Source organism: Asticcacaulis taihuensis, assembly GCF_900100255.1.
Lineage (GTDB): Bacteria > Pseudomonadota > Alphaproteobacteria > Caulobacterales > Caulobacteraceae > Asticcacaulis > Asticcacaulis taihuensis.
Genome location: NZ_FMTS01000001.1, coordinates 1081439 through 1138800 on the forward strand (window position 1 = coordinate 1081439; position 57362 = coordinate 1138800).

Genomic DNA, 57362 nt, shown 5'->3' on the forward strand with positions numbered 1-57362 from the left:
CGAACATGCCCTGGCCATTGCCTCCTATAATCAGGACGTTTTGCAAGCCATGCAGCAGGTCGCCGACACCCTGACCAGCCAGAAGGCGCTGCAGGCCCGGCTCGATAATTCCGAACAGGCGCTGGCGGCTTATGAAGAGGCATATCGCCTCAGCAAACTGCGCTATGATGGCGGCCTGTCCGACTACACCTCCCTGCTGGTGGCCGAGCAAAGCCTGATCAGCCAGCGCCGGACCGTTGCCGACCTGAAGAGCCGTGCCATGACGCTCGATGTCGCCCTGATCAAGTCCCTCGGCGGGGCTTACAACACCCAAAACATCGCTCAAAATTAAGCTCTTAACACAGAGATCCGCACATGCCCGATACCGCACAAACGGCTGATAAAATTCAGTCCACCCCCATCGCCCCCTCGCAGGCCGCCGGCAATGCCAAACGCAAGCGCCTGCTTACCTATCTCGGCATCGCCGTCGCTGTCGGCGCCGTCGCCTATGGCGCCTATTATGGCCTCGTCGCCTCGCACTACGTCTCGACCGACAACGCCTATGTCGGGACCGATACGGCCCAGGTCAACGCGCTCGTCGCCGGTCCGGTGGCCAGCATCGCGGTTTCCGAAACGCAAGCTGTCAAGGCCGGCGATGTCCTGCTGACCATAGACGATTCCGATGCCAAAATCGCAGTTGCGCAAGGACAGGCGGCGCTTGCCCAGGCCCAGCGCCACGTCCAGGGCTTCTATGCCAGCGACGAGGCCCTGGCCGGCCAGTTGGGCGCCCGCCAGGCCGATGTCGCAAGTGCTGATGCCCAGATCGCCGCCGCCCAGGCCAATCTCAGCAATGCCAAAACCGAACTGACCCGCCGCCAGAATCTGGCACAGTCGGGCGCGGTATCGCAGGAAGAACTGACCACGGCGCAGAACGCCTTCACACAGGCCCAGGCCGCGCTGAATGCGGCGCAAGCGGCGCGCGCACAGGCCCTGGCCGGCGTCAAGGCCGCCGGCGGCCAGCGCGCCACCAATGCCGCCCAGTTCGCCGGCGTCGATGCCGCGCAAAACCCGGAAGTCCTCGCCGCGCAGGCCAGGCTTGACGCCGCCAACCTGGCGCTGGAGCGCACCATAGTCCGCGCCCCCACAGACGGTATCGTTTCCAAAAAGGCAGTCCAGGTCGGTCAGCAGGTCGCCGTCGGCACCCCGCTGATGACCGTCGTGCCGATCGCCCGCGCCTATGTCGACGCCAATTTCAAGGAAGGCCAGTTGCGCAAGGTCATTCCGGGACAGGTTGTGGAACTGCACTCCGATCTTTACGGCAAGTCGGTCACCTATCACGGCACGGTCCGCGGCATTTCCGGCGGCACCGGCTCAGCCTTCTCACTGATCCCGGCACAGAACGCCTCCGGCAACTGGATCAAGGTGGTCCAGCGCCTGCCCGTCCGCATCGATCTCGACCCGAAGGAACTGAAGGCGCATCCCTTGCGCGTCGGCCTGTCGATGAGCGCGAAGATCGATACGTCCAATAAATAACTGCGGTTGCCAATTTACGGTTTAATGCCCCTCACCCCAACCCTCTCCCCGCTCTCGCAGGGAGAGGGGGTTAAAACACCGTCAAGCCCCCTCGCCCCGTTTACGGGGAGAGGGTTGGGGTGAGGGGCTCCTTTCTTTTAGAGGCTCCATGTCCTCCTCCACTTCTGTCAATACCGCTCCTGCCCCCATGACCGGCGGCCTGCTGGCCCTGACCGCCATCGCCCTGGCGCTCGGCACCTTCATGCAGGTGCTGGATTCGACCATCGCCAACGTCTCGATCCCGACCATCGCCGGCGACCTCGGCGTGTCAACCTCGCAGGGCACCTGGGTCATTACGTCTTTCGCCGTGGCCAACGGCATTTCCGTGCCCCTCACCGGCTGGCTGATGGGCCGTTACGGCGTGGTCAAGACCTTTACCGCCGCCGTTGTCCTGTTCACCATCGCCTCCTTTCTGTGCGGCGTGGCCTGGGACATCAATTCCCTGATCTTCTTCCGCATCCTGCAGGGCGCGGTTTCCGGGCCTATGATCCCCGGTTCGCAAGCCCTGCTGATGATGATCTTCCCGCCCAACAAGCGCGGCACGGCCCTGGCCATCTGGTCGATGACCACGCTGGTGGCGCCGATCTGCGGCCCGATTTTCGGTGGCTGGATATCCGACAACATGACCTGGCCGTGGATCTTCTTCATCAATGTGCCGGTAGGGGCCTTCTGCGCCTTCTTCTGCTGGCGTGGCATGTCTGACCGCGAAACCCCGACCTTCCAGCGGCCGATCGACCGCACCGGCTTTGCCCTGCTGGTTGTCTGGGTCGGCGCACTACAGGTCATGCTCGATACCGGCAAGGAGGCCGACTGGTTTAATTCGCCGGCCATCGTGGTCGAAACCATCATCGCCATCATCGGCTTTATCGCCTGGGTGATCTGGGAACTGAACGACAAGAACCCGATGGTGGATCTGTCCTTCTTCAAGACACGCAACTTCGCCTTCGGCACCCTCATCCTGTGCATCGCCTATGCCATCTTCTTCGGCGCCAACCTGCTGATGCCCCTGTGGCTGCAAACAAATATGGGCTATATTGCCACCTGGGCCGGGCTCGCGGCCGCCCCTTCCGGCGCCGTGGCCGTGATCATGACGCCATTTGCCGCGCGCCTGCTGAATAAATACGACGCCCGTATCCTTGGCTCAGTGTCCCTGCTGCTGTTCGCCCTGTCCTTCTATATGCGCTCACTTTTCACCACCGACGCCAGCTTCTTTGTACTGACCCTGCCGATGCTGGTCATGGGCGCGGCCATGAGCATGTTCTTCATCTCGTTCATTAGTATCGGACTGAATGGCATCCCGCCCCAGCGCGTGCCGGCGGCTTCCGGCCTATCTAATTTCGCCCGTATCATCGCCGGTTCCTTCGCCGCCTCGCTGGTCACCACCCTGTGGGAACGCAGCGAGACCCAGCATCAGACGCGCCTGGCCGAGGTAATGGGCGGCCCCGGAAATCCGGGCGGAGGCGGAGGTGGCCTGAGCGATGCAATGACGAACGCTCTCAATCAGGCGAGCGAACATGGTCTGACAACGGCCCAAGGCATTGGTGTCATCATGCGGCAGGTCTCCAGTCAGGCATTTCTGCTGGCGACCGTCGACCTGTTCCGTATCTCGTCGATCATCATCCTGCTGCTGGTGCCGTTCGTCTGGCTGTGCCGCAAGACACTCGTTCAGGGGCCGGTCACCCACGCGGCGGATTAAGAAAGGTTTGATCCACAGATAAGCCAGATAAGCACAGATAGAAAAGGCGCTTCGCGCCAAGGAACAGATTCCATGCTCCGGCTCGCATCGTGACCATGAAATCTGTGCTTATCTGGCTTATCTGTGGATTCCTTTTTCTTTCTTGCATCCCTCATCGCATAGCGTCATAGCCGGTTACAAACGTAACGGAGATTCCCATGATCGCTTTTGCCCTCCACGGTGGCGCTGGCGCCAAAAAAGGCCGCGACTACAGTGCCGAGATCGCCAATATGCGCGAGATCGCCGAAGCCGCCCGCCTCTCCCTGAGAGCCGGAGCAAAAGCGCTGGATGTCGTCACAGAAACGGTGCGCAAACTGGAAGATTCCGGGCTCTATGTCGCCGGCCGAGGCGCTTCGCCCAACCAGGCCGGCCACTATGAACTGGACGCCAGCCTGATGAACGGCGCCGACCAGACTTGCGGGTCGGTCACCGCTCTGCAGGGCTTCGCCAATCCTATTCTGGTCGCCCGTGCCGTCATGGAAAAGACACCGCACGTCATGCTGGCTGGTGATGGCGCAGCGCTCTTCGCCAACGAGCAGGGCTTTGCGCCGATCGCCGATGAAGCGGACTATTTCACCCGCGCCGGCCGGTTTGAATCCAACCATCCGCCCGGCACATTGGCGCACGGCACGGTCGGCTGCGTCTGCCTTGACTCACACGGCAACCTCGCCTCGGCCACCTCGACCGCCGGTGTTTTCGGCAAGATGGCCGGCCGCGTCGGCGATACGCCCATCATCGGCGCCGGCACCTGGGCCGATGGCCAGACCGCCGTTTCCTGCACCGGCCAGGGCGAATACTTCATGCGCGTCAATGCCTCAGCGCAACTGGCCTTCCGCCACGCGGGCGGGCAAACGCTAAGTGATTCAGCCGATACAGTGCTGCAACAGATCGTCGATATGGACGGCGAGGGCGGCCTGATTGCGTTGAATCGCAACGGCGAGGTCATCGCGCCCTTTCGCTCACAGGGTATGAAACGCGCCTGGTTCTCCGGTGACAGCGAGATCATCTCCGAAGCGTTTTAGCGGCACATCCCGTCGAGATTGCTGATATCGACGTCGGGCGGGGCGTCGCTCCACAGGTCTATGCCCTTTTCCTTCGCCGTGCGCTCGATCAGCAGCCCCTCGCCCTGGTGCGCACTCGCCGCGCTGTAGGCCGGATCGCTCTGCGCCTGGTCGAGCGTCACGAAATGCGCGCCCTCTTCTTCAAAGGCAGTCAGCACTTCCGGCAGCATCAGGGCGGTGAAGGCACCTTCGTGGATCAGCAGGACGTGCGAAATCTGGCGGCCATAGACCTTCTGCGAGGCCATCAGAGAGCGCGCGATCGACGCCTTCACCCCCTGCATATATTGAATCTTCATGCTCTCAATGGCTTCTGAATCGCCCTTGGCCATGCAGCGCGCATAGGTCTCGGTATAGGCCCAGTCATTGAAACTGATCGAGACATCGGCGATCTTGTACTTGTGCGCTTTCAGATAGGCGATAATCCCGGCATGATGAGCGTCGTCACCGGCACTCAGATAAGGAAAGCGCAGGTAGCGCCAGTCTTCACCCTTCATGCGGTCGCGGATGGCCGGTTCGCCTTTTTCCAGGTCGGCCTCGAAAGCCTCCAGCGAGCCGGAATTGATATTCATATGGCTGTAGGTGTGGTTGCCCAGGGGATAGCCGGCGGCGCGCCACATGTCGAGCGCCGTCCCGCTGCCCGGTTCGCGCTCCAGCGCCACGGCATTGACGAAACCATAGACGGCCGGGACATTGTGCGCCTTCAGCGCCGCCAGGTAATCGCGCGCCACATCGATACGGCTAACGCCCGGCGGCACACTGCCATGCGCCGGCAGGTCATCAACGGTAATGGCGACATCGAAACCGGTCTGGGCATGCGCGGAAAAAGCAGCAAACGCCAGAGCGGCGGAACACAGAACGGCAGAACACAGGGCAGCAACAGGCTTCATGGGGCTCATCTCCTTATCCGCCTCTGATGGGCGTTAGCGCTACCCTGCGCCGGAATATGGCGTCTGACAATCACCCCGAACACACAACTTGCAGAAATATCACCGTTACGTTAACTATGCGCATCCAAAAAGCAGGGCCCACAGGGGCCCCATAAGGGGGATGTCATGAACGGTAATATTTTTCTCCGTACCAGCGTTGTTTTCCTGTGCATCGGTATCACGCTCGGCATGTATATGGGCGGCACGCATGATTTCACCCAGATGCCGACCCACGCGCACCTGAATCTTGTCGGCGGCGTCCTGATGTTCCTGGCCGGCCTGTTCTATAATAGCCACCCCCAGCTATCGCGCAAAACCACCCTAATCCACTACGCGATCGCCGTCATCGGCCTGGTGATCTTCATACCCGGCATATGGGGCGCGCAGATCCGGGCGGCCTGGGCAGAACCGGTGGTCGGTATCGGCTCGCTCCTTACCGCCATCCAGATCATTTTCTTTGCGGTCATGGTCTTTATCGGCACCGGCAAAAAATCCACTCTCACGGGCTCGTGAAAACCGGGGACTGAAACAGGTCAAAAAAACGATTGCCACGACGCGGCAACAGGCATAGTTTCACAAGATACTATATCTGTGAGATCCGCCATGACCGCCGACGCCCTGGCCTGCCCGACCCAAACCCGGCTCTTTGACGCGCTGGACGACCAGCCGCTCGATGCCATGCTGACTCTGTTGCGCCAACTGCGCAGTGATCCGCGCGATGGCAAGATCGACCTCGGCATCGGCGTTTATGGCGATGAAAAGGGGCGCACGCCGGTGATGCAGGCCGTACGTCAGGCCGAGCGGATCGTTGCCGAGGCCCAGACCACCAAGGCTTATGTGGCGGCCGAAGGCGATGCACGGTTTGTCTCGCTGCTGGCGCCGATTGTACTGGGTGCCGCGCGCGCCGCCGATGATCGTTATTGCGGAATGCAGACGCCAGGCGGGACCGGCGCTTTACGCCTGGCGGCCGAACTGATCGCCCGCGCCAACCCGGATGCCCGTATCTGGGTCGGCACGCCGAGTTGGGTCAATCACTACGGCCTGATGCGCTCGGCCGGCCTTACAGTGCTGGAGCATCCGTTCTTTGACCAGGCAACGCAGACTATCCTGTTCGACGAAATGATGAGCGCACTCGAAACGGCCCGCACCGGTGACGTTTTGCTGCTGCACGCCTGCTGCCACAACCCGACCGGGGCCGGTTTCACGACCGATCAGTGGCGCGCCATCGCCGATCTCTGCGCGCGCAAGGGCCTGCTGCCGCTGGTCGATATCGCCTATCAGGGCCTGGGTCACGGCCTGGAAGAGGACGCCGCCAATATGCGCGCCCTGCTCGACATTGTACCTGAAGCGCTGATTACCGCCTCGTGCTCCAAGAATTTCGGCCTCTACCGCGAGCGCCTCGGCGCCCTGTGGATCAGGGGCAGCCACGCGCAAGCGGCGCTACGTGCCCGCGCTACCTGCATGAAGGTCGGCCGGTCCATGTGGTCCATGCCTCCCGATCACGGCGCGTCTGTGGTTCGCACCATTCTGGAATCACCCGAACTGACCGCAAGCTGGCAGGCCGAACTCACCACCATGCGCGCCCGCCTGAACGCCATGCGTGCGGAACTGGCGCGAGCCGTGCCGCAACTCGCCTCGGTGGCGCAGCAGACCGGCATGTTCGCCCTGCTCCCGCTCAGCCGGGAGGCCGTCACTGAGCTTCGCGTCCGAGATGGCATCTACATGATCGAAAACGGCCGCATGAACATCGCCGGCCTGACCTCTGAAAACCTGCCGCGTTTCGCCGCGGCCTTAGCCCCGTCCCTGAGCAAAGGAGAATAAAATGACTGCTAATCCTTTAGGTCTCAATGGTTTTGAGTTTGTCGAATTCACCGGCCCGGATACAGCCGCCATGGCGGCGCAACTGGAAATGCTGGGCTTTGTCGCCGCCTCGCGCCATAAGACGCGCGATATTGTCCGCTACAAGCAGGGCACGATCAACTTCCTGCTGAATACCGCCGCCAGCCAGCAGGCGCTAGATTTCGCCACGCATCACGGCCCTTCGGCCAACGGCATGGCCTTCCGCGTCACCGATGCGAAAGCCGCCTATGAACTGGCCTTGCAGAACGGCGCGCAGGCGGCCGATGCGTCACAAGGCGCACTTGGCAAAGGCAGTTTCGCGTTGAAGGGCATCGGCGGCTCGCTGCTCTATCTCGTCGATCATGATATTTACGCTGACTGGGACGCCGTGCCCGGCGCCGCGGATGACGAGCACCTGAACAGTGTCGGCTTCCAGGTGCTCGACCACCTGACGCACAATGTGGCGCGTGGCCAGATGCGCACCTGGTCAAGCTTTTATGCCCAGGTTTTCGGCTTCGAGGAGCAGAAATATTTCGATATCAAGGGCCAGGCGACGGGCCTGTTCTCACAGGCGATGATCGCGCCGGATGGCAAGCTGCGCATACCTCTCAACGAGAGCCAGGACGACACAAGCCAGATCGAGGAATTCCTGCGCCAATATAATGGCGAAGGCATCCAGCACATCGCGCTCACCACGAACAATATCTATGAAACCGTTGAGAAACTGCGCGCCCGTGGCGTGAAATTGCAGGACACGATCGAGACCTATTACGACCTCGTCGATAAACGCGTGCCCGGCCATGGCGAGGATCTGGAGCGCCTGAAAGCCAACCGTATCCTGATCGATGGTAATGTCGGCGAAGAAGGCATATTGTTGCAGATATTCACCGAGAATACCTTTGGGCCGATCTTCTTCGAGGTTATCCAACGCAAGGGCAATCAGGGCTTCGGCAACGGCAATTTCCAGGCGCTGTTTGAGTCGATTGAGCTGGATCAGATACGGCGCGGGGTCATTAAAGTGGCGTAACCTCTTGTACCTCCCCATCTCCGATGGGGAGGGGGACCGTCCGGCGAAGCCTTCAGGCGAAGACGGATGGTGGTGGGGTTTCTTGCTTTTACAGGGAAACAACAATGACGGATAACCCTGCATACATGACCGGCTTCGGCAATCATTTCTCCACCGAGGCGGTGCCCGCTGCCCTGCCGGTGGGCCAGAATTCACCGCAACAGGTGCCTTTCGGCCTCTATGCCGAGCAACTTTCCGGCTCGGCCTTCACTGCGCCGCGCGCTGAGAACCGCCGTGCCTGGCTCTACCGCCTGCGCCCCTCAGCCAGCCACGCACCGTTCACCCTTTACCGCGATGCCCCCACCTTCGCACCGCCGACGCCTAACCGCCTGCGCTGGTTGCCGCTGACTGCGCCTGACAAACCGGCCGATTTCATCGACGGCCTGACTGCCTACGCCGCCAATGGCGACCCAGCCGCCCAAACCGGCGTCACCGTCTGGCTCTACGCCGCCAACCGCTCGATGAACCGCGCTTTTTTTGATGCCGATGGCGAATGGCTGATCGTGCCGCAATCCGGCCGGTTGGTGATCTTTACCGAAATGGGCGTACTGAAAATCGAACCTTTGCAGATCGCCGTCATTCCGCGCGGCGTGAAGTTCCGTGTCGCTCTGCCCGATGGGCACGCGACCGGCTACGTACTGGAAAACCACGGTCATCCGTTCCGCCTGCCCGACCTCGGACCGATAGGCGCCAACGGCCTGGCCAATACGCGCGACTTTGAAACACCAGTCGCTGCCTTCGAGGATATCGATGGCGATTACGAGCTCATACAGAAGTTCTGCGGCCGGCTTTGGACCGCAAAACTTGATCATTCACCGCTCGATGTCGTGGCCTGGCATGGCAATCTGGCGCCGTATCGCTACGACCTGCGGCGCTTCAACACGATCAATACCGTCAGTTTCGACCATCCCGATCCGTCGATCTTCACTGTACTGACCTCGCCATCGGAAACACCCGGCACGGCCAATGCCGATTTCGTCATCTTCCCGCCGCGCTGGATGGTGGCCGAACATACCTTCCGCCCGCCGTGGTTCCACCGCAATATCATGAGCGAATTCATGGGCCTGATCACCGGCGCCTACGACGCCAAAGCCGAGGGCTTCGCGCCCGGCGGCGCAAGCCTGCACAACTGCATGAACGGCCACGGCCCGGACAAGGCGAGCTATGAGGCCGCCATCGCGGCCGATCTCAAACCGCACAAGATTGAAGGAACAATGGCCTTTATGTTTGAGAGCCGCCTGCCCTTTATTCCGACGACCTTCGCCATGGAAACGCCGCTGCTGCAACGCGACTATGACCAGTGCTGGGACAATTTCAAAAAGGCTAAATCGCCAAAGTAAAGAAGGTTTATCCACAGATTACACAGATTATGCGGGCGCTACCGCGCCCTCGGTGTCTGAACTAAATATAGCGCTATAGCGACGCGAAGCGTCACATGTGCATTTTTTTCTCAGTAGTCCGGCACAAACGCGGAAAGGGCGCGGTAGCGCCCGCATAATCTGTGTAATCTGTGGATCACCTAAATCTCACGCACCACAAACACTGAAGCCAGAATGATAGACGCAACCCACGATCCAAAACTGACCTCATGGGTCGCCAACGCCAATGATCATGCGGACTTCCCCGTCCAGAACCTGCCGCTCGGCCTGTTCTCGCCGGCAAATGAGGCGCCGCGTCCAGGTACGGCCATCGGCGACCATATCATCGAATGGCAGGCGCTTGTCGCCGCTGGCCTGAGGCTGGATAGCCCAACCATGGAAGCCGTTCTGGCCACGCCGGCCCTGCGCAAGTCCGTGCGCCAGCAACTGTCAAACCTGCTCAGCGATCCACAGTACCGCGAAGCCGCCGAGCCCTATCTTCATGCCGCCGCTGACTGCACCCTGCACCTGCCGACGCGCATCGGCGACTATACCGACTTCTATGCCGGCATCCATCACGCGGTAACCGTCGGCAAGCTGTTCCGGCCGGACAATCCCCTGCTACCCAACTACAAGCATGTGCCGATCGGCTATCACGGCCGTGCTTCATCCATCCGCCCCTCCGGTGCGCCTGTCATCCGCCCGAAAGGGCAGACCAAGGCGCCCGATGCTGAAGCCCCATCTTTTGGCCCCAGCAAGCGGCTCGATTTCGAACTTGAACTCGGCATCTGGATAGGCCCAGGCAACGATCTCGGCCAGCCCATCGATATTGCTCAAGCCGCCGATCATATCGCCGGCTACTGCCTGCTCAATGACTGGTCGGCGCGCGATTTCCAGGCGTGGGAATACCAGCCGCTCGGCCCTTTCCTGGCCAAGAACTTCATGACCACGATCTCACCATGGATCATCACGCCGGAAGCCCTGGCGCCTTTCCGGTTGGCGCAGGCGCCACGGCCCGAAGGCGATCCAAAACCCCTGCCCTATCTGTGGGATGCAGCCGATCAGGCGGCCGGCGCGCTGAAGCTCTCGCTGGAAGTATTGATAGAAACCGCCGGAATGCGCGCGCAAAACCTGCCGCCGTTTGCCCTCAGCCGTAGCGAGGCGCGCCATATGTACTGGACCCCGTCGCAGCTCCTTACCCATCACGCCAGTAATGGCTGCAATCTGCAAACCGGCGACCTGCTGGGCACCGGCACCATTTCAGGCCCTGCCCCAGACAGCGCCGGCAGCCTGCTGGAACTGTCCGAAGGCGGTAAAAAACCCGTGACTTTGCCGTCAAATGAAACACGCAGCTTCCTTGAAGACGGTGATGCGCTTATCTTGAGGGCATATGCCGAAGCCGACGGCTTTGTCCGCATCGGTTTCGGAGACTGCCGCGGGCGCATTTTACCCGCCGGATAAGAGCCAGATAGAGAAAGCAGGCGAGGATGCTCAAATTGCATGATTACTGGCGCTCCAGCGCCGCCTATCGCGTTCGCATTGCGCTCAATCTCAAGGGACTGGACTACAAACAGGACAGTCATGACCTGCGCACCAATGCCCAGCATCTCGATAGTTACAAGGCGCTCAATCCGCAAGGTCTGGTGCCGGCGCTAGATATCGGCGGCCATGTCCTGACGCAAAGCTTGGCGATCATCGAATGGCTGGAGGAAACCTGCCCGGAACCGCCGCTTCTGCCGCGCGCCGCCGCCGACCGTGCTGTGGTCCGCGCCATGGCGGGCCTGATCGCCTGCGATATCCACCCGCTCAACAATCTGCGGGTGCTGCGCGAACTGAAAAAGGACTGGAACGCCGACGAGGCCCAGACGAAGATGTGGGCCAAGGGCTGGATCGCCGAGGGATTTACGGCCCTTGAAACCCTCATCGGCCGGCATGGCGGCGGTTATTGCTTCGGCGAGCGCCCGACCCTGGCCGATTGTTTCCTGGTGCCGCAGGTTTTTTCCGCGCAGCGCTTTGGGGTCAGTCTTGATCCTTACCCGAATATCCGGGCGGTGAACGAGCGCTGCGACGAGCACCCGGCCTTTTCGCGCGCCCATCCGGCGCACCAGCCCGATGCCGATACGGTCGATTTCAATACCAGATGAGTTTACGCGTCTACGCCACCCCCGCCGGCGTAAAACTGGGGCCAAAGGATCTCATCGCGCCTGACACGGCGCGCAACTTCGTGCTGGAAATCGGCGAGGCGCATTTTCATGGCTTCGTGGTACGTAAAGCCGATGACTATTACGGCTATGTCGATCGCTGCCCACACGCCGGCCTACCCCTGGCGCAGGAACTGGACGACTACCTGACGCCCCAGGCCGACCTGATTTCCTGTAGCTGGCATGGCGCCCTGTTCCGCATCTCCTCCGGCCAGTGCGTTGGTGGCCCGTGCGCTGGGCAGTCGCTGACGCCATGGCCGGTACGCGTGGAAGAAGGCTTTATCGTCACCGCCTAAAGGTTTGGAACCACGAATGGACACGAATAAACACGAATGTTCGTATCGCCTATTCGTGTTTATTCGTGTCCATTCGTGGTTCGTGAATCCTTGGTCTTTTAAGCCGTCGCATCGTTCGATCCACGCTTTGCCGTAAGACTCGATCCCGCTGAAGCGATAATAACCAGCGCCACCGCCAGCCATTGCAGCGGCGTCAGAAGCTCATGCAGGATAACAAGCCCCAGCAGAGCGGCGACCGCTGGCTCCAGGCTCATCATCAGGCCAAAGGTCTTGGCGGGCATGGCTTTCAGCGCGATCATTTCCAGCGCGTAGGGAATGGCGCTCGCCAGGATACCGATGCCGACGCCATAAAACAGTATGGTCGGCGACAGAAGCGAAGCACCGGCAAAGGCCACGCCGATCGGCACGGTGAAGATGGTCGAAAAGGCCATGCCAAGCGCCACGGCCTTGCCTCCGTGTACCCGATCACCGACCTTTTGACCGACAATGATATACAGTCCCCACAGCACGCCGGCGATCAGGGCATAGACCACGCCCAGCAGATCAAGTGCCGTGCTGCCTTCTCCCCCCAAACCTTGCCAAGGCAGCAAGATCAGCAACCCCGCTACGGCACAGGCCACCCAGATAAAATCGCTCCATTTGCGTGACCCCAGAATCGCCACGGTGAGCGGACCGGAAAATTCCAGTGCCACGGCGATGCCGAGCGGAATGCGGGCGATCGAAGCATAAAAGACCAGGTTCATGACGCCGAGTATGGCGCCATACAGCGCCAGCACCGGCCAGTGCTTGCGCTCCGGCCCACCACGCCACGGCTGGAAGACGATCAACAGGGAGACGGTGGCGAAGAACTGGCGCAGCGCCGTGGTGCCTTCGGAGCCCACCAGCGGGAAGACATGCTTGCTCAGCGTGGCGCCAAGTTGCACCGAGACTATGGCGATGAGTATGGCGACAATCGCCCACAATTTTGGATTTTTAGACATGGTTCGACTCCGGTGTGGCGTCGTCTTGTCGTAACCGGGTACGGCGCACCTCGTCCGGAGAATATCTGCAGCTACAATAGCCAGTTGGTGACAGCATCTCAACGGATGGGAAAAATAAAATTGGTCTTGTTGCTTATGACCAATAGGTAGGTCACCCTCTCCGAAAATGGAGGGAAACATCATGAAACCGCTCATCGCGCTGATAGCCTCTGCGGCCCTGATCGCCACGCCAGTCGTTGCGAAACCCGCGCCAAAGCCGGTGATTATCGGTTACCTGCCAGCCTTCAAGGGCCCCATGCTGCCCTATATGGATACCATCGACCTGACGAAGGTGACCCATATCAACCTGTCTTTCGTCAACCCGGATCCGCAGGGACTGATCGTCAATGGCGACCTGATGGCCTGCATGGATACCGAAGGACATGGCGCCCTACCGGTCGCCGATGTACAGGCGGTGATCGACCGCGCCCACATTGCCGGCGTCAAGGTGCTGATCTCCCTCGGCGGTGGCATCATTCCGAAATGCTCCGGCGAATGGCCCACCCTGCTCAGGCAGGAAAACCGCGCTGTCACCGTGGCCAATCTCATAAAGTTTCTCGATGACACCGGCCTCGATGGCATCGATGTCGACCTCGAATGGGATGTGCTGACGGCCATCGATAAGGCCGGAGAATACACGCCCTTTGTCCAGGCCTTGAGCGCCGAACTGAAGAAACGCGGCAAGCTGCTCACCTGCGCCACCGCTTCGGCCGAAGGCGGCATGGTGCCGGTCTCGTCCGTGCCGTATTTCGATTATGTGAACATCATGTCCTATGATGCTGTTGGCCCTTCATGGGGCACGCCAGGCGATGAGCACGCCACCCTGGACATGGCGAAACACGACATCGCCGTCTGGCAGGCGCGCGGCGTGAAAAAGAGCCAGTTGGTGTTGGGCGTGCCGTTTTATGGCCATGCCTTCGGCAGCTACAAACTCGGCTTCCACGATTACAAGGGCCTGCTGGCGGAATATGGCGATACGGTCGCCGAAAGCGATATCCTCGGCAAGGCGTGCGCCGGTTGCGATTACGTCACTTATAATGGCCGCCCGACCATCCGGCTGAAGGCCGAACTGGCCCGGCAGAGCGGCGCCGGCGTCATGATCTGGGAACTGACCGCCGATCAGCCTGGCTCGAACAGCCTGCTAGATGCCCTGCATGACTCGCTTAATTCTACCGCGGAGTGAATTGCGCGGCATAATTTCCGATTGCGCCGCACTATACGACAGAATATCCCGACCTGTCGTTAATTTTCCAAATTTGACATAAATGTCAGTATTTGAAATTGACCCTGCGTCGGGTTTTTTGTATTGTATTTTCAATAACAAGAGAAAACGCCACAGACAGCACCATGTTTACGCCTCCGCGCCTCCGCCAGGATCCGAGTACCACCTCGACTCCAAGCCACACCCAGACAGCGTGCGTAAACCGGGCGGCGCCCCTCGCCACACAGAGTGAAAATGCTGCATCCTGCCACGGTGCAGCATTTTTTGTCACTGGCGTCGAAACGCATTAGCCCCACCCTCGATGAAAAAGGATACAGGGAACAAAACGCTATGAAAACCAGCACAAAAACGAAGCCCGCCCCTCAAACCGACAATGCCGTTTTTGAATATGCGCTGCGCCTGGGCGATGATGCCCTCATTCTCGGCCAGCGTCTGAGTGCCTGGTGCGGCCACGCCCCCAGCCTGGAGGTCGATCTCGGCCTCTCCAGCCTGGCGCTCGATCTCGTCGGCCAGGCCACCTTCTGGCTGGAACTGGCTGCCCGGCATGACCCGCAGGGCCGCGACGCCGATACCCTGGCCTTCCGCCGCGATACCCACGATTTCCATAATTGCCTTCTGGTCGAGCAGCCGAATGGCGATTTCGCCCAGACCTTGGCGCGGCAGTTCCTGTTTTCCAACTATCAGCTTCTGTTCCTGGAAGCGCTCAAGGGCTCATCCGACAAGGCCATGGCCGACATCGCCGCCAAGTGCGCCGGAGACGTCGCCTATCACGTCGATTTCGCCCGCGACTGGATGATTCGCCTGGGTGATGCCTCCTGTGTCAGCCATCAGCGCCTGGTCAAGAGCATGGACTTCATGTCCCACTTCGTCGATGAGCTGTTCATCATGGACGAGGTCGATAATGCCCTGCTGGCGGATGGCATCTCCATCTGCAAGGCGGCTTTGCGCGACGAATTCGATCATCGCATTGCCAGCGTATTGAGCGAGGCCGGTCTGACGCCGCCCAAGGTAAGGCGTTCGGTCATTTTGGGCCGCAAGGGCCACGACAGCGAACATGTGGCTCTGCTGCTGCACGACATGCAGATCCCGCCACACGAGGCCGATCCACGTTGGTAAGAAAGTCAAAGTTGATCCACAGATTACGCAGATTTGCGGGCGCTACCGCGCCCTCTGTATACGCGTTATCTACTGTGCTTAATAACGCAGGCAACTCGCGGCAGTCCGTCATGATTATAAAAAGGGCGCGGTAGCGCCCGCAAATCTGCGTAATCTGCGGTTCCCCTTTCCTACCCTACAGCCAAGCTCGCCGCCGCCAGATCCTGCGCGGCATCGCCCACGCTCTTGAACAGGGTGATACGGCCTTCACGGTCAGACACAACCTCACCGGCGCATAACGTCTGCAAGGTGCCCTTGATCATTTCATGATGCAGCAAACCGGTGGCTATGGGCTGGGTCAGGTCACCGGCTTCGCTCAGGGCGGCAAAAGTATCAACCCAGATGTCGGCGCGCGTAATGGTCGCGTCATCGGCCTCGCGCATATCCTTCAGATAGCCGCCGATCAGGGCCACATGCTGACCCGAACGCAGCCATTCTCCCCTGATCAGCGGTTCGGTCGAAAGCGTGGCACAGGCGATGATATCGGCTTTTGCCACTCCGGCTGCCAGATCGGTGCAGACCTCGGCGTGGAAGCCGCCGGCCTTAAGCGCCGCGACCAGTTTCTCGGCATTGGCGGCGGTCGGGCTGAAAACCTGGACCGTCTCGATGGCGCGCACCGCCCGGTAGGCAAAGGCCAGTTCCGAGGCGATCCGGCCTGAACCGACCAGCAGCAGGTGCTTCGCACCATCCACAGCCAGCCGATCTGCCGCAATGGCCGCCACCGCCGCCGTGCGCCGCGCCGTCAGTTCGCCGCCGTCAAGCAGCGCCATATGTTCGCCGGTAATGGCATCGAACAGCAGGTAGCTGGCCGTCACCGCCGGCAGGTGGCGGCGCGCATTACCAGGCGTGACATTGACCACCTTCACCCCGCCCATACCCTGACTCCAGGCTGGCATCATCAGCAGGGTGGCGTCGGGTTCGCCGGAATTACTGATCGTATGGACATGGCGCTGCGGCGACCTCGTCTCGCCCTTCAACAGCTTTGGCAATTGCGCCGTCAGCCTGGCATAGGGCAGACGTTCGATCAGGTCGTGCGCGGTCAGGTTTTGCATCTTATTGTCCGTTATCGGCGATAGTTTCGGTGACAAGCCAGTCGCGGAAGGCGACCAGCGGTGGATGGTCGGCGCGGTCTTCCGGCCAGACGAGATAATAGGCTTCGGCATTTTTCATGGGCAAATCGAGTGCCCGCACCAATTGGCCGGTGCGCAGTTCCTCCTCGATCAGGAAGTCCGGCAACAGGGCCACGCCCAGACCGGCCCGCGCCATCTGGGCCATGGTGGCGAACTGGTCGAACAGCATACCCTGAACATGTTCGGCCGGAGCGTCGTTCTGGCGCAACCAGCGCTCCCAGGCATCCGGCCGCGTGGTAATGTGCAGCAGTGGCGCCTTACGGATATCAGCCGGGGTCTCGAACCTGTAGCGCTCCAGCAGCGCGGGACTACACGCCGGCACGACATATTCTTCACGCAACAGCAGGGTCTCTGCCCCCGGCCAATCACCGGTTCCGTGGTGGATGGCGGCGTCCATCGCTTCCTGACGGAAATCGAAGGCGGTCAAACGGGTGATCAGGTTGAGCGTGGTGCCGGGATTTTGACTGAGGAATCCCGGCAGGCGCGGCGCCAGCCAGCGGGCGCCGAAGGTCGGCAAAACGGCGAGGTTGAGCGAGCCGCCGAAGGGATTGGCGCGCAGATTGAGCGACGCCGTACTGATCTTTTTCAGCGCGTCGCGGATTTCGCGGGCATAGGCTTCGCCGCCGGGAGTCAGGCGGATGGTCTGGCGCTCACGGTGGAACAACTCAACCTCAAGCTGGTCCTCCAGTGCCTTGATCTGGCGGCTGACCGCGCTCTGGGTCAGGGCCAGTTCGCGCGCCGCCGCCGTAATGCTGCCGGTGCGCGCCGCGGCTTCGAAGGCCTGCAGGTGAGCGGTAGGCGGCAGAAAGCGGCGTGGTGCCAACATCAGACTTCATTCCAAATGAGAATGACATATTGCCGAAATGGCAATGGATAAGCCCCATATTAGCGCGTATAAACCAGTTGTCCATACAGATATGGAATGACATGCCCAAGTCTATAAGTGCCAATACCAAAACACACGGTCTCTGGGAAACCACTGCACCGGCCGCTCCGGAAACGGCCACGTTGGCTGCCGAAATACGCACTAGCGTCTGTATCATCGGCGGCGGCTATACTGGCAATTCGGCGGCGCTGCACCTGGCGAAAAAAGGCGTAGCTTCGATCGTTCTTGAGGCCAAAGAGATCGGTTTCGGCGGTGCCGGGCGTAATGTCGGGCTGGTCAATGCCGGCATGTGGGTCATGCCCGATGAACTGCCGAACGTGCTGGGTGAGGTCCACGGCGACCGCCTGCTGAAGCTGCTAGGCGATGCGCCTTCGGTCGTTTTCGAGATCGTCGATCAATACCGAATCGAATGCCAGCTTCAAAAGCATGGCACCCTGCATTGCGGCGTCGGTCAGGTGGGGCTTGAAGAGTTGCAACAGCGCGAAACGCAGTGGCGGCTGCGTGGCGCCCCGGTGCGTTTGCTCTCCGCCGAAGAGACGGCCGAGAAGGTCGGCTCCAATGCCTATACCGGTGCCCTGCTCGACCTGCGCGCCGGCACCATTCAGCCGCTGGCCTATGTGCGTGGTCTGGCCAAGGCGGCGCTTAAAGAAGGCGCGACCATCTACACCGGCTCGCCCGCGCTGGAGGTGACAGCCGAAGGTGCGCAATGGCGCGTGAAGACACCGCAGGGCTCGGTCATCGCCGACTGGGTGATCATGGCCACCGACGCCTATACCAGCGGGCCATGGGAAATTATCCGGCGCGAACAGGTCCACCTGCCCTATTTCAACTTCGCCACCGTGCCGTTGCCAGAGGATATCCGCGCGACCATCCTGCCCGGCAAGGAAGGCGTGTGGGATACGAAAGAAGTCCTGTCCTCCTTCCGTATGGATATCCATGGCCGCCTGATCTTCGGCAGCGTCGGCGCGTTGAAGGGCGTGGGCGAAGCCATTCACCGCGACTGGGCTTTGCGGGCTTTGCACAAGATTTTCCCCCAAATTGGCAATGTCGCCTTCGAGGCCGAATGGTACGGCCAGATCGGCATGACCGACGACAACCTGCCGCGTTTCCACAAATTCGCGCCGAACGTCATCGGAATCAGCGGCTATAATGGCCGCGGCATCGCGCCGGGCACGGTCATGGGCCGCACCCTGGCCGAACTGATCGCCGGCGAAAAGGGCGAAGGCGATCTGCCCCTGCCCGTCACCACGCCCGCCGAGGCGAAGATGCGGGCGCTCAAGGAAGTTTTTTACGAGGTCGGCGCTCAGGCGGCGCACCTCACGGATTCACGTTTCTAAGGAACCGAACATGATCACCGAAACCACACGCTTTGCGGAAGATGTCTCCGCACTTCTGAAGACCCTCGGCGTCGCAGCCAAGACCTATACCGGCGGTACGCTGGCCGTTACCTCACCGGTCACAGGCGAGGTCATCGCCAATGTCGTCGAGACCTCGGCCGCCGACGCCAAGAAAGCCATCGACGCCGCCCACAAGGCGTTCCTCGACTGGCGTGTTATCCCTGCCCCGAAGCGTGGCGAACTGGTCCGCATCTTCGGTGAGGAACTGCGCGCCCACAAGGCCGAACTCGGCAAGCTGGTCTCCATCGAAGTCGGCAAGGTGACCTCGGAAGGTCTCGGCGAAGTGCAGGAAATGATCGACATCTGCGATTTCGCCGTCGGTCTCTCCCGCCAGCTTTACGGCCTGACCATCGCCACCGAGCGCTCAAGCCACCGCATGATGGAAACCTGGCAGCCGCTCGGCGTCGTCGGCATCATTTCGGCTTTCAACTTCCCGGTCGCCGTCTGGGCTTGGAACGCGGCCCTCGCCCTGGTCTGCGGCGACTCGATCGTCTGGAAGCCGTCGGAAAAGTCGCCGCTCACCGGCCTCGCCACCCACGCGCTGTTTGAGCGTGCCCTCAAGCGCTATGTCGATGAAGGCTATGACGCCCCGGCCGGCCTTTCAGCCCTGATCATCGGCGCCCGCGAGATCGGCGAAGTGCTGGTCGATCACGAGAAGGTCGCCCTGATCTCCGCCACCGGCTCGACCGCCATGGGCCGCGCCGTCGGCCCCAAGCTGGCCGCCCGCTTCGCCCGTTCGATCCTCGAACTCGGCGGTAACAACGCCGCCATCGTCGCGCCGACCGCCGACCTCGACCTGACCCTGCGCGGCGTCGCCTTCGCCGCCATGGGCACGGCCGGCCAGCGCTGCACCACCCTGCGTCGCCTGTTCGTCCATGACAGCGTCTATGACACCCTCGTCCCGCGCCTGAAGAAGGCCTATGCCTCGGTCAAGATCGGCAATCCGATGGAAGACGGCACCCTGGTCGGCCCGCTGATCGACAAGCTGGCCTTCGATGGCTTTGAAAAGGCGCTGTCGGAAGCCAAGGCGGCCGGCGGCGTGGTCACCGGCGGCGAGCGCGTCACGGTCAGCGGCGACAACAGCTATTATGTCCGCCCGGCGATCGTTGAAATGGCCAAGCACGAAGGTCCCGTCCTGCGTGAAACCTTCGCGCCGATCCTCTACGTCCTGCGTTATTCCGACGTGAAGGACGCCATCGCCATGCAGAACGATGTCGGCGCCGGCCTGTCGTCGTCAATCTTCACCAACGATATCCGAGAAGCCGAACTCTTCATGTCGGCCGCCGGGTCGGATTGCGGCATCGCCAATGTCAATATCGGCACCTCCGGCGCTGAAATCGGCGGCGCCTTCGGTGGCGAAAAGGAAACCGGCGGCGGTCGTGAATCGGGTTCCGACGCCTGGCGCGCCTATATGCGCCGCACCACCAACACCATCAATTTCGGCAGCACCCTGCCGCTGGCCCAGGGCGTGGTGTTTGATGTCTGATTTTCAATGGGATGATCCGCTTTTGCTCGTCGAACAACTGAGTGACGACGAACGCATGATCATGGAAGCCGCGCGCGACTATGCGCAAGGCTCGCTGATGCCGCGTGTGCTTAAGGCCTATGGCGAGGAACATACCGACCGCGCCATCTTCAACGAGATGGGCGAACTCGGCCTGCTGGGCGCCACCTTGCCGGAACAATATGGCGGCGCCGGCGCGTCCTACGTCGCCTATGGCCTGATCGCCCGCGAGGTCGAGCGCGTCGATAGCGGCTACCGCTCGATGATGAGCGTTCAGTCGTCGCTGGTCATGTATCCGATCTATGCCTATGGCTCGGAAGACCAGCGGATGAAGTATTTGCCAAAGCTGGCTTCCGGTGAATGGGTTGGCTGCTTTGGCCTGACCGAGCCTGATGCCGGCTCCGATCCCGGCTCGATGACCACCCGCGCCGAGAAAATAGATGGCGGCTACCGCCTCACTGGCACCAAGATGTGGATTTCCAACTCGCCCATCGCCGATGTCTTTGTGGTGTGGGCCAAGCTCGATGGCGTCATCCGCGGCTTCGTGCTGGAAAAGGGCATGAAGGGCTTAAGCGCGCCGAAAATCCACGGCAAGCTGTCGCTTCGCGCCTCGATCACCGGCGAGATTGTCATGGATGGCGTCGAGGTCGGTGAAGACGCGCTCCTGCCGAATGCATCGGGCCTCAAGGGACCGTTCGGCTGCCTGAACCGCGCCCGTTACGGCATCGCCTGGGGCGCCATGGGCGCCGCCGAGGATTGCTGGCACCGCGCCCGCCAATATGGCCTCGATCGCAAGCAGTTCGGCAAGCCGCTGGCCCAGATGCAGCTCTTCCAGAAGAAGCTGGCCGATATGCAGACCGAGATTACGCTTGGTCTGCAAGCCGCTTTGCGCGTCGGGCAATTGTTCGACGCCGGCAAAATGCAGCCGGAAATGATCTCTCTGATCAAGCGCAATAACTGCGGAAAGGCCCTCGACATCGCCCGTCAGGCGCGTGATATGCATGGTGGCAACGGCATCCACGAGGAGTTCCATGTCATGCGCCATGCGCAGAACCTGGAAACCGTCAACACCTACGAAGGCACGCACGACGTCCACGCCCTGATCCTTGGTCGGGCGCAAACGGGATTGCCGGCGTTCTTTTGATGAAAAGCGAGATACCCCACCACCACGCCTCAAGAGAGGCGCGGTCCCCCTCCCCGGCAAAGCCGGGGAGGTATGATTTTCTTATACCTCCCCAACTCGTTGGGGAGGGGGACCGCACGAACGCGAAGCGTGAGATGTGGTGGTGGGGTTTCTTGCTTTCTTCCGTGTGTCTTGCCGCATGAAGCCGCACACCAAACCCCTCGCCGGCCTGAGAGTCCTCGAACTCGCCCGCATCCTGGCCGGTCCGTGGTGCGGACAGTTGCTGGCCGATCTGGGCGCCGAGGTCATCAAGATCGAGCGCCCGGAGGTTGGTGACGATACCCGCACCTGGGGGCCGCCGTTCGTGACCGATGCCGCCGGCAATGCCTGGGGCGCGGCCTATTTCCATGCCACCAATCGCGGTAAGTCCTCGGTTGCCATTGCTTTCGAGATGCCCGAAGGCCAGGCCGTCATCCGCCAACTGGCCGCGGAAGCTGATATCCTGATCGAAAACTTCAAGGTCGGCGGCCTGAAGAAATACGGCCTTGATTACGAATCGCTGAAGCAGATTAATCAACGATTGATTTACGCTTCGATCACCGGCTTCGGTCAGGATGGCCCCTACGCCGCCCGCGCCGGCTACGACTACATTATCCAGGGCATGAGCGGCCTGATGGACATCACCGGCGAGCCCGAACGTGAACCGCAGAAGGTCGGTGTCGCCGTGGTCGATATCTTCACCGGCGTCTATACCTCGACCGCTATCCTGGCCGCCGTGCGTGGCCGTGAGATCAGCGGTGAAGGCTGCCATATCGACATGTCGCTGTTCGATACCGCCACCGCGATCCTCGCCAACCAGGCCAGCAACTATCTCGTCTCTGGCAAGTCGCCCTCGCGCCTCGGCAATGCCCATCCCAATATTGCGCCTTATCAGGTGTTCAGGGTGGCGGACGGCCATATCATCGTCGCGGTCGGCAATGACGGCCAGTTCCAGAAATTCTGCGCCGCGCTTGGCGCCACCGATATCGCCGCCAATACGGACTATGCCACCAATGCGCAGCGCGTCGGCGTGCGTCTCGCTTTGCAGGCCGAGCTTGAGCCCTTTCTGGTGCAAAAGACCCGCAGCCAATGGCTTGAAGCGCTGGAAACCGCCGGTGTGCCCGCCGGACCGATCAACCGCATCGAAGACGTCTTCAACGATCCGCAGATCATCCATCGCGGCCTGAAACTCGACCTGACCGCCGCCGATGGCTCCAAGGTCTCAGGCGTCGCCTCGCCCATCGTCATCAATGGCGAACGTATGTCCGCCGCCTCTCCCTCCCCTATGCTCGGCAGCGGGCAAGCCCAATGGACCTCCAAATGACCCACCGTAACGGCGGCCAGATACTTGTTGATCAACTATTGATTCAAGGCGTCGATCGCGTCACCTGCGTGCCCGGCGAAAGCTATCTGGCGGCGCTCGACGCCATGCATGATGCCGATATCGACGTTCTGATCTGCCGTCATGAAGGCGGCGCGGCGATCATGGCCGAGGCCTATGGCAAGCTGACCGCCCGCCCCGGCGTCTGCTTCGTCACGCGCGGCCCCGGCGCCACCAACGCGGCCCACGGCGTCCATATCGCTCAGCACGACTCGACGCCGATGATCCTGTTCATCGGCCAGGTCGAGCGCGCCATGCTTGGTCGCGGCGCCTTCCAGGAAATGGACTATCAGCAGGTCTTCGGCAGCGTGGCCAAATGGGTGGTCGAGATCACTGACGCAAAGCGCATTCCCGAAATTGTTGCCCGTGCTTTCCGCATCGCCATGCAGGGCCGCCCCGGTCCCGTGGTCATCTCCCTGCCGGAAGACGTGCTGACCGACATGGAAGACGTGGCCGACGCACCGGCGCTCGCTTTTGCCAGGCCGGAACTGTCGATCGATGTCTTCCAGCAATTCGATGCCTTGCTTGCCGCCGCCAAGCGGCCACTGATTATCCTGGGCGGCAGCAACTGGAGTTATGAAGGCTGCGAAGCCATTGCCGATTTCGCCACGCGCTTTCGCATTCCGGTCGCTACCGAATTCCGCCGTTCGGCGCTTTTTCCCGCCGATCACCCCTCCTATGCCGGCGATCTTGGTTTCGGCCAGAACCCCAAGCTCAGCCAGCGCGTAAAAGACGCAGACCTGCTGATCCTGCTGGGGGCGCGCATGGCCGAGGTGCCCTCCTCCAGCTATACCCTGATCGATATCCCGACACCCAAGCAGACCATGGTTCACATCTTCCCGGACGCTGGCGAAATCGGCAAGGTCTACCAGCCGACGTTGGGCATCGTCTGCGCGGCGGATGCCTTCGCGCAATCCCTGGGCTATCTCAAGACGCCCGAGCGCGTTGTCTGGGGCGAAGAGACCGAAAACGCCCATATGGATTTCCTGATGTGGACCACCACGCCGGCGAAGATCCCCGGCGACTTCCAGTACGGCGAGGTCATGGTATGGTTGCGGGAAAACCTGCCCGCCGACACTATCACCTGCAACGGCGCCGGCAACTACGCCATCTGGCTGCACCGCTACTGGCGCCATACCCAACCGCGCACCCAGATCGCCCCCACCTCCGGCAGCGTCGGTTACAGCGTACCGGCTGGCGTCATGGCCAAGCGCCAGTGTCCGGACAGGACGGTCGTCGTCTTCGCCGGCGACGGCTGTTTCCTGATGCACGGCAATGAATTCGCCACGGCCGTGCAATACGATATTCCGGTCATCGTCCTGATCATCGACAACGGCATGTACGGCACCATCCGCATGCACCAGGAAAAAAACTACCCGCACCGCGTCGTCGGCACCGACCTGAAGAACCCGGACTTCGCCGCTTACGCCAAAGCCTTCGGCGGCCATGGCGAGACTGTCCGCACCACGGCGGAATTCGTCCCGGCCTTTAAGCGGGCCCAAGCCTCAGGCAAGCCGGCGATCATCCACTGCTTCATCGATCCCCAGGCCATCACGCCAGCCAAAACGCTCGATCAGGTCGCTCGCGGCGAATAGGTTTCAAACCAAACAGAAAAAATGGCGGCTGGATATTCCAGCCGCCATTTTTATTTGCATCTGCTCAGTCGAACCTACAGGTATCCCTGTTGCTCGTCGGTCAGGGCTTCGAGTTGCTCGGCCGAGAAAGCCGCCAACTGAATAGCCGTGATCCCGCCGATCTGTGTCGTGCTGAGTGTCGGTATCTGATCTGTGGTCAGGCCGGCAATGGCCGATGTCGTCAGGGCCCCGATCTGCGAGGTCGAGAACAGCGTCAACTGCGTCGTCGTCAGGGCCGACAACTGGGTAGAGGTCAGGCCGGTCAGGGCCGTCGTCGTCAGCGATGACAGTTGTGTCTCGTCCGCGGCGCCTAGCTGCACAGTGCTCATCGACTTGAGTTCCGCCGCCGTCAGGACACCGATCTGGGTGGTTGTCAGCGCCCCCACAACAATGGTTGACAGAGAGCCGAAGACCGTCGTGTTCAGGCCCGCCAGTTGCGTGGTCGACAGGCCGTTGACCTGGGTCGTGGTCAGGCTGTTGGACTGGGTCTCATTCAGCCCGGCGATCACCGCATTGCTCAGCGAACCGAACTGGGTGCCGTCGAGGCCCGCAATCTGGTCAGTCGTCAGGCCAGCCAGTTGCGATGACTTCAGGCCGGACAGTTGCGTCGTGGTCAGGCTGCTGACCTGGGTCGTCGTCAGACCATTCAGCGCCGTATCCGTCAGGACACCGATCTGAGTCTGTGTGAGGCCCCCGACCTGGGTCGTCGTCAGATTGCCGATAATGGTTTCCGTTAGGCCCGCCAGAGTGCGCGTCGAGATGGCGCCCAGTTGAGTGGCCCCCAGACCAGCCAGTTGCGTCGTATCAAGCGCCACCAAGTCGGACGAGGTGATACCCGCCACCTGGGCCGTGGTCAGGCCGCCCAGTTGCGTCGTATTCAGGCCGGCAAAGGCCGTCGAGGTCAGGGCAGCGACCTGGATGGCGCCAAGGCCCGCCAGTTGCGTGGTATCGAGCGCGCCCAGCTTGGTTTCATCGAGCACGCCGATGCTGGCCGTGGTCAGGGCCGCCAGTTGCGTGGATAGCAAGGTGGCGAACTGGGTCGAGGTCAGGTTGCCGACCTGGGTCGAGCTGATGCCGGAAATCTGGGCCGTGGTCAGGGCGGCAACATCCGTCGTTTCCAGGCCGCCGAGGGCGGTGGACGTCAGAGCGTTCAGTTGCGCTGCCTTGAGGGCGGGCACCTGGCCGGCTGTCAGGCTGGCGACCTGGGTTTCATCGAGCGCGGCCACCGCCCCAGTGGTCAGGGCGCCAAGAACCGTATTGGCCAGGCCGCTGATCTGGGTGGTGGTCAGGGCTTCCGCCAGGGTGGCGTTGAGCCCGCCCACCGCCGCCACCGTCAGCTTGTTGAGCTGATCGGTTGAGAGAGCGGCGACCTGATCAGTGGTCAGGTTGGTGACCTGCGATGCGGTCAGGCCGATCGCCTGGGTCGAAGTCAGGCCGGTCAGGGCCGTCGTCGTCAGGGCCGTCACCGCCGACGTGGTCAGAGCCCCGATGCGGGTCACCGCCGGGCCGGAAAGCTCGGTGCTGCTGATCGCCGCCGCCTGGTCCGCCGTCAGCGACTTGAGCGCGAGGGTGGTCAGCGAATTGAGCTGCGTGGAGGACAGCGCACCGACCTGGGTGGAACTGAGCGCCGACACTTGGCTGGAGGTCACGCCGGTCAATTGCGCCGCCGTCAGGAGGGCCAGGTTGGTGGTCGAGAACTGAGCCAGATTATCGGCGCCCAGCGCGCCGACCTGAACGGCGCTGAGCTTGCCGATCTGGGTCGTGGTCAGGGCATCGATCTCGGTCGTGGTGAAGCCGCTGACCGCCGTGGCCGAGAGGCCGGCGATCTTGGTTTCCGACAGGCCGGAGACCTGCGTCGTGGTCAGGTTGGCCACCTGGCTGGAGGTGATGCCGATGAAGGCCGGCGTGCCGATGCTGTTAAGCTGGTCCGTACCGAGCGCGGTGATAGCTTCGGTCGTTATCCCCTTGACCTGCGAAGAGGTCAGGCCGGCCAGTGCCGTCGAACTGAGCGCGGCGAACTGGGTCGAGGTCAGGTTCGACAGTTCGGTCGTCGTCAGCTTGCCGACCTGGGCCGAGGTGATACCCGCCAGTTGGGTGGTTGAAAGCGCGGCGATATCATCGGCCGAGAAGGTGGAAATTGTCGCCGGTGCCAGGGCGCCCAGTTGGTCCGAGGTCAGCGTCCCCACCTGGGTGGAGGTCAGGCGCTCGACGGAGGTGGCGTTCAGCCCGGCCAGTTGCGTGGTGGTCAGGGCGCCGACATCCGTCGTGGTCAGTTCGACGAAGGCCGTGCCGCTGATGGCGTTGAGCTGGCTCGTCTTGAGCAGCCCTACCTGGGTAGAGGTCAGGGCGTCAACCTGCGTCGAATCCAGGGCGCCGAGCACGGTAGCGTTCAGCGCCTGCAGGCGTGTGGTGTCGAGACCGGCCAGTTGCGTCGTCGTCAGGCCGGCAGCCTGGGTCGATTTCAGCGCGCCGAAGGTAGCTGCCGTCAGGCTGTTGAGCTGGTCCGTGGTCAGGGCGCCCAACTGGTCGGTCGAGAACGAACCCAGTTGCGCCGCCGTCAGGCCCGGAAGCTGGGTTGTTTCCAGGTTGGCGATATTGGTCGTGTCGAGATTGGCGATCTGGCCGGTCGAAAGCCCGGCGATCTGCGAGGTCGTCAGGCCGTCGAGTTCTGTGGACGTCAGGCCGCCGATCGCGGTTGCCGACAGGGCATTCAATTGCGCCGTTTTCAGCGCCTGAACCTGCGAGGTATTGAGCGTGGCGATCTGGGTTTCATCAAGCGCCGCGATGGAGGCGGTCGAGAGGGCCGCGAGGATGGTGGTGGCCAGCCCGCCGACCTGGGTGGTGGTCAGGGCCGCCGTCAGGGTGGCATTCAGGCCAGCCACCGCCGCCGTCGTCAGCTTGTTGAGTTGGTCGGTGGAAAGCGAGGCGATCTGATCGGTCGACAGGCTGGCGACTTGGCTCGATGTCAGACCCAGCGCCTGGGTCGAACTCAGGCCGGTCAGGGCCGTCGTCGTCAGGGCTGTCACCGCAAGCGTGCTGAGTGCGCCAATGCGGGTGACGGCCAGACCGGAGAGTTCAGTGGAACTGATCGCCGATGCCTGATCAGCCGTTAGAGTCTTGAGCGCCGCCGTGGTGAGGGCGTTCAACTGGGTTGAGGCCAGAGCACCAACCTGGGTGGAGGTGAGACTCGGCAGTTGGGTAGAGGTCACGCCCGCCAGTTGGGCGACGCTGAGCGAGGTCAGGCTGGTCGTGGAAAGGCTTCCCAGGTCGAACGCCGAAATCGCGCCGATTTGGGAGGCCGTGAAAGCCTGCACCTGTGTCGTCGATAGCGCATTCAACTGGTCGGAGGTGAGCGAGCCGACAGCATCCGTATTCAGGCGCGAAATTTTGGCTGCATCGAGCCCGGCCAGCACGCCGGTGCTGTTGGTCTCCAGGAAGAATATCTGGCTGCCGTTAATCCCGGCGACGGCATTCGCGGACAGCGCGTTCAACTGAGTGGAATTCTGCTCGCCAAAAGCGATGGCGCCGAGCGCGTTGACCTGAGCCGAACTCAGGCCGCCCAGAGCGGTTGTGGACAGCGCAGCATATTGTGTCTCATCCAGTGTGAAGAGCGCCGTGGTCGAGAGCTTCGAGACCTGCGTCGAGGTCAGGCCGCTAAGCTGGCTGGTGATGGTGAAAAGGTCCAGAGACGGTATCGCCGCCGGCGCGATGGCGGAAAATTGCGTCGAATCCCACGCCGCCAGATTGAGGAACGACAGGCTGCCGATCTGGGTGGCGTTAAGCCCGCCGATCTGGGTCGTTGTCAGGCTGCCAAGGTCGCTCGTATCCAGGGCACTGAAGGTGTCGATAGCATTGAGCTGCGTCGTCTTGAGCTGCGCCATCTGAGTCGAGGTCAGCGAGTCCACCTGCCCGAAATCGAGTGAATGCACCACAGCAACGCTCAGCGCCTGCAGATGCGTGGAATCGAGACCGGAAAGCTGCGTGGTCGTCAGCCCCGTGACCTGGGTGGTCTTGAGGGCGCCCAAGGCGGTCGCGGTCAGGCTGTTGAGCTGATCCGTCGTCAGGGCACCGAGCTGATCAGTCGTGAACGATCCCAGTTGCGCCGCCGTCAGTCCCTTCAATTGGGTGGTTTCGAGATTGGCGATATTGGTGGTGTCGAAATTGGCCAGTTGCGCCACCGAGAGGCCGGCCACCTGGGTGGTTGTCAGGCCGTCCAGTTCCGTCGTGGTCAGGCCGCCCAGGGTCGTCGCCGTCAGGGCGTTCAGTTGCGCGGTCTTGAGGGACTGAATCTGCGAAGTATTCAGCGTGGCGATCTGTGTCTCATCGAGCGCCGCGACAGAAGCGGTAGACAAGGCTGACAGGACAGTTGTCGCCAGGCCACCGACCTGCGTGGTGGTCAGCGAAGCCGTCAACGTGGCGTTCAGGCCGGCCACCGCCGCCGTCGTCAGCTTGTTGAGTTGGTCAGTGGAAAGCGAAGCCGCCTGCGTGGTCGACAGGCTGCCCACCTGGCTTGATGTCAGGCCCAGCGCCTGGGTCGCCGTCAGGCCGGTCAGGGTCGTCGTGGTCAGGGCTGCAACCGCCGCCGTGCCGATCGCGCCTATGCGGGTCACCGCAAGCCCCGACAGGCCGGTTGAGGTGATCGCGGCGGCCTGGTCGGCCGTCAAACCTTTGAGGGCGGCCGTGGTCAGGGCGTTAAGCTGGGTGGAACTCAGGGCGCCGGCCTGGGTCGAGGTCAGGGCGCCCAGTTGCGCCGAACTGACGCCGCCCAGTTGTGCCACGCTGAGGACGCCGAGCGAAGTCGTGTCGAGCACCGCGAAATTGGTGGCGCCGAGTGCCGCGATCTGCGCCGATGACAGCTTGCCGATCTGGGTATCCGAGAGCGTATCGACGGAGGTCGTGGTCAGGCCGCCGATGGCTGTCGCGCTGAAAGCCGCCAGCTTGGTTTCGCTCAGGCCGCTGATCTGGGTCGTCGTCAGGCTGCCGGATTGGTCGGCCGTAATGCCGCCGATCGCCACATTGGTCAGGGCGTTCAACTGATCGGTGCCGAGCGCGGCCACTGTATCCGTGGCGATGCCCTTCAGTTGCAGGGCCGTCAGCCCGGCCAGCGCAGTAGAGGTGATTGCGGCGAATTGTGTCGAGGTCAGGTTCGACAACTGGCCGGTCGTCAGCTTTGTCACCTGGGCGGCCGTGACGCCCGCCAGTTGCGTGGTCGAAAGGGCGCCGATATCGTCGGTCGAGAAGGTTGCCAGCGCCGCCGGCGAGATAGCGCCAAGCTGTGTGGACGTCAGAGAACCGACCTGGGTAGAGGTCAGGCGTTCGACCTGGGTGGCATTGAGCCCCGAAAGCTGCCCTGTGGTCAGGGCGCCGACATCGGTGGTCGACAGGTCGGTAATGGCGGCGGCGCTCAAGGCATTGAGCTGCGTCGTCTTGAGGTTGGCAACCTGGGTTTCGGTCAGCGAATCGACCTGGGTGGCGTCAAGCGCACCCAGAAGGGTGACATTCAGGGCCTGGAGGTGCGTGGTATCGAGCGCCGAAAGCTGGGTCGTCGTCAGGCCGGACGCCTGGGTCGATTTCAGGGCGCCGATCGCGGCGGCCGTCAGCCCGTTGACTTGGTCCGTGGTCAGGGCGCCGATCTGATCCGTCGACAGCGAACCGAACTGCACAGCCGTCAGAGCCCCTGCCTGAGTGGTGGTCAGGGCTGCCACATTGGTGGTCGTCAGGCCGGTCAGGCCCGCCGTGGTGATGGCCGCCAATTGCGTGTTGGCAAGACCCGACGCCTGGGTAGTGGTCAGGGCACCGATAGAGGTCGCGTTCAGGCCCGCGATCTGGTTGACGGCTAGGCCGGCCAGCAAGGTGGTATCCAGCGCAGCGATCGCCGTGGTCTCAAGGCTGTTCAGATTGGTGGCCGTGACCGACTTGAGCTGGGTGGCGCTCAATTCCCCCAGCAGGGTGGTGGCGATGTCGCCGAACTGGGTCGTGCTGATCGAGGCGATGGCGGCCGTGCTGAAGCCCTGGACCTGGGTGGTCGTCAGGGCCAGCACGGAGGTCGAGGTCAGAGCGCCAATCGCCGACGCCGTGAAGGCACCAAGTTGCGCCGTGGTCAGGCCGCCCAGTTGCGTGGTCGTCAGCGAAGCGACCTCGTCCGTCGTCAGGCCGCGAATCTGGGCGGTCGAAAACTTGCCGACCTGGGTGGAGGTCAGGGCCGCAAACTGATCGGTTGTCAGGTGGCTGATTTCGGAGGCGGTCAGGCCGGAAAGCTGGGTCGTGTCCAGCGCCGCGATGGCGGTCGTCGAGAAGGCTTCGAGCTGGGCGGTCAGCAGGACCGAAAGCTGGGAACTGGTAAAGGCGACCTGCCCCGTCGCCAGGAAGGTAATCTGGTCAGTGGTAAGCGCCTTGACCTGATTGCCGGTCAGCGCCTTGAGCTGCGTGGTACTGAGCGCACCGATCTGGGTGGTCGAAAGGACCGCAACGCCCGAAGTCGACAGCGCGCTGATCTGCGTCGTCTTTAATTCCTGGAGCTGATCCGTCGTCAGGTTCTGAACAAAGGATACGCTAAGCTTGGAGATTTGTGCTGCGGACAGCCCAGAGATGGATGACACGACTTTTTCGCCCCTTGATCCCGCCAGAAATACGACTCACTTATTAATTGGTACGGTAAACTTTCGATTAATTTTTACAAGTGGACACGAAATACAACCCTTGCGGTATAGGGGTGACGCCCTTCCCTACAGGGCCAGAACCTCACGGAAATAGTTAATAGTCCGCGCCAGCCCGTCTTCTAGCGGAACGGACGGCTGCCAGCCGAGCACGGATCTGGCCAGGGAAATATCCGGCTGGCGCTGGCGGGGATCATCCGCCGGCAGCGGCCGGTTGACCAGTTCGCTCCCTGCACCGGTGAGCAAAATGACTTTTTCGGCCAGTTCGCGCATGGTGAATTCCACCGGATTACCGATATTGACCGGCCCGGTCACGTCATCGGGGCTGTCCATCAGGCGGATCATGCCGTCGATCAGATCGTCGACATAGCAGAAGCTGCGCGTCTGTTCGCCGGAACCATAGAGCGTGATGGGCTCGCCACGCAGGGCCTGGACGATGAAGTTGGAGACCACCCGGCCGTCATTGGGGTGCATCCGCGGGCCGTAGGTATTGAAGATGCGCATGACCTTTATCTTCAGTTTGTGCTGGCGATGATAGTCAAAGAACAGGGTTTCGGCGCAGCGTTTGCCCTCGTCGTAGCAGGCGCGCGGCCCCTGTACATTGACACGCCCCCAGTAGCCCTCCGTCTGGGGATGGACTTCCGGATCGCCGTAGATTTCACTGGTCGATGCCTGGAGGATCTTCGCCTTGGTGCGCTTGGCCAGGCCCAGCATGTTGATGGCGCCGATGACGCTGGTCTTGGTCGTCTGGACAGGATCGAACTGGTAATGCACTGGCGAGGCCGGACAGGCCAGGTTGTAGATTTCATCGACCTCGACATAGAGCGGGAAGGTAATGTCGTGGCGCAGCACTTCGAAATAGGGATTGCTCATCAGGTGCGCGATATTGCGCCGCTGGCCGGTGAAGAAGTTATCGGCGCATACCACATCGTCGCCGCGTTCAAGCAGCCGCTCGCACAGGTGCGACCCCAAAAATCCCGCGCCGCCGGTAACCAGTATCTTCTTCACAATATCCCCTTCAATTCAAATGCACTCGTCCCCGCGAGGTGCCACGAGTCGCCGCCTTTGACAAAAGGTTAACGCCGACTACTCTGTGACGTGTAACGAATCAGGGAATACGCATCCATGCCCGACACCGCACATATCGCGCCCGCCGCCCCCGGCATGAGCGTTATGGAACTCATCCAGTCGGCGGAAGCCCTGAAGGCCGGCGGCCATGCCGCGGCCGCTGTGGCGCTCTACGAGACATTCGTGGCTCAGAACCCGGACCACCCCCTGCTCTACGCGCTGCTTTTCAACCTGGGCGTCATCCTGACCGATCATCGCGACCTTAACCGGGCGCGTGAGGTCATGGAGCGCGCCCTGGAGGTCAATCCTGATTTCCACAGCGTCTATATCAATCTGGGCCGCATCTATGAGGGGCTGGGCGATAACGCGAAGGCCGTTCTGACCTGGAACGGCCTGGCCGGCCGGCTCGGCCAGATCACCGGCTCGGCCCTCAAGCACAAGACCATGGCGCTCAATCAGGCTGCCCGCGTGCTGGAAGGCGCCCACCAGGACGAGCCGGCCGAAACCGCCCTGCGCATCAGCCTGGAGATCGATCCGCATCAGCGCGAGGCCATGCAGCACTTCATCGCCCTGCGTCAGCGCCAGTGCGCCTGGCCGATCGTCATTCCGTTCGAGAACATGACACGCGAGCACCTGCTGACCGGCATTTCGCCGCTGTCGATCGACGCCTACACCGACGACCCCATCTTCCAGTTGGCCCTGAGCTATCACTATAATCTCAAGGATGTCGGCGTACCGGTGGGTGATATCATCACCAATCATTGGTCAGCGAAAAACAACCAGAAAGACAAACCGATCCGTATCGGCTACCTGTCGTCCGACCTGCGCGAACACGCCATCGGCCACCTGATGTATGAGGTATTGGGCCTGCACGACCGCTCCAAGGTCGAGGTCTTCGCCTATTATTGCGGCATCCCCTCCAATGATCCGATCCACAACCACTACAAGGAAACCTCGGATCACTTCATCGATATCACCAGCATGGACGATGTCACCGCCGCCCGCCGCATCGCCGATGACGGCATCCAGATCCTGATCGACGTCAACGGCTATACCCGCGACGGCCGCACCAAGTTGCTGGCCCTGCGCCCGGCGCCGGTGATCGTCAACTGGCTGGGCTTCCCCGGTTCACTCGGCAGCCCTTACCACCACTATATCATCGCCGATGACTGGATCATTCCCGAAGGCGACGAAATATACTATTCCGAAGCCGTCACCCGCCTGCCCTGTTACCAGCCGAACAACCGCCTGCGCATCGTCGCCCAAGAAGTGCCGACCCGCGCCGAGGTCGGCCTGCCGGAAGATGCCTTCGTATTTTGCTGTTTTAACGGCACGCACAAGATCACACGCTTCACCTTCGACCGCTGGCTGGAAATCCTCAGCCGCGTGCCTAATTCAGTGCTGTGGCTGCTCTCCGGCGCCGAAGCCTCGCACGGCCGCCTGAAAGCCTATGCCGAAAGCAAGGGCATCGATCCGGCCCGCATTGTCTTCGCCGACAAGAAGGCCAACCCTCATCACCTGGCGCGTTATCAACTGGCGGACCTGTTCCTCGACACCACGCCCTATGGCGCCCACACCACCTGCTCGGATGCCCTGTGGATGGGCGTGCCGGTGCTGACGCTTTCGGGCCGTACCTTTGCCTCGCGCGTCTGCGGCTCACTGGTCAGAGCTGCCGGCCTGCCCGACGAACTCATCTGCACAACGGCCCAGGACTATATCGACCGTGCCGTGGCGATCGGCCGTGGGAAGGGAGATATAAAGGCTTGGCGCGAACATCTGCTGGCCAATCGCCTGACCAGCACCCTGTTCGACACCTCTAAACTGGTGACGCATCTGGAAGGGCTCTATGCCGATATGTGGCAGGCGTGCCTGGATGACAGACTGCCCCAGCCCGATCTGGCCAATCTCGATACCTATTTCGAGATGGGTCTGCTGCACGACCATGAGGCTGTCGAGGTCCAGACCATTGCCGATTATAAGGGCTTCTGGCGGGAAAAGCTGGCGAAGCGCCACGCCTACCGCCCTGTGCCCTTCGACAACCGTCTATGGAAGAAGCCGGAATAGAGGAAACAAAAAAGCCTCCCGAAAGGGAGGCTGTTTGTGGAATGGCGCACTCGGAGCGATTGATGCGCGTTGTTTTAACAACGCTTACCCCTTCGGGGCGCCTGCGGCGTCGGCCGCCCTTTCGGGCCGGCCACGAACTCCGTCGTTCGAACCACTTGAAGCAATATTCAAACAAAAAAGCCTCCCCGAAGGGAGGCTCTTTTGTTTGAATGGCGCACTCGGAGCGATTCGAACGCCCGACCCTCAGATTCGTAGTCTGATGCTCTATCCAGCTGAGCTACGAGTGCCTGCGCATTCATGTCTGTCCGGGCGATGCCTGACAGCGAGGGCGGACATTTAGTTGAACGGTTTCGATAAGGCAAGGCCGGATCGATACTTTTTCCACCGAATTGATGATTTTTTGTTGATCGCCCTCCCCGGCAGGCGTCACAGTCCTATATAGAGCCAGCCAAGCCGCCTACCTGTGCCGCCTAAAGGAAAACCGTCATGCGTTACCCGTCCCTGAAATCGCTCGTCATTGTGGCAACAGGGCTGGTCCTGACGGGGTGCGCCACTTCCCCCGCGCCTGAACCCCCGCGCATCGTGCCCATTGTGGTCGCCGCCGAACCGGAAGCAGCCCAGGCGGGAATGGATGTGCTCAGGCGTGGCGGTACGGCCGCCGATGCCGCCGTGGCGGTCCAGACGGTGCTGGGTCTGGTCGAGCCGCAAAGCTCCGGCCTGGGTGGCGGCGCTTTCATGCTGTGGTATGACGCCAAAACCGGAAAGATCAGCGATTATAACGGCCGCGAAACCGCGCCGGCCGCCGCCTCACCCGATATGTTCCTGGGCGCCGATGGCCAGCCGCTGGCGTTTAAAGATGCGGTTGTTTCCGGCCGCGCCACCGGCGTGCCCGGCGCCATGTTCCTGCTCGACCAGGCGCAAAAGGATCACGGCAATCAGGAGTGGGCCAGCCTGTTCGTCCCGGCCACTGCCCTGGCTGATAATGGCTTCACCGTGACAAAACGCCTTGGCAACTATCTGCAAAACGCCGATTTCGCCGAAAAGCACACGCCGGATTTCATCGCCTATCTCGGTGACGGCCAGGGCGGCTACCGCAAGACCGGCGACATGATCAAAAACCCGGCCTATGCCGAGACCCTGCGCGCCTTCGCCAGCCATCGCAGCGAGGTCTTCCGCAAGGGGCCGATCGCCGAGGCCATCGTCGCCAAGACCCACGAAGTCCCCTTGCCCGGCGGCATGAACCTGAACGATCTGGCCGCTTATAGGGTCAAGGTCACCACCACCGCACCTTATGCCACCGCCGGCGGATATGCCGGCCGGCCGGTCTGCATCACCTATCACGTCTATATTGTCTGCTCGAACAATGCCCCTTCCGGCGGCATCGCCCTGTTGCAGGGGCTGAAGATCGCCGAATCCCAGCCGCTGGCCCAATGGGGTGTGCATGATCCGCGCTCGTGGCAGGTCGTCATCGAGGCCGAGCGCCTGATGTATGCCGACCGCGACCAGTACGAAGCCGATACGGCTCTCTTCACTTCCCAGCAGGACGCCTATCTCAATCCGGATTATCTCAAGGCCCGCTCGTCGCTGATCAATATTGGCACGGTCAATGCCGCACCCAAGGCGGGTGACCTGGCAATGAAGGTCGCCATGGACCGCACACTTGAACCCGGCGGCACCACCCATTTCGTCATCCGCGACACCTACGGCAATGTGCTGAGCATGACCACCACGGTCGAGAGCTTCTTCGGCACCGGCCGGATGGTCGGCGGTTTCTTCCTCAATAACCAGTTGACCGATTTCTCGTTCAGCCCACAGACGATGGACGGCCTGCCGGTGGCCAACAGCGTGGCGCCGGGCAAGCACCCGCGGTCCTCCATGGCGCCGGTGATCGTTTTTGATTCAACGGGCAAAAAAGTCATCGCGGCGGTAGGTTCGCCCGGCGGCTCGGCTATCCTGGCCTATAATCTGAAAACCCTGATCGGCATTCTCGACTGGAATCTCTCCATGCAGGACGCCATCAACCTCCCGATCGTGGTGGCGCGCGGCGATACTATCCGCATCGAACAAACGCGCATGGAGCCAGCGGTCTGGAATGGCCTGACTGGTATAGGCTACAGGCTGTCACCCCTCGCCGGCGAGGAATCCGGCCTGAACGGCATCCTGCGCCAGCCAGATGGCTCGTTCAACGGCGGCAGCGATCCGCGTCGCGAGGGCGTGGTGATCAGGGGCGATGCCAGGCCGTAAGCTTCACGGCGCCTTGAAAGCGGTCAGGGCCTGCAAATTGATCGCGTGATTATCCCAGGCGTCAAGCACCAGCAGCAGCCTTGCGTAATAGTCATCAGGATCGATAAGGCCCGCCCTGTACTGGCGCAGCAGGAAGCCGAGATAATCGGCCAGGGCCTGTTCACGATCAAATTCAGCGTGGCCTTCCATTTCTCTCTCCCTTGAGCGGGCGGCATGATGGCCAAAGCGATGTCTTCATCAGGTGCATCAGTCGTGTAAAATCTCCATTAGGTTCTCTTTTTAAATAGAATTTGACTTGGCCGCGGGGCGATATCTAACCTGCGGCATGAGCAGGATCGTCATTCTTACTGGTGCGGGCATTTCAGCGGAATCGGGCGTACCGACCTTTCGGGCCTCGGATGGCCTGTGGTGCGGGCACCGGGTCGAGGCCGTGGCAACGCCGGAAGGCTTTGCCGCCAATCCGGCCCTGGTGCAGGATTTCTACAACCAGCGTCGCCGGCAACTGGCCGAGGTCCAACCCAATGCTGCCCATCACGCCCTGGCGCGGCTGGCCGCTGATCCCGCCCATGAGGTGCTGGTGGTGACACAGAATGTCGATGACCTGCATGACCGCGCGCATAGGGCGGCAGGCGCTACGCCACCTCTGCATATGCACGGCGAGTTGCTGAAAGCCCGCCATATCGTCACCGGCGCGGTACAGGACTGGCATAGCGATATCCCCGTCGAGTTGGATCTGCGCCCGCATATCGTCTGGTTTGGCGAAATGCCCCTGGAGATGGATCGTATCGAGCGCGCACTGGATGCCTGCGACCTGTTCCTCTCCATCGGCACCTCCGGCAATGTCTATCCGGCGGCGGGCTTCGTCTCGGCGGCCAAACACGCCGGCGCCCATACGGTTGAGCTCAATCTGGAGCCATCGCTCGGCCACAGCCTCTTCGATAAAAAGATACTGGGACCAGCCACGCAGGTGGTGCCGGACTATATAGAGCGATTGCTCAGCTAACCGTCAGAGACCGGCAGCCCAGGCTTTCAAACCGCATCAAAAGGTCTGCCAGGGCCGTCACCGGCGCGGTGCCGAAATCGACCGTCACCTGCGCGGAATCGACCTTCAATGAGTGGATACAGGCGGAAAAGCGCGTATCCGGATCGAAGGTTGTTTCTTCCGGATCGAACCAGGTCTCGAACCATTCGGCGAAGTCACTGGCCAGCAGGGTGCGGTCATTGGACGTGACCGTGACATCGTTCCACACCAGCCGGGTGACCGTCATATCCATCTCACCCAGCGACACCTCGACCGGATCGAAGGTGACCTCCTCGTCCGGCGCCAGCTCGACCACATGGCCGTCATCGTCATTCGAGGCGAAATCGGCGCAGAAATAGTTGCGGTAGAACTCGCTGTCGCCGGAAATCTGGAGCTTGACCTCGGCCGCACCCTGCTCGAACAGCGCCGACTGTTTATCGACAAAATCGACAAACTGACCGACATAGCTGTCCCGCGCCAGTTCCAGCAGTTCCTCAAATTCCACGCTATTTCCTCATGGCTGCGTTCAGGGTTTCAGCGGCAGGCGCACTTCAAAGGTTGTGCCGTCCGTGCCCGTGCTGACCAGACGGACATCGCCGCCATGCAGTTGCGCCAGTTCGCGGCCAATGGCAAGGCCAAGGCCGGAGCCGCCCGGCGTCGAGCTGGAGGTAAAGGGCTGGAACAGCTTTTCACGCAGCTTTTCCGGAATGCCGGGGCCATTGTCCGAAACGATCAGCAGGACCTCTTCGCTGGTCTTGATCGCGGTCAGGGTGACGCGCCCGCGCACCTTGCGGTTCGGCTGCAATTCGATGGCCTGACGGGCATTGCGCATCAGATTGACCAGAATGCGGTGCAGTTGCTCCGGATCGACCTCCAGGTTGAACCCCTTGGCCACGCGCGAGACAAAGCGCACCCCCTCTGGCGCCAGACCGGCGTCTTCGGCGGCAGCTTCGGCCAACTCTTTAAGCCGGACAATCTGGATCTGCGGTGTCTGCTCGTCCGACTTGCCATATGTCAGGACGTTCTGCGCCAGTGATACCGCCCTGTCGAGCGCCCGTTCCAGTCGCGGCAGGGCCTTGGCCACGGTCGGGTCAGCGGAATTGGCCAGGCGGTCGGAAGCCATCTGCGCCGCCGTCAGCATGTTGCGCAGGTCGTGATTGATCTTGGAAACCGCCTGCCCCAGCGCCGCCAGACGCGCCCGCGAGCGCAGGGCCTGGCGCACCTCTTCCTGCATCGAGGCCATTTCGCGTTCGATCTGGCCGATCTCGTCCGGCCGGCCGGAAGGCCGGGGCGCCGCGGTGGCGTCTTCCGGATTGGACTTGAAGCGGACAATGCTCTTGGTCAGTTGCCGAATCGGCCGCACGATAAAGACCGACAGGCCGATAAAGACCAGGAAACCGGCCAGGAACGAGATGCTTAAAGATACCCGCAACATGCTGCCGAGGCTGGACTTCAGATAGGTCTTGAGCGGTTCCGCCCTGACGACGATTTCGATTTCCTGGCCGCCGCGCACCTTGGGCTGCGCCACCACATGGATCAGGCGGTCGGAGCGTCCCATGAAGGTATTCCATGGCGCCCACAGATAGAGAATGTCATGCCACAGGTTCTTGTGCGACAGGCGCAGATCCAGCACCTCTTCCGGCACGCCGACGCGCGAATCATAAAGCCGGTAGCTTTCGCCATTGATCTCAACCGCCAGGTACAGCACGCCGGCACTGCGGCGAAGCTGGTTGGAGACTTCCTTGGAGACGGCGTTATTTTGCGCCACGTCGATCGATTGCGACACCAGTTCGGCCTGGCGCACGCGATCGAGCAACCAGCGCTCATGGTCGGAGGCCAGCGACGGAATGACGATCACCGCCTCGACGATGGCGATGAAGAGGGCGGTCAGGATCAACAGTTGTCCCGACAGGCTGAAGACGAACTTCCGAGCCAGTTGAAAACCCAGCACACCGTATTTTACTGAAAAGGCAGCGATCAGGCGTGCGGCATGGCTCAGGCGCTCGGCATAGAACCCGGCCCGCCTGACCGGTTTGCGGGGCCTGTCCGGCCTCAGGTAATTACCGCCTGATTTGCCCTGATCGAACACGTAAACCTTTGATCCTGATACTGCTTCGTTGTATATATAGCAGAATTTCCGCATGACAGACGCATTTTCGCGGAATCGAGCCAAATATTATTGACAAGGCTGTGTGGCTGGACTATCCACGCGCCTCTTTACGCAATTCCGGCCCTCCACAGGGCCCGCCTGAACCAATCGGAGCCCCCTATGGGAACGAAACGTACCTATCAGCCGAGCCGCCTCGTGCGCAAGCGCCGCCACGGCTACCGCACCCGCATGGCCACCAAGAACGGCCAGAAGATCGTCGCCCGCCGCCGCGCCAAGGGCCGCAAGCGCCTGACCGCTTAATAGCGTCTTCGTACTGCTGTGATTTTGAGAAGAGTCCTTAAGTCGCTTAAGGACTCTTCTTGTATTTCCGGCCTGGCTTATCATTTTAAGCACGCATGATCCCTCGTCTCAAAATCCGCGCAGAGTTCGTGGCCGTCTCGAAGGCCGCCTGGCAGGCCCGCCCCGGCGTGGTCGTGCAGGCAAAGCCGCGCGAAGATGAGGCTATCAAGGTCGGCTTCACCTGCACGAAAAAAGTCGGCAATGCCGTGGTGCGCAATCGCTGCAAGCGCCGTTTGCGCGAAGCCGCTGAACAGATGATTCCGCAATTTGGCCTGCCAGGGCACGATTATGTGCTGATCGCCCGCGCCGACACGGTTTCGCGTGACTGGCAGGCTTTACTTGACGATGTCAAAGCCGCCCTGATAAGGCTCGCTGCGAAGCCAGTGGCCCGCCCTAAGGCCCCAAAACCCGAAGACTCTTCCCAGGAAACAAAGACTGTTCGATGAATAACACGACCGACAACAAGAATATGATCTATTTCCTGGTTATCAGCATGGCCGTGCTGGCAATCTATCAGTTCTTCGTCTTTGGGCCGCAACAGAAGAAGCGTGAAGCCGCCATGCAGGTCGCCGCCGCCGCGTCTTCAAGTGCCGCGGCCAAGGGCCTGCCGCTTGGCGGCGTCTCGACCACGCTCACCCGCGAGCAGGCCCTGGCCACCTCGCCGCGCATCACGATCAGCACGCCTTCGCTAAAGGGCTCGATTGCCCTGAAAGGTGCGCTGCTCGATGACCTATACATGATCAAGTACGACCAGACGGTCGAAAAGAAGAACGATCCGGTAGAACTGCTGACCCCTGCCGGCGCGAAGAATGCCTACTATGTGCAATCGGCCTATTTCGCTCAGAACGTCCCCGGAATGCCGGACAACAACACTGTCTGGACCCAGACGGGCGGCAGCGTGCTCAGCCCTGGCCATCCGGTTGTGCTCAGCTATGATAACGGAACGGGCCTGACCTTTACCCGCACCCTGAGCATCGACGCCAATTACATGATCACCGAGGATGACGCGGTGACCAATACCGGTGCCGCACCGGTCAGCTTCCAGCCGTTCTCGGTCGTCATGCGCAGCGGTATGCCCGCCGATGCCGGCAAGAACGCCGTGGTCCACGAAGGCGCCATCGCCACCTATTCCAAGACCATGGACAAGCCGAAGCTCGGCGATTACCGCACGGCCTCTCTGAAATACAAGGATATGGCCAAGCCCAAGGACGGCAAGGCACTGGAAAGCCAGGATTCGGTCGGCGGCTGGTATGGGATCACCGACAAGTACTGGATGGCGGCCGTCATCCCCAACCAGACCCAGGCCGTTTCCTATACCGCCAAGGCGATCGTCACCGACGGCGTGCCGGTGTTCCGCAGCGGCTATGTTGACGCCCCGGTCACCGTCGCCCCTGGCCAGACCTGGAAGGCGCAATCGCACGTTTTTGCCGGCGCCAAGCAGAATACCCAGCTTCAAGCCTATGAAGACAGCCTGCACATCCCGCGCTTCCATTGGGCCGTGGACTGGGGGATGCTCTCCATCATCACCTACCCGATGTACTGGCTGCTCGATAAGCTCTATGCCTTCCTCGGCAATTTCGGCTTCGCCATCCTGGCCCTGACCGTTATCGTCAAGGTCGTCTTCTATCCGCTGGCCCATCGTTCCTACGAATCGATGACCAAGATGCGCCAGGTGCAGGATCGCCTGAAGCCGAAGCTTGACGCCATCAAGAAGCGCTTCCCGGACGACATGCAGAAGCAGCAGGAAGCGACCATGGCCCTCTATCAGGAGGAAAAGGTCAATCCGATGGCCGGCCTTGGCGGCTGCCTGCCCATGCTGCTGCAAATCCCGGTCTTCTGGTCGCTGTACAAGGTGCTGCAACTGGCCATCGAAATGCGCCACGCTCCCTTCTTCGGCTGGATCAACGACCTGTCGGCGCCCGATTCCACCACCATCATCAACCTCTTCGGCCTGCTGCCGTTCGACCCGGCCACCGTGCCGCTGATCGGCACTATCCTTGCCGGTCCGCTGCATATCGGCGTCGTCGCCATCCTTTATGGCTGCTCGATGTGGCTGAGCCAGCAGATGACGCCCATGACCGGCGTCGATCCGATGCAGAAGAAGATGATGGCCTTCATGCCGCTCATGCTGACCTTCTTCATGGCCCACGTCGCTGTCGGACTGATCATCTACTGGATCTGGTCCAACATCCTGACCATCCTGCAGCAATATTCCATCATGCACCGCCTCAAGGTGTCGAACCCGATCGATACCGGCTTCCAGAAGCTCGGCGAGATGATGAACAAGGGCAAGAAAGCGGCGTGAGCGAAGAAGAGCAATACGCCGAGGCATTAGAGGCCGCGCGGGTGCTTTTCGCCCGCCCGGTCTCTTTCGTCATGGGCGCCGTATCCGTGGCGCAACTGCCGCCCGACGAGCTGCCGGAAGTCGCCTTCGCCGGCCGCTCCAATGTCGGCAAGTCGTCACTGATCAATGCCCTGGTCGGCCAGAAATACCTGGCCCGCGCCTCAAACGAGCCGGGCCGTACGCGCGAACTGAACTTTTTCCTGCTCAATGACGCCATGCACATGGTCGACCTGCCAGGCTATGGCTGGGCACGCGCCTCCAAGACCACGGTCAAGAAGTTCCAGAACCTGGGCCGTGATTATCTGCGCGGCCGTCCGAACCTCAAGCGCGCCTACTTGCTGATCGATTCGCGCCATGGTCTGAAAGAGGTCGATAACGAGCCGATGGATGCGCTGGATAAGGCCGCCGTCAGTTACCAGATCGTTCTGACCAAGGCCGACAAGATCAAGCCGGCGGAACTGGCGAAGGTAATCGAGGCCACGCAGAACGCCATCAAAAAGCGCCCGGCGGCCCACCCGGTCGTGCTGGCCACTTCGTCGGAAACCGGCTTCGGTATTCCGGAACTGCGCCTGGAAATCATGCAGACCTGTGAAGTTTCGCTGTAAGCCGGCTATAATTGCGCCTCCGGCCAGACGTGATATTCTGCCCCCGAAAGAGGTGCCGTCATGGGTCTGGAAGCTGAAAGCGAAGTACGGGTCGGGCACGACAGCCATCACGCCCACGCCCTGCTGGAGAGCCGCGAACTAACCTTACGCGGTGCGTTCAAAAAGACTTTGCCCATTGCCGAACTGAAAGACCCGCGCGTGGTCAATCACGAACTGCTGTTTGAGCATAACGGCCTGGCCTATGCCCTGGCCCTGCCGGAAGGTCAGGCGGCAAAGTGGCTGAAAAAGCTGACAACCGAGCCGCCTTCCCTGGCGCAGAAGCTGGGCGTTGATGCCGGCCACAGGGCGCTTGTCTGGGGGCAGATTGGTGACGGGCCGCTCAATGACGCCCTGATCAATGCGGTCACCACCGATCCGGCCTGTGCCGCCCTGTCCATCGTCGTGGCCCTGACCCCGGCCGACCTCAATGCCGGCCTGGCCGAGGTCACGCAGCGCCTGCCGCACGCGCCGATCTGGATCGTCTATCCCAAGGGCGCCACATCCAGCTTGCCGGAATCGGCGGTTCGCACCCATATGCGGGCGCTGAATTTCATCGATTCCAAAACCTGCGCCGTCTCCGACACGCTGACCGCCACGCGGTTTTCGTCCAGAAAGCCTAAGTGAAAACCGGCGTAAGCTGAAAAAATTCATGACAGCGACACATGTATCCTGTATGGCGCGGGTGCTCTCTTTTGTCGCATTTCGGGCGAGAAAAGTGGCGTCCACTTTTCTCTGAAATGCTGACCTATGATCATCCAGACCGAAATCGACTCCGCTGAAGAACGTGGCTGGGCCACCGCCAAGCAACTGGCCGAAGCCCTGCCCTATATCCAGATCTACGACCGTGAGATCGTGACGATCAAGTACGGCGGCCATGCCATGGGCGAGGCTGAAACGGCTAAGATCTTCGCCTCCGATATCGTGCTTCTGAAGCTGCTGGGTATCCATCCGGTGGTCGTCCACGGCGGCGGGCCGCAGATTTCCTCGATGCTCGGCCGCGCCGGGGTCAAATCGACCTTCATCGACGGCCTGCGCGTAACGGACGACGCCACCATGGAAATCGCCGAAATGGTGCTTTCGGGCGCGGTCAACAAGGAGATCGCCAACTGGATCACCCAGGCGGGCCGCGAGGCCGATGTCCGCGGCGTCGGTCTTTCCGGTAAGGATGCCGGCCTAATCACGGTCGAGAAGGCCACGCGCATCAAGAAAGATCCGGATTCGATGATCGAGCAGGTCGTCGATCTCGGCTTCGTCGGCGAACCAAAGACGGTCGACGACAAACTGATCCGCACCCTGATCGACGATCCGAACCATGACTATGTGCCGGTCATCGCCCCGATCGGCGTGTCGGAAGACGGCCACACCTTCAATATCAATGCCGATACCGTGGCGGGCGCCGTCGCCGGCAAGCTCAATGCCAAGCGCATGTTGCTGCTGACCGATATCGCCGGCGTGCTCGATGAGAACAAGAACTTGATCCGCCAGATGACCATTTCGGAAGCGAAGGGCCTGATTGAATCGGGCGTCGCCGTCGGCGGCATGATCCCCAAGCTGGAAACCGCCATCATGGCGGTGGAATCCGGCGTCGAGGCTGTGGTTATCCTCGATGGCCGCCGCCCGCACGCCATGCTGGTCGAACTGTTCACCGAACACGGCGCCGGTACATTGATTACCGCTGACTGAAAGTCGGCGTAATCAGCTTTTCTTTTTGCGTTCAGTCGCCACGCAGGCTTTCCTCGCAACGGCTCGGGCGCGCAGTCGCGCTTGCCAAATCGCAGGCGCGATTTGGAGGTCTGTGACATGCACCCCGCCCTCGCCCACGTCGACACCTGGATCTTCGATCTCGACCAGACCCTTTACCCGCATGAAGCCAATATCATGTCGCAGGTCGAGGAAAAGATGGCCGCTTTCATGGTCCGTCAGACCGGCCTGGCCCCGGCGGAAGCCGCGATCCTGCGTGACCAGTATCTCCATGAGCACGGCACCACGCTCGCCGGACTGGTCGCCTATCACAATATCGACCCGTATGTATTCCTGAACGAAGTCCACGATGTCTCGCTCGATACCCTGGCGCCCGATCCCGATTTGAACGGCCTAATCCACGCCCTGCCCGGCCGCAAGCTGGTCTTTACCAATGGCGACGAGCGCCACGCCATCCGCCTGCTCGACCACATGCAGATGGCCGACCTGTTCCACGGGATCTTCCATCTCGAACATGCCGACTGGATTCCCAAGCCGGCCCTGCAAACTTTTGAGAAGATGATGGCCGTCCATGCCGTTCATCCCGGCACATCCGCCTTCTTCGAGGACAGCCCGAAGAACCTCAAGCCCGCGCATCACCTGGGTATGAAAACCGTCCTTGTCGGGCCTAAAGCGACCGTCAATACCGATCCGCACGTCGATTTCCGCAGCCCCTCCCTGAAAGCCTTTCTGAGTGATTTTCAAGCGAATTAGGGCTTGATCCTCCGGCGCTTGCGGCCTATGGCCTAGCCATCTTTTTCCCACTCATCAGATGAGCACAGCCATGTCCGACCTCGCCGCCTTCAAGGATGATATCGAAGCCGCCTGGGAGGTCCGCGACACCCTGTCGCCCACCTATCAGGGGGCCTATCGCCAGGCCGTCATGGGCGCCATCGATCTGATCGACAGCGGCCGTTTCCGTGTCGCCGAAAAGAAGGACGGCCAGTGGATCACGCATGACTGGCTGAAAAAGGCTGTGCTCCTGTCCTTCCGCCTCAATGGCAATGAACTGATGCACACCGGCCGCGGCCTCTTCGAGCAGGCGCCGATCGGCCCCTTCTGGGACAAGGTGCCGAACAAGTTCGCCAAGTGGAACGTGAAGGATTTCACCGAGGCCGGTTTCCGCGCCGTGCCGGGCGCCATTGTCCGCGCCGGCGCCTTTATCGGCAAGAACGTCGTGCTGATGCCGTCCTTCGTCAATATCGGCGCCTATGTCGATGAAGGCACCATGGTCGATGCCTGGGCCACGGTCGGTTCCTGCGCCCAGATCGGCAAGAACGTCCACCTGTCGGGCGGCGTCGGCATCGGCGGCGTGCTGGAGCCATTGCAGGCCTCCCCCACCATTATTGAAGACAACTGCTTCATCGGCGCACGTTCGGAAGTGGTCGAGGGCTGCATCATCCGCGAAGGCTCGGTGCTCGGCATGGGCGTTTATATCGGCAAATCGACCCGCATCGTCGACCGCGCCACCGGTGAAGTCACCTATGGCGAAGTACCGCCCTATTCAGTGGTCGTGGCTGGCTCGATGCCTTCGGCGAGCGCGGGTTCCAACGCGGCCTCGCCCAGCCTCTACTGCGCGGTCATCGTCAAGCGCGTCGATGCCCAGACCCGCTCAAAGACCGGTATCAACGAACTGCTCCGCGACTAAATCACCTGTGTAAAAAATTCTCCGGGGCTTGACCGATTCCTCCGGATCGGTCAAAGAACCGCCTCTGCCGATGCGGTCCCTTCGTCTATCGGTTAGGACGTCAGGTTTTCAACCTGAAAAGAGGGGTTCGACTCCCCTAGGGACTGCCAGCAGACCTCCAAAAAAGTTATGGGGTTTGGGGCCAAAGAACGTTTCTTGGGGCCCTAAGACTTCTCTCTTTCACTAAAAAAGCCCCGTCCTATTGGACGAGGCTTTTTTAGTGAATAAGGCAAGGTTTGTAGGGCCACAGGCCCCACGCCCCGTTAATTGACGGTAGGCTTGCCGATCGTCAGGTGCTCCCCGTCGAAACCGACATGGATGACCTCACCGTCAGTCACCTCGCCGCTGAGGATCTTGCGGGCGATCTCATCGACCAGCAGCTTCTGGATCACCCGCTTCAGCGGGCGGGCGCCATAGGCCGGGTCATAGCCCTTGTCCGCCAGATAATTCAGCGCCGCATCGTCTATGCTCAGCGTCATTTCCCGGTCGGCCAGAAGCTTTTCCAGCCCCTTGAGCTGGATGCGGACGATATCGTGCATGTGCGCCCGGTCGAGGCGATGGAACAGGATCATCTCATCGATCCGGTTGAGGAATTCCGGCCGGAAATGCTTGCGCACCGCATTCAGCACCAGCGGACGCACCACCTCGATATCCCCATCCGGCTCCATATTGACCAGCACGTCCGAACCGAGGTTCGAGGTCATGACGATCAGGGTGTTGCGGAAATCGACCACACGCCCCTGTCCGTCGGTCAGGCGGCCGTCATCCAGCACCTGCAACAGGATATTGAACACGTCCGGGTGCGCCTTTTCGACCTCGTCGAACAGCACGACCTGATACGGCCGGCGGCGCACGGCTTCAGTCAGCGCCCCGCCTTCGTCATAACCGACATAGCCCGGAGGCGCGCCGATCATGCGCGAGACGGAGTGCTTCTCCATATATTCCGACATGTCGAGGCGGGTAATCGCCGTCTCGTCGTCGAACAGGAATTCGGCCAAAGCCTTGTTCAACTCGGTCTTGCCGACACCCGTAGGCCCCAGGAAGAGGAACGAACCGATCGGTCGGTTGGGGTCTTTCAGACCCGCCCGCGCCCGGCGCACCGCATCGGCCACGGCGGTCAGGGCTTCATCCTGACCGACGACACGGCCGCGCAACACATCTTCCATGCGCAGCAGCTTGTCACGCTCGCCTTCCAGCATCTTGTCAACCGGAATGCCGGTCCAGCGCGACACCACCTGCGCGATCTGGGTCGAATCGACCACTTCCGGCGTCAGCGGCGATTCCTCGCCCTGTGGCGCATTTTCCTCGCGCTCCAGCGCCTTTTCCAGCGCCGGAATGATACCGTACATGATCTCGGAGGCCTTTTGCAGGTCACCGGCGCGCTGGGCATTGGCCAGGTCGATACGCGCACGATCCAGGGCTTCGCGTGACCGCGCGGCTGAACCGACCTTGTCCTTTTCCGCCTTCCAGCGCGTGGTCAGGGCCAGGGATTTTTCTTCAAGCTCCTCCAGTTCCTCGGAAAGCTTTTCCAAGCGCGTCTTTGAGCCGGCGTCGGTTTCCTTTTGCAGGGCCTCGCGCTCGATCTTGAGCTGCACGATCCGGCGGTCCAGTTCGTCCAGTTCTTCCGGCTTGGAATCAACCGCCATGCGGACGCGTGAGGCCGCCTCATCGATCAGGTCGATGGCCTTGTCGGGCAGGAAACGGTCAGCGATATAGCGGTTGGACAGGGTCGCCGCCGACACGATGGCCGAGTCGGAAATGCGCACGCCATGGTGCACCTCGTACTTTTCCTTCAGGCCGCGCAGGATCGAGATGGTGTCCTCCACTGTCGGCTCAGTGACAAACACCGGCTGGAAGCGACGGGCGAGCGCCGGGTCTTTCTCGACGTGTTTGCGGTACTCATCGAGCGTGGTGGCGCCGACGCAGTGCAGTTCGCCACGCGCCAGGGCGGGCTTGAGCAGGTTCGAGGCATCCATGGCGCCATCGGATTTGCCGGCGCCGACAAGCGTGTGCATTTCGTCAATAAACAGCACGATCTGGCCCTCGGCCTGCGTCACCTCATTGAGCACGGCCTTGAGGCGTTCCTCAAATTCGCCGCGGTATTTGGCCCCGGCGATCAGGGCGCCCATGTCGAGCGACAGCAGCTTCTTGTCCTTCAGGGATTCCGGCACATCGCCATTAACGATGCGCTGCGCCAGGCCTTCGACGATGGCGGTCTTGCCGACGCCCGGTTCACCGATCAGCACCGGATTGTTCTTGGTGCGGCGGGCCAGAACCTGAATCGTCCGCCGGATTTCCTCGTCGCGGCCGATGACCGGATCGATCTTGCCATCGAGCGCCGCCTGGGTCAGGTCACGGGCATATTTCTTGAGCGCGTCAAAGCCGGCTTCGGCCGACGCGCTGTCGGCCGGCTTGCCCTTGCGGAACGCCGCCTGCGCGTCTTTCAGCTTGCCGAGCGAAATACCGGCGGCTTTCAGGGCTTCCGCGCCTTCCTTGTTGTCGGCGGCGGCGATCAGCAGGCGATCGGCGGTGACGAAGCTATCGCCGGCCTTGTTGGCTTCGGCCTCAGCGTCATTGAACAGCTTGGCGGTTTCGTTGGCCATATAGAGTTGACCTGCGCCCGTGACGGCGGGTAATTTGCCCAGGGCCAGATCGATCGAGGCGGCAAAGGCATCGGCGCGGCCGCCGGCCAACTGGATCAACTGGCTCGACAGCGAGTCTTTGTCTTCGGTCAGCGCTTTCAGCACATGGACCGGCGTGAAATACTGATGGTTGCGTGCCTGTGCGATTCCTTGCGCGCTTTGGATAAGCTTTTGTGTTTTCTCGGAATATTTTTCGATATTCATGTCTTTAAGGTCCCCATTCCGGCGGATGAATTTCCGGTTGTCCCTCAAAAGGCAACAACCCGATGGCTCCGATATGGTGTGACATTCGCACCACACAAGGGGCCGGCGCACCAGAATTATGGCCAATAAAAGAGACTGGTGTCACTGCGGCAAATTGCCTATAAAGCCGGGCATGAACCCCAGAATTTTCTACCCCGCCGCCGCCCTGATCGCGCTCCTGATGATCGCGCTGAGTTTCGTCTGGCCGCAGGGCCTGGGGCAAAGATCGCCCGCGCCGTTTGGGCACGCCATCGAGATTCCCGACTATTACCGCATGGTGAAGGAGCGCGATGCCCGCCGCAAGAAGCAGGCCGAAGAGCGCGCCCAGCGTGACAAGCTGAATGCCGTGCATCAGGCCGCGCAAGCTTCCGCTTCGGCTTTCGCCTCAGACGCCCCTTGAAACCCAGGCTGCTGATTTTCGGGTACGGTTTTATCGGCGCCGCCTTTGCCGATGCCACTCGCGCCGGCTATGATATCGTTGCCACGGCCCGCTCGCCGGAGAAGCGCAGTGAACTCACCGCGCAGGGCCTTACAGCCATTGATCCCACCGCCTTCGCCCCTTTGGCGGAAGCGCTCGAAAATACCGCCGGCATCTTGATCACCCCGGCGCCGGACGATACCGGCTGTCCGGCCTTTGCTACACTCTCCGATTTCGATCTGTCCGGCAAATGGGTCGGCTATCTCTCCACCACCGGCGTCTATGGGGATCGCGGCGGCGGCTGGGTGTTTGAGGATTCTTTGCTTCTGCCGACCTCGGCGGAAGGGCGGCGTCGCGTTCTGGCCGAAAGCCAGTGGCTCAGCGTCGGCGCGCATATCTTCCGTCTGCCGGGGCTTTACGGTCCTGGCCGCAATGTCATCGAACGCTTGAGGGACGGAACGGCCCGACGCATCCATAAGCCCGGCCATGTCTTTTCCCGCCTGCATCATGACGACTGCGCCACCGCCCTGATAGCCAGCCTGGCGCACCCCAGGCCCGGCGGCATCTATAATCTCTGCGACGATGAACCGGCGCCCGCCGATACGGTGCTTGAATATGCCGCGGCCCTGAGCGGTCTGCCCCTGCCGCCGGTCATCGCCTGGGACGATCCGACCTTAAGCGGCAAGATGCTGCGCTTCTATAACGATAACAAGCGCGTCTCCAATGCCCGCGCCAAGGCCGAACTCGGCTGGCGGCCGCAGTATCCGACATATCGGGACGGATTGAGCGCGATCCTGGCCTCTATACAAACCGGCAAAAAGGAATAGCGTCAGAACCGACTCACGGAGCAAGCCATTGCCGGCAAAAACCTACCTCATCACCGGCGCCTCTTCGGGTATCGGTGCCCAGTTCGCCCGGTCCTACGCCCGGCGCGGCATCAATCTGATCCTCGTGGCCCGCCGTCTCGACCGGTTGGAGGCCCTGGCCGCCGAACTTCGCGTGGCGCATGACATCGAAATCACCTGTCTGGACGCCGATCTCAGCGATCGCGCGCAGGTAAATGGCTTATTGACGCGTATCAAAGAGATGAACCTCCGCCCCGACGGCCTGATCAATAATGCCGGTTACTCCCTGGCCCATACCTTCGCCGCCACCACGGCGAAGCAGCAGCTTGATTTCATTGAGGTCTGTGTGGCAGCCCCGACCCTGCTGGCGCGCGAACTACTCGATCACATGCTGGCGCAGGGCTTCGGGCGGATCATCAATGTGTCTTCGATGGTTGCTTTTTCACCGGGCGCTTCCGGCCATACCCTCTATCCGGCGGCCAAGGCCTATATGTTGAAATTCTCGCGTTCCCTGGCCGCCGAGGTAGCCGGCAGGGGTGTCAAGGTCACCGCCCTCTGCCCCGGCTCGACCGAATCCGAATTTCAGCATTCAAACGGCATGGACGCGGTGCTCAAGACCCATCCAGCCCGTTTCGTCCAGACCGCCGAGGCCGTGGTGGAGGCCGCTATCCGCGCCAACGAGGCCGGACGTGAGGTCATCGTCACGGGCTGGACCAATAAACTGGCCGTCTTCCTGATGACCTACATGCCCGATGGCCTGATCACGCCGCTGATCCGCTGGGGCGCCCGAAAATATCAGATAGAAGAGTAACAATGCGCGGGATTCTGAATCGTATAGCCATTTTGGGCTTTTTACTCTGCTTAATAAGCATATTGTGCTTTTTCAGTTATGAAAAATATTTGGAGATGAACTCAATCTCCATTCCCTGCTCTCATCCGGAATTTATGTATATTGTTAAGGGCTCCCAAAAAGTATTCTGCATTAGCAATATAGAACATACACATTTCCAACTGTTAGAAGGCATTGCCATTCTGCTATCTGTTATTTTCATACCCCTGAGCGCCATTATTGCTCTCACCAGAAAGCAAGCCAAGAGCACAGGAAGCGTATAGTTTATGCCCGAAGCATTACAGACCGAATCCGAGCATTATGACCTGATCATCATTGGTTCCGGTGCCGGCGGCGGCACACTTGCCTATGCGCTGGCCAATACCGGCAAGCAGATCCTGATCCTGGAACGCGGTCAGGAACTGCCGGTCGAACCACAGAACTGGGACTCGAAAGCCGTCTTCGTCGATCACCGCTACCGAACAAGCGAACAGTGGCTCGACAAGACCAACAAGTCTTTCACACCCAATACCAACTACTGGGTCGGCGGCAACACCACCTTCTACGGCGCCGCCCTGATGCGGATGAAAAAGCGCGACTTCGAGGCAGTAGAGCACAGTGACGGCCTGTCTCCGGCCTGGCCACTAAGCTACGCGGACTTCGCACCCTGGTATGAAAAGGCCGAGGCCCTGTGGCGCGTCCATGGCGAACGCGGCATCGATCCGAACGATCAGCCCGAAGATCCGCCCTTTCCCTATCCGCCGCTCATCGACGATCCTGGCGTGGCGAAGCTGAAGCAACATTTCCAGGATCTCGGCTGGCATCCCTCGCCCCTGCCGCTCGGCATTAACCGCGATGATGCCCACCCACTGACCTCGCACTGCGTCCGCTGCACCACCTGCGGCGGCTATCCCTGCCTGCTCAAGGCCAAGAGCGATGCCCGCAGCATCGTTATCGATCCGATCCGAAACCTGCCGAATGTCACGATCCTGACCGGCCACAGGGTGAAGCACATAGAGGCGCACGACAAGGCGGTCACCGGCGTGGTCACCGAAACTGATGACGGCGCCCTTCAGACCTTCACTGGTGATCTCTATGCCCTGGCCGCCGGCGCCGCCAACAGCGCCGCCATCCTTCTGCAATCGGCGACGGCCGCGCACCCGAATGGCCTGGCCAACAGTTCCGGCCTGGTGGGGCGCAACTACATGTTCCACACCACCTCGGCGGTGATTTCGATCATGGCCGAACGCTTCGATTCGACCTTCCCCAAGACCTTCGCGGTCAATGATTTCTATTTTGGCGAAAAGGACTACCCCTACCCGATGGGGCAGATTCAGTTGCTCGAATACATGTCCGGCCAGACCCTGGAAGGCCAGATATCCGACATCCTGCCGCCGGCCCTGATCCCCGACTTCCTCAGCGACGACATCGCCCGTCACATGGTCGCCTTCCTGACCATGACCGAAGACCTGCCGCGCGAGGAAAACCGCGTCACCGTCACCGAAACCGGCCAGATCCGGCTGACCTACACGCCGAACAACCTGCCGGCCCATTTGCGCCTGACGCAAAAGCTGGAAAAGGCTTTGCAAAGCTTTAGCTTACGCCAGCACACCCTGTTCGAGCCGCATTTCCAGATCGATTCGCTGTTGCCGCTATACGGCACGGCGCACCAGTGCGGCACCCTGCGCTTCGGTAGAGACCCGTCGACCAGTGTGCTCGATATCAACTGCAAAGCCCACGATCTCGACAACCTCTATGTTGTCGACACGTCCTTCTTTGTCTCCAGTTCGTCGGTCAACCCGACACTCACGACGGTCGCCAATGCCCTCAGGGTTGGCGAGCATCTGAAGGCACGGCTGGGCTCAGCGAATTGAAGTGATCTCGATATCAAGGCCCAGGGTCAGCCACACACGATCAGCGGTGATCACTCGTCGTTTTTCCACCATACCCGTAGCCAGGCAGGCACGATCGCCCAGCGACAGTCCCTGTGATCGCGTCTGCGCCCGCAACTGACCAGTGACCATTGCATGTCGATCACTGAACGACAGAACTTCCACGCCTAATCCGGCAAACAGACCTTTGACATCACTTGGATCAAGGCCACGATCGGCGCATTTGGAATAGACTTCCGCCATGTTGACGGAACTGATCGCGGCCTCTCCCAACCAGGTAGCGACCATTTCGCTGCCGGGCTCTTTCAGAAGCAAGGCCAGGATGGCGGAGGCGTCAAGAATAGCGCTCATTCCCGCGCGGCTTCTGCACGGCGTTCCGCCAGCAGTTCATCAACCAGCGACGGCGCCTCACGCAATGGCGCAAAAAGGGTTTGCAGTTTTTCAAGCGCCACGGCCGGACTGAAAAGGCGCAACTCGCCATCAACCAGTTCGGCATTCAGCCTGCCGCTCTCATCGATCCTCATGGCGCGGCGCATTTCGGCGGGGATCAGAATGCGGCCATCCGCGCCGATTTGCAGATGAAGATGCAGGGGGGCAGCCGGCGCTTCGTGTACGCCATTGCCCGTCGTGTGCTGAACTTTCTGATATTCATAATCGCGCCGCCAATCGTTGTATTGCCGGCTGGCGGTGCGCTCCTGGATGCCTTCTTCCATCGCGTGTTTCAGGACTTCACGACGAACTGCCTTCCGGCTCTGATCTTTCGTGATTTCATCGGCAATTTGCCAAACGCGTAATGTATCGCCGCTCTTGGGTCGTAAAACATTTCCCCCGGGAACCATGACACACCTCCACCAATTTAACCCAAAATGACACATTAGGTGAAAAATGTCAATTTTTACCCTTTTGACAAAAGCAGCAGTTCCGCCACCATGTCGACCAGCAGATCCAGATCCTGCGGGCGTGACAGGCGATGATCGCCGTCCTTGATCAGGTGGATATGAGCATCCGGCGTGGTGACTGTTTCCAGTAGACGCAGGCCGTGGCGCCACGGCACGACATCGTCTTTCATGCCGTGCAGGATACGCAACGGGCCGTCAAAAGCGATCGGGCCATTCAGCACTTCATGCGCCTTCGCCTCCTCGAAAAATGCCTGCGACAGGGGCACCGGCCGGTCATATCCCGGCATCATCCAGACACCGGACACCTCAAGCTGGCGCCGATCCTCCGGCGACAGGGAGGGTAGTATCAGCGCCGTGGCAAAATCGGCGGCCGGCGCCAGGAAACCCGCCGCCTTTATGCGCTCCGGCCGCGCCTTCATCAGCAGGGAGAGCATATGCCCGCCCATGGAAGAGCCTATGGCCACCACCGGTCCTTCGGTCAGGTGAACAAGGACCGCCAGGGCGTTTTCCCGCCAGCGCCCCACCCGCGCTTCGGCGAAGTCCCCACCGGTCTCGCCGTGGGCAAAATAATCGAAACAGAGAAAATTCCACCCTCGCGCCCTGGCCTCGGCCGTCAGTCGCGTCACCTTGCTGCCGGTCATGTCGGACAGAAAACCGCCCAGCCACAAAAGGGTTGCCCCCTCCCCCCGCACCCGCCGATAAGCGAGGCGGTCGCCCTGTGGCGTATCCAGCCATTCGGCAGGCTCTTGAACGAAAGGTATATCCATGCGCATCATTCCTATGACGGCCGCTTTGGTGATTTAAAAGCGGTTGCCACTTTTTCGCTGAAATTTACGTTATGATAAAATGGCTTAGCCGAGCCGCCTTCCTCCCACAAGAGTCTTGATGCCCAAACCCACCTTTACCGCCACTGTTTTGCAGGTCGTTCCCGAGCTTGATACCGGCGGCGTCGAGCAGACCGTGGTCGATATCAGCGAGGCGATCATCGCGGCAGGCGGGCGCTCGATGGTGGCCACAAAAGGCGGACGGCTGGAGGAACGCCTGCTGAAAAAAGGCGCGACCGTCATTCACATGCCGGTCCACAGCAAGAACCCGTTCGTCCAGTGGCAAAACAAAAGCACGCTCCGCCGGCTGATCCGGGCTGAAAAGGTCGATATCGTCCATGTCCGTTCGCGCGCCCCGGCCATGGCCGCCATCGGCGCTGCGAAGGCCGAGGGCATACGCAGCGTCGCCACCTATGCCGGCATCTATAACGCCAGATCGGGCCTGAAGCGCTGGTACAACAGCCAGATGACGCGCGCTGACATGATCATCGCCAATTCGGATTTCACCCGCGCCCACATCCTGAAAACCTATGCCGGCCTGTCTCCCGACAAGGTGATCAGCATTCCGCGCGGCATCGATATGAAGCGTTTCGACCCCGAAGCCTTCGATGTGCGCAAGATCATGAAGATGGAAGAATCATGGGGCGTGCTGTCCGGTGACGGCCGCATCCGGTTCCTGCTGGCAGGCCGCCTGACAAAATGGAAGGGCCAGGCGCTGGTCGTCGAAGCCGCCAACATGCTGCGCCATGAGGATATCGACAACTTCATGATCATCATGGTGGGCGATGACCAGGGCCGCAGCGAATACACTAAGACACTCAAGGACAGCATCCACAAGTACGGCCTTGAGGAACGCATCAAGCTGGTGGGCCACTGCGATGACATGCCTTCGGCCTATACCGCCTGTCATTATGCCTTGGCGCCTTCGCTGGAGCCGGAAGCTTTCGGCCGAACGGCGGTGGAGCCCCAGGCCATGCAGCGCCCGCCTCTTGCCGCCAATCATGGGGCAACCGTTGAAACCGTATTGCCCGGTGAAACCGGCTGGCTGGTGAAACCGGGCGATGCCCATGCCTGGGCCGACGCCATGAAAACCGCCATTACCCTGCCGGAAGAAGACCGTTTCGAGATGGGGCATCAGGGGCGCGAGCGTGTCAGGGAACAATACGGCCTGCCGCTGATGTGCCAGCGCACCCTTGATATTTACCGCTCGCTGCTTACATAGGTTTCGCGCCTGAACGGCCGCAGAAGACCGAATTCCCGAAAATATAAGCGGCTATTTAACCTTTCCAGTGCATAGGGGATTGAAACAAACCCCCTGTTTCGCCATAATCCGCGCAATTCGTTTTAACAGACTCAAGGAGAACGACCTATTCGTCGTCCAATTCAAGCCCCGCCTCCCAAAGACGGCCCCCGCATCAACAATGAGATCAAGGTTCCCCGCGTACTGTTGATCGACGCAGCCGGCGAAAAGCAAGGCATCATGCCGACCTCCGCCGCTCTGGAAGCCGCCGAAGAAGCCGGTCTCGATCTTGTCGAAGTCTCTCCTACCGCTGACCCGCCCGTCTGCAAGATCCTCGATTACGGCAAGTACCGTTTTCAGGAACAGAAGAAGAAGGCCGAGGCGCGCAAGAAGCAGAAGGTCGTTGAAATCAAGGAAATCAAGCTTCGCCCCAATATCGATATCCACGATTATGAGGTGAAGGCCAAGGCCATGACGCGCTTCTTCGAAGAAGGCGACAAGGTCAAGGTGACGCTCCGCTTCCGCGGCCGCGAAATGGCCCACCCCGAACTCGGCATGAAACTGCTGCAAAAGGTAAAAGCCGATTTCGAGCCCACCACTAAGGTTGAATACGAACCGAAGATGGAAGGCAAGCAGATGATCATGATTTTGGCGCCGAAATAGGCTGCCGGATCAATCACAAGAAGCCCTGCGCAAGCGGGGCTTTTTTGTTGCGTGCTTTACCGTACAGGGCCGGTTCATGTGTCTAACTACTTATAGGAATCCACAGATTACACAGATGGCGCTGCGCGCCGGAATCTGTCTGCTGCTGACGACGGCCACGGGAAGCGAAGCGCGCGCTCCTAATCTGTGTTAATCTGTGCAATCTGTGGATTCCCTTCCTTTCTTAAGCTTCGCGGCCCTTAATGTCCCAGTTCATCAAATTCGACCGCTCGACCGTCACACCGGAACACGAGCGCCCAAAGCCTGAGCGTGTCATCGCCGGCGATCCGCGCTTCACGACCTGGCTGCTCGAAACCACACCAGATGACAAGACCTATGCCGGTTACTGGGCCGCCACAGCGGGCACGTGGCGGGTTTCTTATGACGA

49 protein-coding genes, 2 tRNA genes and 1 riboswitch (2 of these 52 running past the window's edge) are annotated in these 57362 nt (G+C 61.1%); of the genes, 37 read left to right on the forward strand and 14 right to left on the reverse strand.

The window, feature by feature from the left end; genetic code table 11:
* From BLO49_RS05110 to BLO49_RS05125, 4 genes are all read left to right on the forward strand, one after another.
* On the forward strand, positions 1–331 hold the end of the coding sequence (locus BLO49_RS05110) for an efflux transporter outer membrane subunit (RefSeq protein ID WP_090645006.1). 1118 nt of this gene lie to the left of the window's left edge; the window shows 331 of its 1449 coding nt (coding positions 1119–1449); the start codon falls outside the window, past its left edge; its stop codon occupies positions 329–331.
* A gap of 23 nt (positions 332–354) precedes the next feature.
* Entirely contained in the window at positions 355–1512 is a 1158-nt protein-coding gene (locus BLO49_RS05115; RefSeq protein ID WP_090645010.1) for an HlyD family efflux transporter periplasmic adaptor subunit, read from the forward strand.
* Between the two features lie 148 nt (positions 1513–1660).
* Positions 1661–3247, forward strand: coding sequence for a DHA2 family efflux MFS transporter permease subunit (locus BLO49_RS05120; protein WP_281187199.1), 1587 nt, complete (start codon positions 1661–1663; stop codon positions 3245–3247).
* A gap of 197 nt (positions 3248–3444) precedes the next feature.
* A complete protein-coding gene (locus tag BLO49_RS05125; RefSeq protein WP_090645016.1) occupies positions 3445–4308 on the forward strand; it encodes an isoaspartyl peptidase/L-asparaginase family protein in 864 nt (287 codons plus the stop codon).
* Here the strand turns inward: BLO49_RS05125 and BLO49_RS05130 are convergent.
* On the reverse strand, positions 4305–5234 hold the full coding sequence (locus BLO49_RS05130; protein ID WP_090645019.1) for a polysaccharide deacetylase family protein: 930 nt from the start codon (positions 5232–5234) through the stop codon (positions 4305–4307). The genes BLO49_RS05125 and BLO49_RS05130 overlap by 4 nt on opposite strands.
* Before the next feature lie 165 nt (positions 5235–5399).
* Between BLO49_RS05130 and BLO49_RS05135 the strand changes: the two genes are divergently transcribed.
* The 7 genes from BLO49_RS05135 (at position 5400) to BLO49_RS05165 (ending at position 12033) form a co-directional block, all read left to right on the forward strand.
* Entirely contained in the window at positions 5400–5786 is a 387-nt protein-coding gene (locus tag BLO49_RS05135) for a hypothetical protein (protein WP_090645022.1), read from the forward strand.
* 90 nt (positions 5787–5876) lie between these two features.
* Positions 5877–7094 (forward strand): amino acid aminotransferase, encoded by a 1218-nt coding sequence (locus tag BLO49_RS05140; RefSeq protein WP_090645024.1) that lies wholly within the window; start codon positions 5877–5879, stop codon positions 7092–7094.
* Between the two features lies 1 nt (position 7095).
* Positions 7096–8139 carry a 4-hydroxyphenylpyruvate dioxygenase gene (hppD, locus tag BLO49_RS05145; protein ID WP_090645027.1) on the forward strand — a complete coding sequence of 348 codons (1044 nt, stop codon included), beginning with the start codon at positions 7096–7098 and terminating at the stop codon, positions 8137–8139.
* Positions 8140–8243: 104 nt separating this feature from the next.
* Entirely contained in the window at positions 8244–9518 is a 1275-nt protein-coding gene (hmgA, locus tag BLO49_RS05150; RefSeq protein WP_220083695.1) for a homogentisate 1,2-dioxygenase, read from the forward strand.
* A 213-nt stretch (positions 9519–9731) separates the two neighbouring features.
* Positions 9732–10997, forward strand: coding sequence for a fumarylacetoacetase (gene fahA, locus BLO49_RS05155; RefSeq protein WP_090645033.1), 1266 nt, complete (start codon positions 9732–9734; stop codon positions 10995–10997).
* A 26-nt stretch (positions 10998–11023) separates the two neighbouring features.
* Positions 11024–11680, forward strand: a complete 657-nt coding sequence (gene maiA, locus BLO49_RS05160) for a maleylacetoacetate isomerase (RefSeq protein ID WP_090645036.1) — start codon at positions 11024–11026, stop codon at positions 11678–11680.
* Positions 11677–12033: a Rieske (2Fe-2S) protein gene (locus BLO49_RS05165; protein ID WP_090645039.1), complete on the forward strand. Its 357-nt coding sequence runs from the start codon at positions 11677–11679 to the stop codon at positions 12031–12033. The genes maiA and BLO49_RS05165 overlap by 4 nt, the downstream gene beginning before the upstream one ends.
* Positions 12034–12131: 98 nt before the next feature.
* Here the strand turns inward: BLO49_RS05165 and BLO49_RS05170 are convergent, their stop codons facing one another.
* Entirely contained in the window at positions 12132–13013 is an 882-nt protein-coding gene (locus tag BLO49_RS05170) for an EamA family transporter (RefSeq protein WP_090645042.1), read from the reverse strand.
* A 14-nt stretch (positions 13014–13027) separates the two neighbouring features.
* A riboswitch (guanidine-III (ykkC-III) riboswitch) is annotated at positions 13028–13093 on the reverse strand.
* A 101-nt stretch (positions 13094–13194) separates the two neighbouring features.
* Here BLO49_RS05170 and BLO49_RS05175 point away from each other — a divergent pair.
* Positions 13195–14235 (forward strand): glycosyl hydrolase family 18 protein, encoded by a 1041-nt coding sequence (locus tag BLO49_RS05175; protein ID WP_090645045.1) that lies wholly within the window; start codon positions 13195–13197, stop codon positions 14233–14235.
* A 369-nt stretch (positions 14236–14604) separates the two neighbouring features.
* The gene (gene paaC / locus BLO49_RS05180; RefSeq protein ID WP_090645048.1) at positions 14605–15390 is read left to right on the forward strand and encodes a 1,2-phenylacetyl-CoA epoxidase subunit PaaC; all 786 of its coding nucleotides are present in this window, start codon (positions 14605–14607) and stop codon (positions 15388–15390) included.
* 170 nt (positions 15391–15560) lie between these two features.
* On the opposite strand, the gene lhpI is transcribed toward paaC, so the two are convergent.
* Entirely contained in the window at positions 15561–16481 is a 921-nt protein-coding gene (lhpI, locus tag BLO49_RS05185) for a bifunctional Delta(1)-pyrroline-2-carboxylate/Delta(1)-piperideine-2-carboxylate reductase (protein ID WP_090645050.1), read from the reverse strand.
* A 1-nt stretch (position 16482) separates the two neighbouring features.
* Positions 16483–17385 carry a LysR family transcriptional regulator gene (locus tag BLO49_RS05190; protein ID WP_090645053.1) on the reverse strand — a complete coding sequence of 301 codons (903 nt, stop codon included), beginning with the start codon at positions 17383–17385 and terminating at the stop codon, positions 16483–16485.
* A 101-nt stretch (positions 17386–17486) separates the two neighbouring features.
* Between BLO49_RS05190 and BLO49_RS05195 the strand changes: the two genes are divergently transcribed.
* From BLO49_RS05195 to BLO49_RS05215, 5 genes are all read left to right on the forward strand, one after another.
* Entirely contained in the window at positions 17487–18782 is a 1296-nt protein-coding gene (locus tag BLO49_RS05195; protein WP_090645056.1) for an NAD(P)/FAD-dependent oxidoreductase, read from the forward strand.
* Positions 18783–18792: 10 nt separating this feature from the next.
* On the forward strand, positions 18793–20328 hold the full coding sequence (amaB, locus tag BLO49_RS05200; protein ID WP_090645059.1) for an L-piperidine-6-carboxylate dehydrogenase: 1536 nt from the start codon (positions 18793–18795) through the stop codon (positions 20326–20328).
* Complete coding sequence (locus BLO49_RS05205; RefSeq protein WP_090645062.1) at positions 20321–21490, forward strand: acyl-CoA dehydrogenase; 1170 nt, start codon at positions 20321–20323, stop codon at positions 21488–21490. Before amaB ends, BLO49_RS05205 begins: the two co-directional genes overlap by 8 nt.
* A gap of 178 nt (positions 21491–21668) precedes the next feature.
* On the forward strand, positions 21669–22832 hold the full coding sequence (locus BLO49_RS05210; protein WP_090645065.1) for a CaiB/BaiF CoA transferase family protein: 1164 nt from the start codon (positions 21669–21671) through the stop codon (positions 22830–22832).
* Positions 22829–24484: a thiamine pyrophosphate-binding protein gene (locus BLO49_RS05215; protein ID WP_090646151.1), complete on the forward strand. Its 1656-nt coding sequence runs from the start codon at positions 22829–22831 to the stop codon at positions 24482–24484. The genes BLO49_RS05210 and BLO49_RS05215 overlap by 4 nt, the downstream gene beginning before the upstream one ends.
* Positions 24485–24558: 74 nt before the next feature.
* Here the strand turns inward: BLO49_RS05215 and BLO49_RS05220 are convergent, their stop codons facing one another.
* Both BLO49_RS05220 and BLO49_RS05225 read right to left on the reverse strand, forming a co-directional pair.
* Complete coding sequence (locus BLO49_RS05220; protein WP_090645069.1) at positions 24559–31122, reverse strand: beta strand repeat-containing protein; 6564 nt, start codon at positions 31120–31122, stop codon at positions 24559–24561.
* A gap of 126 nt (positions 31123–31248) precedes the next feature.
* Positions 31249–32187 (reverse strand): UDP-glucuronic acid decarboxylase family protein, encoded by a 939-nt coding sequence (locus tag BLO49_RS05225; RefSeq protein ID WP_090645072.1) that lies wholly within the window; start codon positions 32185–32187, stop codon positions 31249–31251.
* Between the two features lie 117 nt (positions 32188–32304).
* Here BLO49_RS05225 and BLO49_RS05230 point away from each other — a divergent pair, with 117 nt between their 5' ends.
* Positions 32305–34311, forward strand: coding sequence for an O-linked N-acetylglucosamine transferase, SPINDLY family protein (locus tag BLO49_RS05230; RefSeq protein ID WP_090645075.1), 2007 nt, complete (start codon positions 32305–32307; stop codon positions 34309–34311).
* 210 nt (positions 34312–34521) lie between these two features.
* Here the strand turns inward: BLO49_RS05230 and BLO49_RS05235 are convergent.
* Positions 34522–34598, reverse strand: a tRNA-Arg gene (locus tag BLO49_RS05235).
* Positions 34599–34797: 199 nt separating this feature from the next.
* Between BLO49_RS05235 and BLO49_RS05240 the strand changes: the two genes are divergently transcribed.
* Positions 34798–36555, forward strand: a complete 1758-nt coding sequence (locus BLO49_RS05240; RefSeq protein WP_170828213.1) for a gamma-glutamyltransferase family protein — start codon at positions 34798–34800, stop codon at positions 36553–36555.
* A gap of 3 nt (positions 36556–36558) precedes the next feature.
* Here BLO49_RS05240 and BLO49_RS05245 read toward each other — a convergent pair whose 3' ends face one another.
* Positions 36559–36744, reverse strand: coding sequence for a hypothetical protein (locus BLO49_RS05245; RefSeq protein WP_090645077.1), 186 nt, complete (start codon positions 36742–36744; stop codon positions 36559–36561).
* Positions 36745–36880: 136 nt separating this feature from the next.
* On the opposite strand from BLO49_RS05245, the gene BLO49_RS05250 reads away from it, so the two are divergent.
* Entirely contained in the window at positions 36881–37558 is a 678-nt protein-coding gene (locus BLO49_RS05250) for an NAD-dependent deacylase (protein WP_090645080.1), read from the forward strand.
* On the opposite strand, the gene BLO49_RS05255 is transcribed toward BLO49_RS05250, so the two are convergent.
* Positions 37551–38081, reverse strand: a complete 531-nt coding sequence (locus tag BLO49_RS05255) for a hypothetical protein (protein WP_090645083.1) — start codon at positions 38079–38081, stop codon at positions 37551–37553. The two genes, BLO49_RS05250 and BLO49_RS05255, sit on opposite strands and share 8 nt — an antisense overlap.
* A gap of 21 nt (positions 38082–38102) precedes the next feature.
* Positions 38103–39665, reverse strand: a complete 1563-nt coding sequence (locus BLO49_RS05260) for a sensor histidine kinase (protein WP_090645086.1) — start codon at positions 39663–39665, stop codon at positions 38103–38105.
* A 180-nt stretch (positions 39666–39845) separates the two neighbouring features.
* Here BLO49_RS05260 and rpmH point away from each other — a divergent pair, with 180 nt between their 5' ends.
* The 9 genes from rpmH (at position 39846) to BLO49_RS05305 (ending at position 46550) form a co-directional block, all read left to right on the forward strand.
* Positions 39846–39986 carry a 50S ribosomal protein L34 gene (gene rpmH, locus BLO49_RS05265; RefSeq protein WP_018080783.1) on the forward strand — a complete coding sequence of 47 codons (141 nt, stop codon included), beginning with the start codon at positions 39846–39848 and terminating at the stop codon, positions 39984–39986.
* A gap of 95 nt (positions 39987–40081) precedes the next feature.
* A complete protein-coding gene (gene rnpA, locus BLO49_RS05270; RefSeq protein WP_090645089.1) occupies positions 40082–40471 on the forward strand; it encodes a ribonuclease P protein component in 390 nt (129 codons plus the stop codon).
* The gene (gene yidC / locus BLO49_RS05275; protein ID WP_090645091.1) at positions 40468–42330 is read left to right on the forward strand and encodes a membrane protein insertase YidC; all 1863 of its coding nucleotides are present in this window, start codon (positions 40468–40470) and stop codon (positions 42328–42330) included. The genes rnpA and yidC overlap by 4 nt, the downstream gene beginning before the upstream one ends.
* Entirely contained in the window at positions 42327–42974 is a 648-nt protein-coding gene (gene yihA / locus BLO49_RS05280; protein ID WP_090645094.1) for a ribosome biogenesis GTP-binding protein YihA/YsxC, read from the forward strand. Before yidC ends, yihA begins: the two co-directional genes overlap by 4 nt.
* 60 nt (positions 42975–43034) lie before the next feature.
* Positions 43035–43637 (forward strand): hypothetical protein, encoded by a 603-nt coding sequence (locus tag BLO49_RS05285; RefSeq protein ID WP_090645097.1) that lies wholly within the window; start codon positions 43035–43037, stop codon positions 43635–43637.
* A gap of 123 nt (positions 43638–43760) precedes the next feature.
* Positions 43761–44696: an acetylglutamate kinase gene (gene argB, locus BLO49_RS05290; RefSeq protein ID WP_090645100.1), complete on the forward strand. Its 936-nt coding sequence runs from the start codon at positions 43761–43763 to the stop codon at positions 44694–44696.
* A 117-nt stretch (positions 44697–44813) separates the two neighbouring features.
* Positions 44814–45467: a pyrimidine 5'-nucleotidase gene (locus tag BLO49_RS05295; protein ID WP_090645103.1), complete on the forward strand. Its 654-nt coding sequence runs from the start codon at positions 44814–44816 to the stop codon at positions 45465–45467.
* Positions 45468–45537: 70 nt separating this feature from the next.
* The gene (gene dapD, locus BLO49_RS05300) at positions 45538–46401 is read left to right on the forward strand and encodes a 2,3,4,5-tetrahydropyridine-2,6-dicarboxylate N-succinyltransferase (protein WP_090646156.1); all 864 of its coding nucleotides are present in this window, start codon (positions 45538–45540) and stop codon (positions 46399–46401) included.
* A gap of 74 nt (positions 46402–46475) precedes the next feature.
* Positions 46476–46550, forward strand: a tRNA-Glu gene (locus tag BLO49_RS05305).
* A 153-nt stretch (positions 46551–46703) separates the two neighbouring features.
* Here the strand turns inward: BLO49_RS05305 and clpB are convergent.
* Positions 46704–49286, reverse strand: a complete 2583-nt coding sequence (gene clpB / locus BLO49_RS05310; protein WP_090645106.1) for an ATP-dependent chaperone ClpB — start codon at positions 49284–49286, stop codon at positions 46704–46706.
* A gap of 172 nt (positions 49287–49458) precedes the next feature.
* Here clpB and BLO49_RS05315 point away from each other — a divergent pair, with 172 nt between their 5' ends.
* From BLO49_RS05315 to BLO49_RS05335, 4 genes are all read left to right on the forward strand, one after another.
* The gene (locus BLO49_RS05315; RefSeq protein WP_090645109.1) at positions 49459–49725 is read left to right on the forward strand and encodes a hypothetical protein; all 267 of its coding nucleotides are present in this window, start codon (positions 49459–49461) and stop codon (positions 49723–49725) included.
* On the forward strand, positions 49722–50570 hold the full coding sequence (locus BLO49_RS05320; protein WP_090645112.1) for an SDR family oxidoreductase: 849 nt from the start codon (positions 49722–49724) through the stop codon (positions 50568–50570). The genes BLO49_RS05315 and BLO49_RS05320 overlap by 4 nt, the downstream gene beginning before the upstream one ends.
* Before the next feature lie 28 nt (positions 50571–50598).
* A complete protein-coding gene (locus BLO49_RS05325) occupies positions 50599–51399 on the forward strand; it encodes an SDR family NAD(P)-dependent oxidoreductase (protein WP_090645115.1) in 801 nt (266 codons plus the stop codon).
* Positions 51400–51704: 305 nt separating this feature from the next.
* Complete coding sequence (locus BLO49_RS05335) at positions 51705–53291, forward strand: GMC oxidoreductase (protein ID WP_090645122.1); 1587 nt, start codon at positions 51705–51707, stop codon at positions 53289–53291.
* On the opposite strand, the gene BLO49_RS05340 is transcribed toward BLO49_RS05335, so the two are convergent.
* From BLO49_RS05340 to BLO49_RS05350, 3 genes are all read right to left on the reverse strand, one after another.
* On the reverse strand, positions 53280–53660 hold the full coding sequence (locus BLO49_RS05340; RefSeq protein WP_090645125.1) for a type II toxin-antitoxin system VapC family toxin: 381 nt from the start codon (positions 53658–53660) through the stop codon (positions 53280–53282). The genes BLO49_RS05335 and BLO49_RS05340 overlap by 12 nt on opposite strands.
* Positions 53657–54022: an AbrB/MazE/SpoVT family DNA-binding domain-containing protein gene (locus BLO49_RS05345; protein WP_090645127.1), complete on the reverse strand. Its 366-nt coding sequence runs from the start codon at positions 54020–54022 to the stop codon at positions 53657–53659. The genes BLO49_RS05340 and BLO49_RS05345 overlap by 4 nt, the downstream gene beginning before the upstream one ends.
* Positions 54023–54204: 182 nt before the next feature.
* Entirely contained in the window at positions 54205–54975 is a 771-nt protein-coding gene (locus tag BLO49_RS05350; protein ID WP_090646159.1) for an alpha/beta hydrolase, read from the reverse strand.
* 118 nt (positions 54976–55093) lie between these two features.
* Between BLO49_RS05350 and BLO49_RS05355 the strand changes: the two genes are divergently transcribed.
* The 3 genes from BLO49_RS05355 to BLO49_RS05365 all read left to right on the forward strand — a co-directional run.
* A complete protein-coding gene (locus BLO49_RS05355) occupies positions 55094–56254 on the forward strand; it encodes a glycosyltransferase family 4 protein (protein WP_245678866.1) in 1161 nt (386 codons plus the stop codon).
* 159 nt (positions 56255–56413) lie between these two features.
* Positions 56414–56935 (forward strand): translation initiation factor IF-3, encoded by a 522-nt coding sequence (gene infC / locus BLO49_RS05360; protein WP_090645130.1) that lies wholly within the window; start codon positions 56414–56416, stop codon positions 56933–56935.
* A gap of 242 nt (positions 56936–57177) precedes the next feature.
* Positions 57178–57362 carry the 5' portion of a cupin domain-containing protein gene (locus BLO49_RS05365; RefSeq protein ID WP_090645133.1) on the forward strand. Its footprint extends 166 nt past the window's final position, so only the first 185 of its 351 coding nucleotides appear in the window; its start codon is at positions 57178–57180; its stop codon lies beyond the right edge, outside the window.

Bases quoted from the DNA above. Each gene is read 5' to 3' on its own strand.
- BLO49_RS05115 (WP_090645010.1), top strand. From the start codon at position 355: ATGCCCGATACCGCACAAACGGCTGATAAAATTCAGTCCACCCCCATC.
- BLO49_RS05120 (WP_281187199.1), top strand. From the start codon at position 1,661: ATGTCCTCCTCCACTTCTGTCAATACCGCTCCTGCCCCCATGACCGGC.
- BLO49_RS05125 (WP_090645016.1), top strand. From the start codon at position 3,445: ATGATCGCTTTTGCCCTCCACGGTGGCGCTGGCGCCAAAAAAGGCCGC.
- BLO49_RS05130 (WP_090645019.1), bottom strand. From the start codon at position 5,234: ATGAAGCCTGTTGCTGCCCTGTGTTCTGCCGTTCTGTGTTCCGCCGCT.
- BLO49_RS05135 (WP_090645022.1), top strand. From the start codon at position 5,400: ATGAACGGTAATATTTTTCTCCGTACCAGCGTTGTTTTCCTGTGCATC.
- BLO49_RS05140 (WP_090645024.1), top strand. From the start codon at position 5,877: ATGACCGCCGACGCCCTGGCCTGCCCGACCCAAACCCGGCTCTTTGAC.
- hppD (WP_090645027.1), top strand. From the start codon at position 7,096: ATGACTGCTAATCCTTTAGGTCTCAATGGTTTTGAGTTTGTCGAATTC.
- hmgA (WP_220083695.1), top strand. From the start codon at position 8,244: ATGACGGATAACCCTGCATACATGACCGGCTTCGGCAATCATTTCTCC.
- fahA (WP_090645033.1), top strand. From the start codon at position 9,732: ATGATAGACGCAACCCACGATCCAAAACTGACCTCATGGGTCGCCAAC.
- maiA (WP_090645036.1), top strand. From the start codon at position 11,024: ATGCTCAAATTGCATGATTACTGGCGCTCCAGCGCCGCCTATCGCGTT.
- BLO49_RS05165 (WP_090645039.1), top strand. From the start codon at position 11,677: ATGAGTTTACGCGTCTACGCCACCCCCGCCGGCGTAAAACTGGGGCCA.
- BLO49_RS05170 (WP_090645042.1), bottom strand. From the start codon at position 13,013: ATGTCTAAAAATCCAAAATTGTGGGCGATTGTCGCCATACTCATCGCC.
- BLO49_RS05175 (WP_090645045.1), top strand. From the start codon at position 13,195: ATGAAACCGCTCATCGCGCTGATAGCCTCTGCGGCCCTGATCGCCACG.
- paaC (WP_090645048.1), top strand. From the start codon at position 14,605: ATGAAAACCAGCACAAAAACGAAGCCCGCCCCTCAAACCGACAATGCC.
- lhpI (WP_090645050.1), bottom strand. From the start codon at position 16,481: ATGCAAAACCTGACCGCGCACGACCTGATCGAACGTCTGCCCTATGCC.
- BLO49_RS05190 (WP_090645053.1), bottom strand. From the start codon at position 17,385: ATGTTGGCACCACGCCGCTTTCTGCCGCCTACCGCTCACCTGCAGGCC.
- BLO49_RS05195 (WP_090645056.1), top strand. From the start codon at position 17,487: ATGCCCAAGTCTATAAGTGCCAATACCAAAACACACGGTCTCTGGGAA.
- amaB (WP_090645059.1), top strand. From the start codon at position 18,793: ATGATCACCGAAACCACACGCTTTGCGGAAGATGTCTCCGCACTTCTG.
- BLO49_RS05205 (WP_090645062.1), top strand. From the start codon at position 20,321: ATGTCTGATTTTCAATGGGATGATCCGCTTTTGCTCGTCGAACAACTG.
- BLO49_RS05210 (WP_090645065.1), top strand. From the start codon at position 21,669: ATGAAGCCGCACACCAAACCCCTCGCCGGCCTGAGAGTCCTCGAACTC.
- BLO49_RS05215 (WP_090646151.1), top strand. From the start codon at position 22,829: ATGACCCACCGTAACGGCGGCCAGATACTTGTTGATCAACTATTGATT.
- BLO49_RS05230 (WP_090645075.1), top strand. From the start codon at position 32,305: ATGCCCGACACCGCACATATCGCGCCCGCCGCCCCCGGCATGAGCGTT.
- BLO49_RS05240 (WP_170828213.1), top strand. From the start codon at position 34,798: ATGCGTTACCCGTCCCTGAAATCGCTCGTCATTGTGGCAACAGGGCTG.
- BLO49_RS05245 (WP_090645077.1), bottom strand. From the start codon at position 36,744: ATGGAAGGCCACGCTGAATTTGATCGTGAACAGGCCCTGGCCGATTAT.
- BLO49_RS05250 (WP_090645080.1), top strand. From the start codon at position 36,881: ATGAGCAGGATCGTCATTCTTACTGGTGCGGGCATTTCAGCGGAATCG.
- rpmH (WP_018080783.1), top strand. From the start codon at position 39,846: ATGGGAACGAAACGTACCTATCAGCCGAGCCGCCTCGTGCGCAAGCGC.
- rnpA (WP_090645089.1), top strand. From the start codon at position 40,082: ATGATCCCTCGTCTCAAAATCCGCGCAGAGTTCGTGGCCGTCTCGAAG.
- yidC (WP_090645091.1), top strand. From the start codon at position 40,468: ATGAATAACACGACCGACAACAAGAATATGATCTATTTCCTGGTTATC.
- BLO49_RS05285 (WP_090645097.1), top strand. From the start codon at position 43,035: ATGGGTCTGGAAGCTGAAAGCGAAGTACGGGTCGGGCACGACAGCCAT.
- argB (WP_090645100.1), top strand. From the start codon at position 43,761: ATGATCATCCAGACCGAAATCGACTCCGCTGAAGAACGTGGCTGGGCC.
- BLO49_RS05295 (WP_090645103.1), top strand. From the start codon at position 44,814: ATGCACCCCGCCCTCGCCCACGTCGACACCTGGATCTTCGATCTCGAC.
- dapD (WP_090646156.1), top strand. From the start codon at position 45,538: ATGTCCGACCTCGCCGCCTTCAAGGATGATATCGAAGCCGCCTGGGAG.
- clpB (WP_090645106.1), bottom strand. From the start codon at position 49,286: ATGAATATCGAAAAATATTCCGAGAAAACACAAAAGCTTATCCAAAGC.
- BLO49_RS05315 (WP_090645109.1), top strand. From the start codon at position 49,459: ATGAACCCCAGAATTTTCTACCCCGCCGCCGCCCTGATCGCGCTCCTG.
- BLO49_RS05335 (WP_090645122.1), top strand. From the start codon at position 51,705: ATGCCCGAAGCATTACAGACCGAATCCGAGCATTATGACCTGATCATC.
- BLO49_RS05340 (WP_090645125.1), bottom strand. From the start codon at position 53,660: ATGAGCGCTATTCTTGACGCCTCCGCCATCCTGGCCTTGCTTCTGAAA.
- BLO49_RS05345 (WP_090645127.1), bottom strand. From the start codon at position 54,022: ATGGAAGAAGGCATCCAGGAGCGCACCGCCAGCCGGCAATACAACGAT.
- BLO49_RS05350 (WP_090646159.1), bottom strand. From the start codon at position 54,975: ATGGATATACCTTTCGTTCAAGAGCCTGCCGAATGGCTGGATACGCCA.
- BLO49_RS05355 (WP_245678866.1), top strand. From the start codon at position 55,094: ATGCCCAAACCCACCTTTACCGCCACTGTTTTGCAGGTCGTTCCCGAG.